Genomic DNA, 57,671 nt, shown 5'->3' on the forward strand with positions numbered 1-57,671 from the left:
AAATAAACGCTCCGCACACACTCTGCACACCGTAGCTCACGTCGTAGCCTAAGTGCTTCATTTCATACCAATCCAGCCGCTTTCTGACCATCCATTTAAGGGATTTTGGCCAAAAACGTCGCAGAAACAGATCCAAAACTGTGGGTAGCTGCTGATTGGAAGACTGAAGTTCGCCGTCGATACCCCGCATCTGGGTCACTAAAATCCCCACTTGCGGATCACTTTCAGCTATGTTTGCCAAACCATTAAATACATCAGAGTCCACCCGAATATCTGGATTACAAATGATGTGATAAACACTCTCTACTTGCTTGATGGCCAAATTATGCGCAGCACCAAATCCTAGATTTGTTGGGCTTTCGATAATATGCAGGCCTTTAGCCGATAGTCCTTTGAGTGCAGCCACAGTGCCATCGGTTGAATTGTTATCAATCACATAGATGTCTGTGAGATTTCCTGGCCGATATTTTAGAAGACTGTTTAGGGTTTCCATCACAACCCCTGAGTTGTTGTGGGTAACGATGGATAGGGTGATCTTTGGCGTCAACTCATGCCTCATCATGGTAGGTCTAATTGCGAGAGGTTCGGAGGCTGCCCCGCATCAAATACCGCCCTCTCGCTATTTACGCCTTATACATTCTAGAGAGTTAAGTTGAAAGGATAATTTTGGCCAAGAGGAGGGTCATCCATGCCGCCCTCGTCTTTTGAGGGTTTCAATTTAACTTGCCCTGGTCACAGTGGTACCATCTTAAAAAAACTACGTAAATAGGGTGTCAATTATGCCTGAAGAACAAAACACAATTATCGTCACTGGGGGAGCTGGATTTATAGGCAGCTCGTTCGTAGATCTGTTAATGAACAAGGGCCTCTCTGTGGTTGTCATTGACTCGCTCACCTATGCTGGACGATTAGAGAATTTGAAAAACCATCAAAACAATCCCCTTTTTCAGTTTGAAAAAATAGATATTTGTAACCAACAGGCCGTATTTGATTTGTTCACCAAGCATAAAGCCCGGGCGTTGGTGAATTTTGCAGCTGAGTCTCATGTAGATAATTCAATATCAGGGCCCCGGCCTTTTATTGACACTAATATCACTGGAGTTTTTGCCTTACTTGAAGCTGCCCGCGCTTATTGGCAAAACTTAAATGACAGCGACCAATCTCAATTTAGGTATTTACAAGTTTCCACAGATGAAGTGTTTGGCGAATTGGGTGATGTGGGTAAGTTCACAGAAACGACCCCTTATAAACCGAGCTCTCCGTACTCGGCTTCGAAGGCAGCTGGCGATCACCTGGTTCGAGCATGGCACCACACCTACGGCCTACCTACCTTGGTAACAAATTGTTCTAACAACTACGGACCAAGACAGTTTCCAGAAAAACTCATCCCCAGAATGATCACTTGCGCCTTGAATGGCGAGACTCTGCCCGTTTATGGAAAGGGCGAGAATGTTCGAGACTGGATTCACGTAGAAGATCATTGCCAAGGTGTGTGGCTCGCATTGCAAAAAGGCGAAGTGGGTGAAACCTATTGCTTCGGCGGCAATTCGGAAAGAAAGAACCTTGATGTGGTGAAGCGAATTTGCCACACCCTAGATGAACTAAAGGCTCGTTCTGATGGCAAATCCTATGAAGACCAAATTGGTTTTGTCACAGATCGCGCAGGACACGATTGGCGCTACGCCATTGATGATTCAAAAGCTGAGAAACAATTGGGTTTTACTCGGAAATATCGCAACTTTGAAGATGGCCTAACACAAACCATTTCGTGGTATTTGGATAACGGCGAGTGGCTAAAGACAATAAAGGAAACATCCCGATGAAAGGTATTCTCTTAGCTGGTGGATCTGGCACACGACTCTACCCTACAACTCATGCCATCAGTAAACAGCTATTGCCCGTTTATGATAAGCCTGCAATTTATTACCCTTTGTCGATTTTAATGTTGGCTGGAATTAAAGATATTCTTGTGATCAGCACTCCTAGAGACGTGCCAATGATTCAAAGCCTATTACAAGATGGCAGCACTTGGGGGCTGAACATCCAGTACGCCGTACAACCTGAGCCAAAAGGAATCGCCGAAGCCTTTATTATTGGAGCTGATTTTATCGGCAGTGACCCTGTGGCACTTATCTTGGGTGACAACCTCTTTTATGGGCACAAACTCTCTGATCAGCTATCAGAGGCCTCTAAATTGAAATCTGGTGCCCGGGTTTTTGCCTACAATGTCACTAACCCCGAAGACTTTGGAGTGGTGGAGTTTGATGCCACCAACAAGGTAATGAGCATTGAAGAAAAACCGAAAAACCCAAAGTCTAACTGGGCCGTCACCGGGCTTTATTTCTACGACAACAAGGTGGTTGATATTGCAAGTCACCTCACTCCTTCGGGGCGAGGCGAACTTGAGATCACTGACGTTAACAAAGCTTATTTAGAAAAAGGCGAACTAAATGTAACTAAAATGGGACGTGGTACAGCTTGGCTTGATGTGGGCACTCACGACAGCCTTCTGACATCTTCTACTTTTGTTCAAACGATTGAAAAACGTCAGGGTCTAAAGGTCGCCTGTGTTGAGGAGGTGGCCTTGATTAAGGGATTTATTACTCAAGATCAATTTACTGAGCTTGCTGAAAATTATCCGCGCTCGTCTTATGGTGATTACTTAAGGCGAATTGTAAAATATGGCTCTATCTAATCGTCGTCCCATATTAATTTTTGGTAGTACCGGCCAGGTGGGCCAACACTTGTGTGATCTTCTTGGCTCGCAGGCCGTAGGCGCCTCTTCTGCGATGGCTGATTTTACCAAGCCCGACACAATCCTTAATACCCTTCAGTCGACCCAACCCGCTATGGTCATTAATGCTGCCGCCTATACCGCTGTAGATCGAGCAGAATCAGAAAAAGAATTGGCCCAACAAATTAACGCCATTGCGCCAGGCCTAATTGCGGACTTCTGTGCAAGTCATGGCATACCCATGGTTCATTACAGCACTGATTATGTGTTTTCGGGCAAAAAGAGTGGTGCCTACCGTGAAGATGACTTCCCAGACCCCGTCAATGTTTACGGGAAAACCAAATTTGAGGGTGAAAGACGCATTGAGAAAGCCCTTGGAAAACATCTAATTTTTCGCACCTCCTGGGTCTATTCTGAGTACGGACATAATTTTGTGAAAACAATGCTGCGACTGGGTGCCGAAAGAGAGTCTCTTAAAATCGTTAATGATCAGACCGGATGTCCCACCTCGGCCCGTGACATCGCCGTGGCCACAACTAGAGCAATTGATAGGGCCCTGGGTATGGCGAGCTTTCCCTCTGGGATTTATAATATGACAGGGTCTGATCACTGCACATGGTATGAATTTGCCACTGACATTTTCGCTAGTGCCAAACAAATTGGGTTTCCATCGATTGTGAAAAATATCGAACCGACTACTACTGATGAATATCCTACTGCGGCCACACGTCCTTTAAATTCCGTTTTGAACAACGACAAGTTAGAGCAGCAGTTTAAAGTTAAACTGCCCAGTTGGCACAAATCTTTGCAAAGCGTTTTGGAGAAAATCTATGAAAATTGAAAGCCTAGAAATACCTGATGTGAAACTCATTACTTTAGATACCTTTCATGATTCTCGTGGTTTTTTTGTTGAGCGATTTAATGAAAAAAAGTTTTCTGATCTAGGCGTCAATTTAACCTGGGTACAGGATAACTTTTCAAATTCGATCCCTGGCGTAATTCGAGGACTTCACTATCAATTTGAATTGCCTCAAACTAAACTTGTCAGTTGCACAAGCGGTGAAATCTATGACGTTGCTGTGGATATTCGAAAGGGATCAAAAACTTACGGTCAGCATGTGGGTGTCACACTCTCTGCCAGCATACCCCAATGTCTACTTATCCCGGCGGGCTTTGCCCATGGCTTTTGTGTGACCAGTAAAACTCCGGCCGACGTTTCATATAAAGTAGACGCTTTGTATAGCGCTGACGGCGAGGGCGGCATCCGCTGGGACGACTCCCAACTGGCAATCAAGTGGCCTGTTTCGTCTTTTATTGTCAGCAATAAAGATCTGGAGCTTCAAAGCTTCAACCAATATGATCAGAGCCCCAAGTTTTCTGTTTAAGTGGCGTTTTTGCTAACGCCAAAACCATGGCGACTCCAAAGATAAAGGTGTGATTAACTTCGCCGTCAATAAAATTAGATTCCGTCAATCCGCCGAGATGTAAAGAAATCTGAGCCCCGATGGCCCCTACGGCAATGGTTCGGACCCATCCCACATCGTGCTTTGATGATAACCAAAGCCGCCAAGCGACCAAAAGAAAACTTACCGACATACCTATATAGGCAATAAACCCTGCTAGCCCCATACCCGACAAAATCTGCAAATACGTATTGTGAGCGTGACCAACAATGCCGTCAGTAATGTCGAGTTTTTCGTAGTATTCTTTAACCACTTTTTCGTTTCTACGATGACCCACTCCGAGCACTGGGTTTTCTGTAAACATCAACCAATTGGCTCGCCACAACTTGACTCTATCTAGATTTGATTTGTCTACAGCTCCAACAATTTTTGTATGGAAGGCCGGAACCGTTGCTATCAATGTTGGAACCACGACAAGTGTGACCGCTATAATCGTGTAAGCCAATTTCTTTTTTGCCAAAAAGGCCATGACCACTAACGCGCCAAAAAGCGATACCCAAACGCCGCGAGTGAAGGTCAAAAGTAAACTGATTCCGAGCACTCCGCTAACTACCCACACAAAAGCTCTAAGCCGTTGATTTTTAATTGGTGAAGTCACCAAAATGGCAAACAAAAAGCAAAACCACTGCGCCATAGAATAAGAATAGGTCATGGTATTGTCATACATTCCTGGTGCCCTGAAAAACGAAACACCACCTGACTGAACTTCAATCATTTTAATATCTGTAAATGGATTCACTCCGGTGAATGTTTGTCCTAACGCCGTCAGGGCCACTAAAAGCAACAGCGATCCAAAGACTTTGACCATTCGCTCTTGGTTCCAGCTCACTTGCGACAATAAAAAAACTGTGGAATACAGCAACAAAACCCATCGGCCTTCGCCAATGATGTAGGTTTTTTCTGAAAACTGAAGGCCTTCCGTAAAAAGAGCCCCCAAAATCATTGCCACCCAGAAAGCCCATACCCACGCGTCAGGCCCAATTTCTAAACTGGGGCATTTTTTAGTTTGCCATGCCTCTTTTATGTAAAGCCCTACGGCAAACAGAAAACTCAGCCACGAGAACATCTCAATAAGAGGAATAAAAAATGGCAGCGAAAAAAAATAAAGGCAAATAGGGACTGAATACAACCAAGATGTTTTCAAGCAAGCACCAATCTAGCTAGGTCAGATTAATTTTTTAGGCCTTCTGAGTAGAACCCGTTGGACCTTCAACTTTTTGCAAGAATCCTATCGAGATGCGCATCAGCAAGCAACGGGTAACTGGATTATCCACTCGCACTCCGCGTCGTGCCTGGCCAGTACTCAAAACCATTCCTGACTATTCCGACCATCAGATTAATGATACAAAGTTTCTATTTCAAAAACCCAGGCCACCGGCTCATATATTTTATAAAATCTGTCCCCAGATGGGCGCTCTTCAAGTGAGCCTCAGTCACTGGTGTGAACTCGGGGTTGTCTCCGTTTTTGTAGACTCGAATGGGCCAGTCTGGGGTTGTAATGGCGGCTTTACCTATGGCCACGATATCAATACCCAGCTCGTGGGCTTTTTGGGCTTGAGCTTGAGTCCAAATTTCTCCGGCAGCCATAAGAGGTGTTTTATTTTCAATGGCTTTTTTAACTTTTGAAACCATGTACTCTCCGTCATTGTCTTTTTTGAACACATCCCAGGCTGACAGGTGGATGTAACTCACATTCAAATCTTCAAGTTTAGTTATCAGCTCGAGCGTTTCATTAAATTCTATGCCGACGGGACGACTTTCGCTGTCTTGCGGTGATAGGCGGACTCCCACTATAAAATTGTCTTTTGTGTTCGCCTTTACCCTTTTTATTGTTTCATTTAACAATCGAAATCGATTTTCTAATGAGCCACCCCATTTGTCCGTTCTCGTATTTGATCGTTTTCCTAGAAACTGACTAAATAGGTATCCATTAGCGGCGTGGATCTCTACGCCATCCCAACCTGCTTTCTCGATTCTTTGCGCGGCTTTTACAAAATCATCAATCACCTGTTCAATTTCAGCTTCACTCATGGCTTTGGCTGCAGGAATATGATCCACAAGCCTTACCTCTGATGCCGACAATCTGGGGCGCACTAATTCTTGATCTGCAAAATATCCCGCGTGAAAAACTTGAACTATACCCAAGCAGTCATACTGATGCAGGCCTTTTGCTAACTTTTTAAGGCCCGGCACAAATCGATCTTCGTAACAGGCCAGTTCGCCGAGCCAACCCTGGCCGCTTTTTGACACGTGCGAGGCACAACTGATCACCACATCAAAGCCGGCTTTCGCCCTGGATACGAGCCAGTTGTATTCGTCGTCGCCTAACTCTCCACTTTTTTGGCTTTGCAGGTTAGTCATTGGGGCGAGTGCGGTTTTTGCTTGTTTTAAGTTCATAGTTTTAAATGGTCTATCTCTTTGCGGTTAATAATAGGCATTCTGATTTTAACACTACAGTTCGAGCTAATTAGGCGGGTCGCTTTTGCGACACCGCCTAATTAGCCTATGGCTTTTATACTCAAAAGGGTCAATTAAGTTTTGCTATTATTTTTCGTGTGCATTGCAACTTATCTCTAACGAGATCGAGGCATTTTAAAAAAACTACCACCCCTTAGGAGGTGGGTTAAGAATTTTAGCCGCCACGCTGTTGCCCAGGTTTTGATCCACATCGAAAAATTCTCGCGAAACGAGCTTCACAGAATACCCCACCCGACCACCCGCTTGGGGACACATGCCCGGTGTGGAGGGCTGCACATCGCGCATGGTTACATCACATTTACCAAATCGATGCTCTGGAAATTGCACGTATTCTCCAAACTCATCATTTGGCACCCATCCGGTGAGAAGGTGGGATATATCTTGCGCAAAGTAAAATGCCTCATCCCGTTGGAGGCTTTGTTTTGCCACATTAGTGTTAGCGCCAATGGCGCGGGCGCGCTCGATCTGCATACGCACATTCATTGTCATAACGTCGTCTCGACTGCCAAGATCCGGTCGTACAAAAAACTGTGGCACTCGCGGTTCTACAAACAAGTTGGCCGATACTTTTGGGTCTATGAAATAGTTGTAATAGTTACCCGTGTAATCCGGCTCGATGGAATAGTAGGTGATATCAAATAAATCTGGTGCAATGGCCGCAATTTCATAGTCACGCACGGCCGGCCAACCAGATTGCGGACTCCAAGCTAGAAAATCGTTTCCAAATTTCGAGGCGGGACCGGGATCTTGAATGTTCACAAAAAAATCTAAACTGGTTCCGCCCATAATACCGGTTTGATAAAACAAACCGTCTTGGGCCAACACGGAGCTGAGTCCTACCACATCGCCTGGATATTTTGAATAGTTAGGAAAGCGGGCCGGGTTTGTTGTAGAGTAGTCTGAAGTCACACCGGGTATAAATCGAGGCGGCAATAGACTGTCGATGGGTGCCCCCGAAGAGGCCGGCGCCCCCGGCGCCCAAGTGCTCCCGTACCAGGGTCCGATGCGGCCACCGAAGGGTTTAGCAAAGGCTCGCGCTGTCAGGGTCACTCCATCGCCGATGGGAAAAAACAATTGGCGCGGCCGGGTTGTCGCCTTCACACCCACATAGGCCATTACCCAGGGATTTTTCTCTACCCCCGTAACTAGGGCATAAGGGTTCTCCGGCGGATACCACATACGAGTGGCATCGTTGAGTTGGCCAGCACGATTTAAAACCAGGTTTCGGGCCGATCCCCGCATCGGTAGACCTCCCGCACCTGATTGCGCGTTTCCATTAGGAATGAAATTCGTAACTGTGTTGCATTGATCCGCGGCCGTGGGGGAAATATCCATATAGGCAATTTCGGGATACACGACGATCTTCGGAAACACTCTTTCTTCGGCCACTCCCTGAAGGGAGTTGTAAAATTCAAACTCTAAGCCTCCCGTGGCATTTCCATGGGTGAGGTTTTTTTTAAGTGTGTTCTCGACGCCTTTACTAACAGGCTCGCCTTGAATGTCCACTAACTGATTTCGAGCAGTGAGGTTTCTCGCTAGCGCGTATAAAACTTCTCGGCGATTGGCCTGATCCAACCGAAACGCGTGCAATATTGTAGCTGCAAACTCCCAGTTTCTGGCGCCGTGAAATTCGCAACTGGTCTTATAGGAGTTACGCAGACTTTGCGAGATCTGAGATAGTGCCGCGTTGAATCCGTTGAAAGGCGCTCGAATTGGTACAAAGGGAATTGCCGGAATATTTACCTGCCTTTTTTGACAAAGGTTTTCCGTATTTCCAGCAGCGCCATCTATCCACACATCGCGATAGCTCACGCAAAGTTCAGGTATTTCCCAAAACACTTGGGAGTCGTCCCCTTGCACACCAGGAACTCGAGTGGGATGAAGACCTGATCCACTACTTAATCCCATCGTCCCCAATACGCGATATCGCCAAGCCAGAAGCTTCCACGCCTGGCGGATTTGATAGTTTTGATGAGCTATGGCGTTTAAAATCTCGGCCTGCTTTTGCGCTCCATAATAAGCCGCTAGATCAACAGCATTTTGCAAGTTGATTTTATCATGTACAACAAGGGCGACGTTGATCGACATGGCAAATAGCACAAATAAAACTTGAAAAATCATGGCCACGAAAATAGCCATCTGCCCTTGTTCGTTGCGAATACGAGCAAGTGGCAACGTTGATTCTGTTTTTAACGTCGGCATTATTTGGTTCGTCTGTTGTGCTGGCTGTGTTGGCTCTATGTCTTCCCCCAAAACCCTTTATTTGCGGCACTTTCGTCCGAAGCTTTCTTCAATGTCGGGCCCATCCATTGACAGTTGCAGTCAGTTTCTACCAAACTGAAAACATCCGCCAACCTTACGTTGCCAGGAGGGCACGACAATGGTCTGGACAATCTATTTTAACAGGTTTTTTCTATCTCTTACAGTATTCCTCGCCCTTTTCCAGTCTCCGGTAAATGCCCAGGCTAAGGTCCTATTTGAGGGTTATTCAAAAATTCTCGTGGCTGGTGTGCACGCCGGATATGTGATTCAACGATATGAACTAGATGAGAAAAATAAGCAATTTGTGTCGACCTACTATATTCGCGGAAACAACTCCGGCCGGCAATTTGTTGAAAGCCTCAAAGCTAGATCCACAACAAGTTTTAAGCCCGTTTCTTATCAGTACACAAGCCAAGTTGATAATCAAATCAAAGCCATTGATGCCAAGTTTGCGGGTAATCAAATGTCTGCCGTCATTGACGATGGTAAATTGAAAAACAACGTCCAAAAAGAACTCCCCAACGGAACTTTCTTGTCGACTTTTCAAGCTTACTTGATGCTAAAAAATGGCGTCTCACCCGGCAAAAAATATGATTTCTCAGCCGTCGCAGAAGAGAGTGCTGAAGTGCAAAAGGGTGAGGCCCTCATTGAAAAAGAACAGGCCTATATGGGCCAGTCCACCTACAAGATATTAAACTCCTTTGCTGGTCAAAAGTTTGTGAGCTTTATGACCCCTCGCGGGCATGTTCTTGCTACTGAGTCACCGGCACAACAAGTGGCAACCCAGCTTGTGGCCTCACGCAATGAAGCCGTTGCGAAGTTTCCGTTTTCGGAAAAAAACATCAAAACGCTTTTTGGTAATTTGCCCTCCGGTCAGGTGCATGCCCTGGCTGAAAATAAACAATCCGGCGATCGAAAAGGGGCTTCTATAAAAAGCAAGCCTGAGAAATCAAAATAAAGCTCACCGAGACCTGGCCCATGGGCCAGTCCCTCACCTGCGTCGAGAACTAAGACGGGGTGATTGCGACAAAATTCGGTTCATGTTGTAATAGTAAGACCTATCACTAAACGGACGTAAGCAGGGTGGTGTTAATTGAATAGTAAAGTCGGACAACTCATATCAATTGGTATTTCTGGGCCAGAACTCACAAAAGACGAAGAAACTTTTATTGTTAACAACAATATCGGTGGCGTGACTCTGTTTGCTCGCAATTGCGAATCTCCCCAGCAACTTCACAAACTCTGCACACAGTTGAACGGCTTAAAATCCCGCATGGCTGACAAGGCTCCCCTTTTTATCGCTGTGGACATGGAGGGCGGACGCGTAGCCCGTCTTAAAGCGCCTTTCACTCAGTGGCCACCGCTTGCTAAATTGGGCGCTTTGGATTCTCCGTCAATGGCCTTTAACTTTGCTTTTGCCATGGGCAATGAACTTCGCAGTGTGGGCATAAATGTCGACTTTGCACCCTGCATAGATGTGCTTTCTAATCCTGACAATGCAGTGATTGGCGATCGCGCTGTAGGAAGCGATCCAGAAATTGTGGCGAAAATTGCCTCTGCCCTGGTTCGCGGGTACATCAAAAGTGGTATCATCCCTTGTGCAAAACACTTTCCCGGTCATGGTGACACTTCAGTGGACTCTCATGAAGACCTTCCCGTTATAGATATTGACGAGTCTACTTTGCAGAATCGCGAATTTGTGCCCTTTAAAAAAGCCATGCGGGCCCGTCTTGAAATGATGATGACTGGTCACTTGATGTTTCCAAAAGTCGATGCTGAGTGGCCGGCCACACTTTCTGAGAAATTTCTTAAAAAGATTTTGCGCGATGATCTGCGCTACAGAGGCATTGTTATTTCTGATGACCTCGATATGAAAGCTCTGGCCAACAAATACGATAAGGCCAAAATACCGGTTCAAGCCTTAAAGGCGGGATGCGATATTCTTCTTTACTGCAACGAGCCCGACAGTCCCCCAATAGCCATGGAAGCTGTTCAAAAAGCCTTGGCCGATGGGCAACTTTCTGACGCTGAAATCACCGAAAAACATAGTCGCGTGATGAGCTCAAAGCGGCGTTTAAGAGACTTCGCTCCCAAGCCCATGACCGAAGTGGCCCGTGTTGTGGGCCACCCGGATCATTTGAAGATTTCAAAGGCCATTGCCAATGGGCAAATCATTGAAAGCGTGAACCTGGGCTAGATGCCATTATTGTGTTTTCAGTATAACGTCCTCTACCGAAGCAAATTAGAGTCCTTATGCCTGGAGACATCTTGGTGCATGGTCCTACTGATACCCCACCCCTCAGTTCCTTCGATCATGGGAATTCATGGTCCTGTTCAACCCCAAGTTAGTCAAATGTCGTATTTTTCGCACGAAAATAGGAAAAAGTTGATGTCTAGTGGCAAATCAGGTAGCTTGAAGAGGTAAATTCACATGATCATAGGAATATTTATGAAGGCACAGGAGCAAGCATTTCGGACCTTGGCTGGCAGGGTCCGTGAGGAGAGAAAGTCGCAAAATCTTTCCCAAACCGAGTTAGCCCACCTGGCAGGGGTGAGTTTGAATTTTTTAAGTCAGCTTGAGTCTGGAAAGATCACGGTGCGCATGGACAAAGTCTTGTTGGTGTTAAAGACCCTCGGGCTTGAGCTTCACCTTCGCTATGGAAAGGCGGGGGTCAGCGAGTGACGGAACTAAAAGACGTCGTGGAGCTCAAGATTTTTCGTGGAGAGTTGTTTGCGGGAATTCTGCGTCGAACTCAACGGGGCTGTGAGTTAACTTTCGACCCTAGTTTCTTCAAGAATCCTAAATACCAAACCCTAACCTATAAGATCAAAAAACAGGAGCGGCCCTATACACACCATGGAGTAAACCTGCCGCCATTTTTTGCAGGCCTGCTACCTGAGGGGCTTCGGTTTAAGGCTCTGGTCAGCGAGTTAAAAACTTCAGAAGACGATCTCTTTACCCTTCTGGCGGCATCGGGAACCAGAGTCATAGGTGATGTCTACACTGTGGCTTCAGGGATCAAAAACCGAAATGCGGTTGAAATTCCAAAGGTAAGTCAGATCGATTTCTATGAGTTCTTCCAACAAAATATCAAGGCAGGACTTTATGAAACAGGTGATGAAGCGATTGCCGGTGTACAGGAAAAACTCTCTGCGTCGATGATTAGCTTTCCCGTACGCGCAGCCAAAGAGAATAAATCTTATATTCTAAAGCTCAATCCTAAAGACAAGCCTAATTTGATTTTTAATGAGTATCAGTGCCTCCGGCTGGCAAAAAAGTGCGGCATCGAGGTCAATAGCGCAAAGATTGTTTACGACAAAAACGGCAACGGCGGCCTATTAATAGAAAGGTTTGACCGCGTTGTCGCGGAGAACAATATCATACAGAAGGTTCATCAAGAAGATGCTTGCCAGTTTTTAGATCGTTATCCCGCGGACAAGTATCGCTTGAGCTTTCAAGAAATTTGCACGGGGTTACATGAACTCGCTACCGCACCGGCAATTGAAACGTCAAAAGCAATTCAGCTTTATGTCTTTTCATATTTAATTGGAAATGGCGACTTGCACGCTAAGAATATTAGCCTGCAGACCAATCCGGACACGGGTCGCATTCAGCTCACTCCGGCTTATGATTTGATCTGCACCTATTTATACAAGGATCGCAAGATGGCCATAAAACTTGATGGCAGAGATGACAACTTAAAGCGGCAGCATTTCGTCGATTTTGGTTTGCGCTTTGGGCTCAAAGAAAAGGCCATCCACCATTTTCTCGATCAATTGCTCGAGAAGGTAAAAAAACATCAACATCTGCTCTTTGAAATTCCCGGTTTAAGCGCAAAAGAGGAGACGCTCCTGCGGGAGATGACGGACTCTCGATTTCAGCATCTCCGGTAGGGGAAGCTGTCCCTGTAGCCGTGGCCAAAATGTAAATTTTGCGACGCGGTTGTTGTTGGGCCACCACAATAGCTAGACAGTTAGGAATAATTTTCAAAGGTTGAGCGCCCAAAAGGCCCAATTTCGCCCATTATTCGGAACGAATCTTGAACAGGTAAATCCCTAGGAAGCCCACTTTTTTCTAGGGAGTTAATATGGGGAGAAATCATCGACAATTAAGCACGAGACGACTGATGGCTTTGGTCTTTTCTGTGGTGGCCCACGTAGGCACCGCTATTGGGGTGATTGCTTATCACAAGCAAGACACAAAACCTGTGGCCCAACCCCTGGGTAACATTGAAGGTGAATTTATTGAATTTTCAGCTCCCCTTGGAGAACAGATTGAAACTGTCGATGTGGGTATTGTGGGTGGTGATCAAAAAAGTGACGCCCCATCAACAACAGAAGTAGTTAAAGCCGAATCACTACCGGAGCCTGTGGCCAACACTCAAGCCGTCGCTGACTCGTCGCCCGTGACCTTGCCTCCGCCAAAAATTAAATCGACAAAGGTGTCGACCCCTGTAAAAAAACAAGAAAAGCCAAAAATAGCAAAAGTGCTTCCACAAAAAACAGTCAAAGAAGAGCCCATCGTTGAAACTGAAAAAGCCCTCCCCGAAGCGGTGGCCACGGTGGATGAGAGTTTGGTTTCTGAAAACTCTGATGCCGATATTGAAAAGGTCGTCGTTGACGAAGAAACCCAAGAAAAGAGCACAGGCACAACGAGCGACGAAGACGACCAACAAGTGGCCGACATGAAAGAACTTGAAAACGAAATCCTCGCCGATGAATCAGAAAAGTTCGAAGACATCACGGATTTGGGCGAAAAACCCGAGACAGTAATTCCTGTTGCAGAAAAAGCCGTAGCCCCTACGCCTGTAAAAGCTCAACCCCTTCCTGCTCCAAAACCAAAAGCCGTGGCCCGCCAAGCGCTCCCGCCAAGAACCAGCCCTCTAGAGCAACGACAGGCCGTAGCTCCGCGAACAAGTCCACTGGCTCAACGAAGCGGCAAAGGATGGGGCTTAGGTAAAAATGGAAGTGCCTCTTCTCAGCAGGCCTATGGATTGCCCTCGGGAACGCGTGATGTTCGAGATTTAAATCCCATTCCTGGTAACAAGCCCCCAAGCTATCCCATGCAAGCGCGGCTTGAGAGAAAAGAAGGCCAAGTAAAGCTTTTGTACTACGTCACGCCCAATGGATCTGTGACCAATCTTAAGGTTTTAAATAGCTCCGGCGATCGTAGATTAGATCAAGAAGCGGCCCAGTCTATCGCACGATGGCGGTTTTACCCTGGACAGCAAGGTCACACGGTTCACAACGTGAACTTTTCTTTAAAGGGAAGTGAGCAAGTGATTCCTGCTCGCCTGCGAACGGCTTCGGCCGATACCAAAAAGAAACAACAAGACTAGTTAAACTACTTTTCGCTTTCGCCAAAAAGTGCAGACCAACTTTTAGTTGTGCCCTTGTTGTTGTTTTCGGCTTTGCGTACTCTGCCGCGCTTGTGTTCTTTCTTTTCCCGCACCAAACGAGTTTTCTTTGTGGGTGATGCCATGGCTAGTTTCTCCTAACGAAAAGCACCATGAACTACCAAAAGGGCAATCGCAAGTCAACGTGGTGCAGCGCACTATTATCTCCCTCAGTGGGCCGGGAGTAGGCGTAGTCGATTTTTAGGCGGGGCCCTGAAAAACCCACCCCGAGGGCCCATCGGCTTTGATCCAAGCTCGGATCCCGCTCAAAACCAGTGCGAAAAACCATGTATTTCCCTGCCCTTGAGTCCATTCCCAGAGAGTAGCCCCATGGATCATCAGAATTGGCCTCAGGGAAATAGTTAATATCACCGGCGAGCTGAAAATATTTAGAAAATAAATAATGGGCGCCAAGGGCGGCCTTTGGTCGAAGGCGGGCCGAGATCTCCACTTGATCGGAGGGCTTCACAAAATGAGCATAGGCTAGCCCCACACCGAAATCGGGATGAGGGTTAAATAGTATTCCGAATGTCCCATTCCATTGTTCGTATTTTTCGGCCCCATCTTCTGATGCTTGGTTTAAATAAATAACACCTAATCCCACGGACCAATGGGGATAAAAAAACCCGCCTGCTGCCACATGCACATAGGTCTCATCAAGCACTGGAAGCCCAGGGCGATAACTGCGCCCCTTAAACACACCGAGCCCACCCGGCAGTGCAACCTCTTCGCTGTTATCTACAAGACTTAGGCCGTAATAACTGCGCCCCAGACCCTCGGCATTTTTTTGATCGGCATAAAATAAACCACTTTCAAATAACTCTGCATGGGGAAGACTTGCTGGATTTGAAAACATGGCCACAGCGTCTTCCGTACCGGCCACACTGGCACCACCCATTCCAAAGTACACGGCCGACTTAAAATATTGGGCGAAAGCCAAATTCGGTGTAAGCTCAAGGCATAACATCACCGCGATTGCCGCAATTAACCTAGGTAGGATGCCTATTATGCCACGTATTATTGTCGCCACCCTCTCGCTTTTGTTCTTCATGATTGTAGGCCCCTTCACTGCTTTTGCAAAAATATCCTCGCCAACCAATGACCGAATGTATACCGTAAAGCCAGGGCAGACGCTATATTCGATTCTTAAAAACCAAAACTTCAATGAACAACAAGTTCGGACCGTTCTTCAGCAAAATATTCTGCCTCGAAACTATCCGCTAGCGCCCGGCGATAAGTATCGCGTCACCACTTGGCCAAAATCTAAACGCACTGAGATAAAAGTTTATGATCGGCAGCAAGATCAAGCCTACTTGTTTTGGAAAGAACCAAAAAATTTAGCCGGTTCATCTCTGGAAATGCAGGTTTTTAACACGAAAATTATCTCAAAAGAAGGTCGCGTGCGTGGCTCACTGATTTCAAGCATCTCTGAGCAAGTCCCTGACAAGCTCGTCGCCTATCGATTTATGGATGCATTTATGTTTCACCATAATCCTAAAAGTTTGCAGCGAGGGGCTCACTTTGCCCTCACTGTGGAAGAAAAATATGATGGCGAGCATTTTGTAAAATACGGTGAAATCACTTATGCCGAACTGGAAGTGAACGGAAAAGTCGTTAAACGGTATTTTGTTCCTTTTGCCCAAGGCGGCGCCTTTGCCGATCCATCCATATCTTTATCAACAAATGAGCAACGCCCCCTCTATGCCCCGGTAAACTATGTGCGCATCTCATCGGTATTTCAATCTCGCCGTTTCCACCCGATTAAGCACCGAAAGAAGCCTCACATGGGCGTAGACTTTGAGCTGCCTGAGGGTGAAGACGTGTTGGCCGCGCAAGAGGGTCAGGTTTTACGCTTTGGCAGAAACCGGGCCGCAGGACGATTTGTCGTGGTGGATCACGGCAATGGCCTTGAAAGCTACTACAATCACATGAGCTATATTTCTGAAAACATCTACAGAGGCAAATTTGTACGAGCCGGTGAGCTTTTGGGTTTTATTGGCTGCACGGGTTACTGCACAAAGCCTCATTTGCATTTTGCGGTGAAAAAACGGGGCCAATTTGTTGATCCATTAAAATACACAAAGCCCTTTCCCTATTCGAAAAAACCAACTATTGAAAAGTTTTTGGCTGAAATTAGGAAAACCACAGGGCGAGGATAGTTTACTGCCGCCAGCAGACGCTAAAATAATGGGGACAGTTGCTTTGCTCATTACAAGAGTTGGTGTAATTCACAGCGATTGTATCTAACAGCCCACCGTAACAGCTGTTTCCATCTTGCGGCGCCTTTACTGCTTCGACCATAGAACTGTTCACTTCGTACTCGCCAATCTGAAATCCACTGGGCAACATATTGCGAGCGGCCACATCGCCGTCGTCTTCGCCTTCACTAAAGTTGCCCGTGTCATTCGAACGAACCATTAAATATTGCTTACATTGCCAGCTCGTCGAGGCACTTTGTCCATTTTCAAGATTGATCTCTCGTACATAATGCATGCGCCGATTTGATCCATAGCTTGAAGAAAACCGCACTTTGTAACCCGTTCCATAAGCAAGGCCTGCATTGGACTCCCCCTCTTCAGACTCGGGTTGTTTGGCCGCGGCTTTGCCCAATGTGGCATCTTTGTACGTGAGAGCTAATAGATATTGAGCATTGCTTGTGGAATCATCTAGGGCCGCTCGGAGGTCTGTTACATCGGCGTGACTTTTTATAAAGCTCAATCTGCCGTCGACGGACCTGGCGCCTCCGGCATCGTTAAAGCCGGTAAACTCTCTGTGAAAAGCTCCATCCAAAAGAGTTTCAATGACAGGGCTTTTCGTGAGTGGTGCGATGAGGTTGTCGATGTCTTCACCGTCAGTTAGACTTGTGGCTTTTAATTCTTGCATATCGTAAACACTGCGCACGGCCAATTGCAATTCGGCACCATCATTGGCGGGGCTCGCCGCTAAAAGATCTGGAATTTCATCTTCACTATAAAACTTAGCATCTTCAAAAAACTGAGGCTTTAGCTGTACGCCTGAGTTATTACCCACGGCCTTGACTCGAAAAGTATAATATTTATCTAGCTTATTTTGAGAGAGTCCATCGCAGGACATATAGGCAAGATGATCAACCGTGGAATTGAACGCAAACTTAATGTTCTTGCCAAATGAATTTCCATCTTGAACCAGCTGCGGATCACAGTTTTGAAAAACCAAAACAAGCACGCTAAACACCACCAGTAAAAAACTGGCTGTAAATGGCCGCACCCGGCCCTGGTTATTTCGCCAAAGGAAATCCCTGTGCATATTCTCCCCCGTAGGTCGTCCCTAGACCTATCGGCAGATTTTGGTTTATTTTGAGGCATTTTGTCGGAAATCTTGAAAATTCGCCGACTTTTCTCTGCGGCTGGCCATTAGGCGGGGGTAAATGTTGCGAGATTGTTGCCATCTCCGTAACCTTGTTTCCCTTAGTCGAGATCCGACGCATGAGCCTGCCTGAAATTACGAATAGAATTGATTATCTGTTTTCTGTGGATTTATGAATAGAGAGCCTTGACCTATTCACAAAATCGCGGGATGCAATGAGCGACATTTTGGGGGCGGGGAATTGTTTCGAAGTGTAATTGTGTTCGCAATCTTTATTTTGTTTTGCTTTTCTTTTAGTGACTCGGCTTTAGCTAGAGATTCATACATTGAATCTCGTTTTCAAGCCCTTAAGTGTCAAAGTGAGCTATCTGAATCACTTGCCTTTAGAACCTTGATGACTGAGTTTGAGTCTGAGTTGCGGTCGGCCTTTCACATTCGCTTTGAGCATTTCTCTGTTTCAGACATAAAACCCCATAAAATATTTTTGGCCACCCTTGAAAAATCGGGGGTTCAAATTGTCGTGGTTGAACGCGACGCTCTACCCGATCACGAAAACGATTTTTTAGAAAGATTTTTGGTCTTCTCAGAAGACGTCACCGTTTTTCCAAAGCGCCTCTTTCGCACAGTAACAACCGGGCTCCGAAGACATTGGGCCGAAAACATCAACCAATCTCTGCACGGCCAATGGATACTCCTCGAAGATGGCCGCCGCCTAAAGATCGTGCGAAACGATGGCCCGATCATCCCGTATGTCGATTCAAAGTGGACCGTCGAAGTTGTATATCCAAGTCGAGTGGATGGTAGTTTTTGACGACATAAAAGACGGGAACACGGTCTATCAGTTAAAATTTGCTTTAAGATTATGGGGGTTTGACTTTGATTCGTTGTGGGGACACTTCGCCCAAAGGTACCCTTTAGCTCCAGTCCTGGCACAATATTTGCCTGATTCTCCTGAGGAACGCTTTTTATCACTTGTGCTGGCGGAAAACGCCCGCCTAAGTTTACAACCATGTAATTCTTATCTCCCGCACCTGAAGGACGGCTTTATCGTGAAGATCAATAACCTATCCTCGACCTTTGCTCAAATATCGATTTTGTTTTTCCTTGTTGGTTTTTCAATGCAAACTTTTGCCGGCCAGTCGAAAAATTTATTTAGTAAATGCAAATCTGTACTTGCAGCTTTTAAGGAGAGAAAGATGAAAAATGATTCTGAAACCATCATTGAACAACTTAAGTTACAGCCATTACCGGGCGAAGGTGGTTATTTTCGGGAAACATATCGGAGCAGTCTTTCTGTTGACACGCCCCTTACCTCCGGCGGGCCTCAAGAGACGAGAAATGTTAGCACTGCTATTTACTATTTGGTCACCCCAGATAGTTTCTCTTCCCTACATAGATTACCCCAAGATGAAATATTTCATTTTTATTCTGGAGACCCTGCCGAAATGATTTTGATTTATCCCGACGGACACCATGAGATTAAAACCTTGGGTAATCAAATCGAGCTTGGCGAAACCCCTCAAGTGATTGTCCCTGCTGGGGTTTGGCAGGCAACCCGGCTAAAATATGATTCGGGAAGATACGCACTCATGGGCACCACCGTCTCACCAGGATTTGAATTTAAAGACATGGAACTAATCGAAGCCGATGCTGCTCGCGAGAGATTTGATTTTATTCCAGATGTCATTCAACGGTTTATTAAATAAAATAAAAATGGTTCGGTGTAATTTTTCAAAGAAGATATTTCTTTCAATTTTTGTCACAACAGTCGTCATTACCACTGGGATTGTCGGGGTACTATACTATTATTCCTTACATTGGACAAAAACTAGATTCGTAAGCCGATACAGTGTCCTCACCAATGTCCTTGGCGATACCCTGAAACAACTTGAGAGAACAACAGATATTTTAATGATGAATGCCGCGAAAGTCGTTAAGATCGTTGACTCTGACAACGGCATACTTTCCACGGAAGCCCTTAAGTCTCTGACCTACGACTTAAACATCACCCACCTGTTCATCATAGATCGTCAGGGGCAGTTTATCCGATCCACAAATGAAGATCCTGCGCTGATCCCTAATCTGTTTTCTTTTTGTGACGGGTACAGAGGATTATTGGCTGGTACTGATAGCTTTCAGCGCGTTCCCATTATTCCACCAATTCCAGAGCCAAATCCGTATAAATTTCTAATTATCCCAAACCAGGATCGATCGCGCCTAATCGAAGTTGCCGTAAAGGCTGACTTCATAGGCGAGACTATGACCCGAGCTTTGTCTAAAGACAGTAATGTATTGGAGCTTGGCCTCTACTCTCCCAATGGTACCAATCTTGGTTTTTTTGGCAAGGAAGGGCGAGAATATCAAAAATCCATCGAGAGTCCTGCGAACTTCCGCTTTGATAGCCCTATTGAAGATAACAACCACTTCTTGTTTTTTACAAGGGTCGACTCAAGTCAACCCTACTGCTGTCAGTGTAAAAAATCCGGTTTAACTCGAGACGGGGAATATTATTACATTCTGCGGGCGAAAATCGACAAGTCGGAAATGAATGCTTCGATGAAAAATCTCAACGTTATTTTTGGCTCTCTTTTGGGCTTGAGCTTTTTGCTCAGCCTGATTTTTTCAAGACAACTTTCAATGAAGCTAGTTGAAAATATAAATGTTATAAACAGCAAAGTTAAAGAGATTCTTGATTCGGGCAACCTGGGGTTAAGGCTAGAGATGAAGGGCAATGATGAAGTGTCGGACCTTGCCGAGAATTTTGACAAAATGACAGAATCGCTAGAACGCTCACAGATAAAACTGTTAGATTCACAAAAAGCCCAATTGTTGTATGAATTGGCCAAGAAGGTCGCCCATGACATCCGATCGCCTTTGATGGCTCTAGAAATCGGACTGAAAGATATTGACGCAATCCCTGAAGAACGCCGAAATCTGATTAAATCAGCAAATAAAAGAATCCATGAAATAGCCACTGACCTTTTGAGGCAACATAAAAAACCAAACAAAGAAGCTGTTAAGGGGGCCGCACCCTATGCACCCCACATTGTATCTTGCTTGTTGATGGATATTTTCAGGGAAAAGCAAATGGAGATTGGGACAAATAATAGTAGCCTTATTTCGCTTAACATCTCTAACGACGCATATTTTCTAGTTGCCACAGTTGGTGAGTCTGAATTTAAAAGTTTGATGTCTAATCTAATAAATAACGCGCTCGAATCTGTGAAAAAGAAAGGTCATGATGAAGGAAGGGTCTGGGTAGAGCTGAAGCCCTCAAGTTCATCACAACTTGAGGTCTGTGTTTTTGATAACGGACTAGGTTTTTCAGAAGAAATCTTGGATTTGTTGGGCAAAAGAGAAATATCGTGGGGTAAGGGCGGCGACCCGACGGAGTCTGGTTCCGGCCTGGGTGTCTATAATGCTTGTAGAATCGTAAACTCACATGGTGGTTCAATATCATTTTCCAATAATGTGAATTCGGGGGCCAAAGTATCGATAAAATTGCCCTGCGCTAAAAAGCCAACTTGGATGGGCACTAGTATTGACCTAAAGGGCTTCTCTTCTCTGGTAGTTTTTGACGATGACCCGTCGGTTCACGACGCCTGGAACTCCCGATTAAAAGACTTGGTTGGACCTAATGAGGAATGGACTCTATTAAATTTTAATAGACTAGACGACTTTAGAAGATTTCTAGCGCAGGGATTTCCCAAAAATGCATTGTTTTTAGTTGATTATCATATCGCAAATACAGAGGTGACGGGCCTGGACGTAATCGAAGCTTTTGGAATTTCAGATTTATCCTTCTTGGTAACTAACGCTTTCCAAGATCATGAGGTCATTGCCTCATGTAATCGGAGAAACATTAAGATCATTCCTAAGCCACTTGTACCCTTCGTGCCCATACAGCATTAACTTGACGACCCGCTGATATTTTTTTGAAAAGTGAAAGAACTTTGATACTCAGCGTGTCGAAGTGCTGGGGCGGAGGCGGGCCTGGTGTGTGGCCGGCGAGTTCCGCGAAGCGGGTGTTTGAGTCCGCCCGCGCACCAGGCCCGCCTCCGTCCCGGCACTTCGACACGCTGAGCATCAAACCCCACTATTCCCACTGTCGTGACTAGACGTAGCTCAACCTGTATGATCTTTTGTGGTTATGAAAAAAGTGAAAAAAGCCCTTATTCCTGCGGCCGGTTTGGGCACCCGTTTTTTACCCGCAACTAAGACTGTTCCTAAAGAAATGCTTCCTATCGTGGATCGTCCGATACTTTTGTATATCGTCGAAGAAGCCGTCCGATCTGGGATTGAAGACATTGTGATCGTCGCTGGTCGCGGCAAAACAGCCATCGAAGATTTTTTTGATCGTTCTTATGAACTTGAAGATACCTTGGAAAAAGCAGGTAAGACCGACCTGCTTGAGACTATTGCGAGCATCAAAAATATGGCAAACATTGTTAGCATTCGCCAGAAACAAGCACTGGGTTTGGGACATGCCGTGTATACAGGCCGACCGGTCATTGGTGACGAACCCTTTGCTGTATTGCTGGGTGACGAGCTGATGATTCGAAAAGAAGGGCACCCAGAGTGCACCCAACAACTCACCGATGTTTATGAAGAGACTCAGCAATCTGTAGTGGCAGTTATGGAAGTGGCTGCCGACCAGGTTCATAAATACGGGATCATTGAGTGCGAACAAATATCTGATCATCGGCACAAGGTTTTATCAGTGGTTGAAAAACCGACTGTTGCTGATGCACCAAGCCGTTTGGCCTTACCGGGTCGCTATGTTTTTACCAAAGAGATTTTTGACTACTTGAAAAACACTCGGCCCGGTAAAAACGGCGAAATTCAACTCACTGACGGCATGACCGAGCTTGCGAAAAAGCAAGGACTGCTGGCAACACTTTTTCACGCTCAACGTTTTGATGCCGGCGATAAGCTCGGTTACCTGCAAGCCAATCTCGAGTTAGCTTTAACTCGAGATGATTTGGCTGAACCTGTTCGAAATTATTTAAAATCGCTTTGTTCTCAACTTTAGGAGCCGAATTGTGAAATCATTGATTGGCGGAATTATTTGGATGTTGTTTTTTGTTCCTGTAGCGACCTATGCCTATGTACCTAAGTTCTGGCATATCATGTCTCGAACGGCTGAAAATCATGGTCGTGGGATTTACCGCATCAATCAAGATGTCATTTTGCTTGGCGAAGCCGAGCCGCTGACCCTACACGAAACATGGACCGTAGAAAGCGAAAACTCCATGCGCCTTGATGTGACCGGTCGAGGCAAGTTGGCTGGTGCCATCCAGCTTACGTTTATTTATGACGGCACGGCTCGGTACTTTGTTGATAAATCGGGGCAAAAGAAGGCGGTTCGTCCCTCCAGTGATTGGCATGAACCCTATTTTCAGTTTCGCTTTTCTAAAAATATTAAACCCATCATGAAAGCCCACAACATGATCCCAGCCTCGGCCCTTGAGCGCCCCGGTCGCCTGCGAAGCATTGAAGAGATTAAGCACGACCCACAGGACTTTGTTCGTCTGGCTCGCGTAGGCGGAACAGTGGCCTATGGAATCGGCACACCCACTCCAGCCAACGCGACAGAAAATTTGCCAGGCCTTTGGATCGAACAAGATAAATTTGTGGTAACGAAACTACGACTGCCCTCGCAACTTGAAGTGACAGCGTCAAATTATGTTCGTCATACCAACGATTTTTGGCTTCCCAGTATTAGAGAAATGTCCTGGCCAGGTCACCAAGCCCGTATTCGGGTCACTGATGTAAAGCCTTTGGGTTACTCGAAAACGGCCAAGGGTGAACTTAACCCCAGAATTCTCGACGACAGCAAGAACCGCTCGCAGCTGGCCGCTCAGTGGCCAGAGGACACGTTGGTTCAAGATTTTTATAACAGATTTCGTTGATCACTGAGGCTATCGTTGGACACTCCATTTACTCCATCAAATGAGGGCATAGAAGTCGCAGTGGATGCACCGTTGATGGAGCCCCTCACTTACAAAAATCGAGACAACCCCCCTTGCGCTAGAGGTACGTCTGTTATTGTGCCTCTGGGCTCAAGAAAAGTGAAAGCGGTGGTCTTGGGATTTTCAAAACCCTCGGGTGAGTACGAACTCAAGCCCATTGAAACCACCGACCCTTCGCGCCCGGCCCTTCCTGATCGGTTTATTAGATGGGCTCAGTGGCTTTCAAAATATTATCTCCACCCGATTGGCCAGGTGATTAACTCGGCCTTTCCACCGCTTAAACGTCTAGAAAAAGAGAGGGCCTCAAAAAAATCGCCCGTGGTGCCACAAGTAGAGACTTCATCACCACCTGATCTTACGGAGGGACAAAAATCTTGCTATCAGAATATTTCTTCCGAACAGGGTTTTAATGTGCACCTTCTCCACGGAGTCACTGGCTCAGGTAAGACTGAGGTATATTTACACTTGATTGAAGACGTACTTCAACAAGGCCAGCAGGCCTTGGTGTTGGTGCCTGAAATTTCATTGACACCCCAATTGATTGCTCGATTCTCGGCGAGGTTTCCAGATCAGGTTGCAGTCATTCATTCGCATTTAACCAGCCGTGAAAAGACCAACCAATGGTGGGAAGTTGTTGAAGGCAATAAAAAAATATTAGTGGGGGCTCGCTCGGCCATGTTTTGCCCCCTCGACAACCTGGGGTTGATTGTCATCGATGAAGAGCACGAACCCAGCTTTAAACAAGAAGAAAAGCTCAAATACCACGCCCGCGATGCTGCCGTGATGCTTGCTAAAATACACGACTGCCCCATTGTATTGGGGTCTGCAACGCCAAGCCTTGAATCGTGGCACAATGCTCAACTTGGAAAATATAAACTCCACCAGATGAAAAATAGAGTTTCTGAACGAAAAATGCCCGAGATTACTGTGGTAGATATGCGACAAAAGCGTCGAGATCAGAAGCGAGAAAAAAACGAAAATACGACGATTAAAGAAAGTGACCTTCCGTTTTGGCTCAGTGAAGAGCTCTTTGAAAAAATGAAACACACCTATGAGCAAGGCGAACAAACGGCGCTTTTTCTTAATCGGCGTGGCGTAGCTCAGACCACTCAATGCTCAAGCTGTGGATATGTTTATGAGTGCCCAAATTGTGCCATTAGCCTGACCTTGCACGGCAAGCGGGACTTGGTTTGTCACTACTGCAACTACACGGACCGTTTGGGTGACGTTTGCCCGCAATGTCATGAAGGTGATGTGACTCCCCTCGGCCTAGGCACTGAGCTTGTGGAGTCGGATATTCAAAAACTCTTTCCCGATGCCGTGGTTGCGCGGGCCGATCGAGACGAGATTCAAAATCGTGAAGATTTAGAAGATCTCATTTTGCGAATGGAAACCGGTCAAATTCAGTTTCTAATCGGCACTCAGATGATTGCAAAAGGACTGGATTTTCCGTTTCTCCGCCTTGTCGGTATGGTGATGGCCGATGTGGGCTTTAATCTTCCTGATTTTCGTACCTCAGAAAGAAGTTTTCAGCTGCTCACACAAGTCGCAGGACGCTCCGGAAGGCACGGAGAAAAAATCGGACAAGTGGTCATACAAACCTATAATCCTGAACACGTGAGTATCACTTTTACCCAACAAAATGATTACGAAGGTTTTGCCGAACACGAACTCCAATTGCGCCAAGAGCTGCACTACCCCCCATTTGGTCGGCTGGCCTCTTTGCGAATTCAAGGCATGCATCACGACCGGGTAGAAAGAGCTTCTGACACTTTGCAGAGGCGAGCCATGCACCTTAAAGAAATCATGCCCGAATATGACGATGTTTCGGTGCTCGGCCCCACCCCCTCGCCAATAGCCAAGCTCAGGGGTAAATTTCGATATTTACTTCTTTTAAAAGGGCCCAATGCCCACGTAATTAACCAGTACTGCCGGCAGCTTGTGGCCACTACAAAGTGGGCTGGAACCGGCGTCAAGATCCAAGTGGATATAGACCCACTAAATATGCTTTAAATTTGGATCGCCCAGTAAGGCTAAAGGCTGGATTGATGAACACGCCTAAATTGTGGTCTAATAAATTTTAGACTTTTACGGAATACTGTTTATATGGCTGGACCGGCTCAACAAAAGATCAAGTGTCCCCGCTGTGGCATGGCCACCAGTGATATCCTACATATTGATGCGGGCATGCGTTTGGCATTACAGACAACTTCAGAAGGACAAACTGGTGAAGTGCCTGCCGAAGTTTGTCATAATTGCTACAAAAGCCTCTCAAGCATGGTTTCTAAGGGCGTCGCCCTACGCATGGAAGAACAAGCCAAAGCAAAAAATCGGCAAATGATGTGGAAAAGTCGCGTGGGTCTGGTCAGAAGAGCTCGACAGTTGATGGAGGTAAAAGCCTTTTCAGATGCAGCAATCACCTATGAAAAATACCTTCGCGTTCTAGAGATCACCCATGAGTTACAAAAAGGCAAGCTCAACCCCGATGTTTTTGGTAAATCGGATCGCTCAAAAGAACTCACCGTTGTGACATCCGTGTATTTGGACTTACTGCGTATTTACGACACGAGCCCCGCGTACTCTTCAAGAATGGAAGACGCTGCACGAAAGCTGGCTCTATTTGCTCCCTATAGCCCCATTTATCCAGATGTGGTCAGAAAAGCCGAAATCTTTTCTCGCTCGGCAAAGCATCCAGATATTGTTAAGTTATTTTTAAAACAAAGTCGAAAAAACCGGCCACGATGTTTTGTGGCGACGGCCGTCTTTGGCTATCCCCATGCTCCAGAGGTGATTTATTTGAGACAATTTAGGGATCGGGTTTTAAAACAACATCCATGGGGCCGACGCTTTACTTTTTATTATTATCGATTTTCGCCATCAGTGGCGCAAAAATTAGCCCACAGACCCGGTTTGCGCCGAATGGCTCGGCGCGGGCTGCAATTTCTGGTTTTTCTGCTTAAAAAATTGTCTTGATAATTTTGTCTATTTTGAGCGATCGTAGGGCCATGGCAAAAAATAAAACTTATGACTATGTAATTGTTGGATCAGGATTTTGCGGCATTTTGTTGGCCTCATCATTAAACCGCGCTGGCTTTGAAGTATTAGTATTAGAAAGTGGCAACATCTACACCGGCGCCACTAGCGGTTCTGAAGAATTAAAGGCGGAATTGGATTTTCTAAGTGCATCGCCTGAAAATTTTGAATTGGTGCAATGGTTGAGCGAACAATTCAACGTCGGTCAGGCTCCTCGGACCGTCGAACTTTCACCGGTGACGTTTGATGGTGGCCAATTTAAGGCCTTCCTCGGCTTTGGCGGTCGGAAATTTCAGACCTCTGATGAAATCAGTTATTTTAACAACAGTCAGTGCCTTGTCACTTCTGACTCCCCTCAGTCTTGGTGGGAGACCATTAATGCGGCCTACGCCGGTGATCGAATGAGTCCTGCTGAGGTCACTGCGATAACTGCGAAAGGTAAATCTATTGAAAATCTCGTTGTAAACGGTGCCACAACCGTGTCTGCCAAAAATTTTGTGTTCACACAGTCACCAAAAGATTTATCTGAACTCATTCCAATGGATCATAATTTTAAAGGCCGGCAAAAATTAGCCAAAGCTCGAGCGTGGACAGCAATCACCCTGGAGTATGTTCACAGCATTCCCCAATCAGAGAATCGGGCCTTTCATTTTCTAATGGGCACCAAAGACGATGCCGAACCCATTGTGGGTCGCTTTTTTGATCCCACATCCGATGGCCTACAGAAGTCCCAGTGGATGACTCTTTGCGCTTCAGATCTAACTGAAGACGACGAATATGTCGGTGGCGTCATTCGGCACATGAAACGGCAAATCAAACGGGCCTATGGCGAAGCCTTGGACCACCTCAACTGGGAAAAAATTACGGTCCACCCGCACAGCCACGGCCATTTGGATGTGAACTTCAAAAATCCCGGCCAGTTGGCTGATTTTGAGAACCTCTACGCCATCAGTCACTTGGTGGACACGCAACCCGGACTCAGTGGCCGACTAAATAGCGCCATTTCGTTTCTAAAGGCCATCGGGGCCCAGTCCGAAGTGGCCGCTCCGGCTCAGGATGTGCCACTTGCACACCCTGAGGCTTCGTGTTAAGGGTACGCCCATTAATTACACACCCTCCACACTCTCCTGGTGCCCAATAAGGGTCTATTGATGTGGTTGGGGCGGTCTAACCAGAGAGGTACAATATGGCGACCATTACCATGAAAGACATGCTCGATGCGGGCGTGCACTTTGGACATCAAACACAACGCTGGAATCCCAAAATGAAGCCCTATGTTTATACGGCTCGCGGGGGCATTCACATCATCGATCTACAAAAGTCAGTAGGCCGTGCTCAGCAAGCCGCCGACTTTGTAAAAACCATTGCCGCGCGCGGCGGTCGAATGATCTTTGTTGGAACCAAAAAACAAGCCACTGATCCTATCCAAGAAGCCGCCAGCAAGTGTGGTCAGTATTACGTCACCAAGAGATGGCTTGGCGGAATGCTCACTAACTTTCAAACCATCCAATCAAGCGTTTCTCGATTAAAAAAGATTGATCAAATGCGTGAAAAAGGTGAGTTGGAATTTTTCTCTAAGAAAGAACGCGCTCGTATCGAAAAAGACTACGAACGTCTTAGCTCTTACCTTGATGGCATTCGTGACATGAAAGATAACCCGGCTTGTCTTTTTGTTGTTGATATCAATAAAGAACACATTGCCGTAGCTGAAGCTCGCCGTTTGGGTATTCCCGTTGTGGCTATCGCTGACACCAACGTCGATCCAGAAACCGTAGATTACCCTATTCCTGGTAATGACGATGCTATTCGCTCTATTAAGCTTTTTGCTAACTTAATGGCTGAATCCTACCTTGAGGGTGCCGACCAGTATAGAGAGCTCCAAAAAGCCGAATCTGACCGACGAGCCCAAGAACAAGCCGCCTCAGAAAAAGCCAAATCCGCTGAAGAGAAAGTCACTGCGAAGGCGTCTGCAGATGGTGGACCTGCCGTTGTGAAAGTTTCTAAGGGCCGTAAACTAGTTGCCGCCGGTACTGCTGAAGAAGTGGAAATCGCAATGGAACTAGAGTCTAAAACTGACGATGCTGACGCCACTCCGGAAGACACTACTGAAGAGTCTACTGAAGCCTAAGGTTTAGTTTTTTTCTGACTGTTAAAATATTCAATGAATTTGCGGCCCTCAATTGGGCCGCTGAAATTGGCTGACGAATCAATGAAAGGGCAAGACAATGACTATCAGCGCCTCAATGGTTAAAGAACTTCGCGAAAAAACAAGTGCCGGAATGCTCGACTGCAAAAAAGCACTGGAAGAGAGTAACGGTGACTTCGACAAAGCTGTGGAATGGTTAAGAACTAAAGGGATCACCAAGGCGGGCAAAAAATCTGGCCGTATAACTGCCGAAGGTCTTGTGCACGCTTATATCCACGGAGAGGGACGAATTGGGGTTCTTTTAGAAGTTAACTCCGAAACCGACTTTGTGGCCCGTAACGAAGAATTTCAAAGCTTCACTAAAGACATCGCCCTACACATTGCGGCCATGGCTCCTCAATATGTTCACATTGAAGAAATTCCGGAATCTGCTCGAGAAAATGAAGCCCGCATCCTTAAGGCCCGCGCCTTAGAAGAAGGAAAAAAGGCTGAGTTTTTGGACAAGATTATAGCTGGCCAACTTCAAAAGTGGGCTGCGGAGATCTGCTTACTCGATCAAAAATTCATTAAAAACCCAGACAAAACCGTGGGTGAATTCTTAAAAGAAACCATCGCTAAAATTGGCGAGAACATCGTCATCCGCCGCTTTGTTCGCTACGAATTGGGTGAAGGTCTTGAGAAGAAACAAGAGGATTTCGCAGCAGAAGTCGCTAAGCAGATTCAAGGATAATTAAGTTGGCAAAGAAAAAGCCCATATACGAACGAGTATTGCTCAAGTTAAGTGGAGAAGCCCTTGCCGGAAAAAGTGGCTCGGGCATTGACACTGAGGTTTTAGACAACATCGCCATTGACGTAAAAGAAGCTTACGACATGGGAGTTCAACTGGGTATCGTCATAGGTGGTGGCAATATTTTTCGAGGCGTCGCGGCTTCCGCCAAGGGCATGGATCGCGCCAGCTCTGACTATATGGGAATGCTTGCCACATGTATCAATGCACTTGCTGTACAAGATATCTTCGAAAAACACGGGCTTGATACTCGTGTTCAGTCGGCCATTGAAATGGCTGAGATCTCGGAGCCCTATATTCGAAGAAAAGCCATTCGCCATCTTGAAAAGGGTCGCGTGGTGATCTTTGCTGCCGGCACAGGCAATCCTTACTTCACAACTGATACCGCTGCGGCCCTTCGAGCCATGGAGATCAATGCCGACATTATTATGAAGGCCACAAAGGTCGATGGGATTTATGACAAGGATCCTGCGAAATACGAAGATGCCGTATTCTTTGAACAGCTTTCGTATATCGACGTGCTCAACAGAGGCCTTCAAGTTATGGATTCAACAGCGATTAGCCTTTGCATGGACAACAAGCTACCTATTTTAACATTTAACTTGAACGTACGTGGCAATATCGCGCGCGTGATTCAAGGTGAACCCATAGGCACTAAGGTCAATTAGTCCGGAGAGGGAGTGGTATGATTGACGCTATTAAAACATCGACGAAAGACAGAATGGAAAAAGCCATGGCGGCGTTGTCTGGCGAGCTAAAAAAAGTTCGAACCGGGCGGGCTCAGGTTTCTATGCTTGATAGCATACGAGTTGATTATTACGGAAACCCCACGCCATTAAACCAAGTGGCGTCCATCTCTTGCCCTGATGCTAAGTCATTTTTGATCGCCCCATGGGAAACAAATCTTTTAAAAGATATTGAAGGGTCCATCATCCGCAGTGATGTGGGCATGACTCCTCAAAATGATGGCAAAGTGATTCGACTGAAGCTTCCAGACCTTACGGAAGAGCGACGTAAAGATCTTGTAAAGACCATTAAAAAGATCGTTGAGGACGCCCGAGTGGCCGTCCGAATGGCTCGCCGAGATGCCAACGAGGCTATTAAAAAAGCCCAAAAAGATAAAGAGATCAGCGAAGACGACCAGAAAAAGGGTACTGATGAGATTCAGAAGCTCACTGATGATTACATTAAACAGGTCGATCAAATTGGCGTTGATAAAGAAAAAGATCTAATGACCCTTTAGTTCGTATCACTGAGGACTTTGCCTTGCTTGAACCAAAGCACATTGCAATTATTATGGATGGCAACGGCCGATGGGCTGGTCGGCGTCACCATAATCGTGTGTTTGGTCACATTCGCGGTGCACGTGTAGCTAAAAAAATCATCGAGCATGCGGCAAAAATTGGGGTGCCCCATCTCACCCTATTTACGTTCAGCACCGAAAATTGGTCTCGCCCAGATGATGAAGTGAATTTTCTTATGCGGCTGCTGGTGCGCCAGCTGAACCGGGAAATCGACGCTCTTGCAAAGGACAACATTCGTTTTCGTTGTATCGGGCAAATTGCTTGCCTCCCCACTTTTGTGCAAGAAACTATTGCCCGAGTTCAAGAGGCGACTAAAAACAATACGGGCATGAATTTGGTTTTTGCTGTTAGCTACGGCGGACGTCAGGAAATCAGAAAAGCTGTGGAAAAACTGGCCGCGCTTTCGGCTTCAGGCTCCCTTCGACCTGAGGACATTACTGAAGACCTCATATCTCAAACGCTAGAATCTTCATTCTTGCCCGACCCTGATTTGATTATTCGAACAAGCGGAGAAAGTCGCATATCCAATTTCTTTTTGTGGCAGGCTGCTTATAGCGAAATCTATCTCTGCGATAAACTTTGGCCGGATTTCAACAGTACAGACCTTGATTCGGCTATAGAATACTACTGCCACCGTGAACGACGATTTGGACGCACCTCGCAACAAATCACAGAAAATGATTCTCAATCTTCCGAAGAAGGCAGAGAATTGTCTCCATGTCTGGTTTGAAAACACGAATAATCTCTGCGTTTGCCGCCCTCATACTCATTCTTGCTAGTTACTTTTATGCCGGTCGATTGGGCCTTACTGTACTTGCTGGGATGATTGTCCTTGTTGGCATATATGAGTATTCGCAGATTGCCCTTGCCCCTTTAAAACTGCCACGCGGCTACAATGTATGGTTTGTGCTTTTATGTGCATCGGCTACGGCCAGCGTTGTGGTTGCAAAACACAGTTCTTTTTTAATCTTGGGCTTTGCAGCCAGCCTTTATTTGAGCGGTGCCATGTGGATAGACCGAAAGGGTGTGGAAAACATATCGGTGTGGCGGTTTTTAACCATCGGCTTGTTCGGACTGGTTTATTTCGGCACTTTCGCCGCTGCGGCTGTTAAAATACTCGCCACTCCTCAGGGAGAACGCTGGTTTGCCCTCTTGCTCGGAATCGTTTTTGCGGGAGACATTGCCGCCTATTTTGGTGGCAAAGCTTTCGGGAAGACCAAACTCATGCCAGAAGTGTCTCCGGGTAAAACCCTGGCCGGGTCCGTTTCAGGTGTAGCAGGATCTATTGTGGCCAGCGTATTGTTGGCCCAGATGGTGTTGCCCCATCTGGCGATTTGGTTTCTTGTGGTAATGGCGGCTGTGGCTGCATTTTTTGGGCAAAGCGGCGACTTGTTGATCTCGTTGATTAAACGTATCGCCAATGTGAAAGATTCAGGGAAAATTATGCCTGGCCACGGCGGCGTGCTGGACCGCTTGGATGGAGTCATTTTGGCCGCCCCTACAATCTATGCGGCCATGGTCTATTCTGACCTCCTTTTAAATATGATATAGGACGTCTAACATAGCAAATGCGGATTAAAACCTGGTCCCTTAAGCGCGTTTTTGGTAACATTTTTTTATGGATTTTTTAGTCGGATTTTTGCAGTCAGGATTTTCAGCCATTGGCCCCTTTTTTATTTTGCTGGGGCTATTAATCTTTGTACATGAATTGGGACATTTCCTTGTGGCGCGATGGAATGGCGTGCGCGTTGAAGTGTTCAGCCTTGGTTTTGGCAAAAAAATATTTCAGTACAAAAAGGGCGATACCAATTACTGTATTTCAATTATGCCACTTGGTGGCTATGTCAAAATGTTTGGTGACGATCCCTCTGTTGAAATTCCTGATAACGAAAAACCCTATTCTTTCTTGCATCAATCTGTAGGGGCTCGAATAGCTATTGTCTTAGCTGGGCCTTTAATGAATTTGTTTTTTGCCATCTTTTTGTTTTTTGCGCTCGGTTTAATTGGCGAGCAGGTCGCCGGTACCAAACTTGGCGACATCGATTCAAATACAGCTGCATATACTGCGGGCTTCCGCTCCGGCGATAACATTCTGCAGATCAATGACAAAACTATGGCCACCTGGGTGCAAGTGAGCGATACAATTTCAGACAGTGCCGGCAAGCCGCTGTCATTTGTTCTTGATCGAAAGAACGAAGCCGTGACAGTGGTGGCCACTCCCGTGCTAACGCCTACAAATTCATTGCTAGCCCTGCGTTCTGAGGTCGGTGACATAGAGGGGCTGTCGGTTCTCTCACAATCCAGTCGGGTCAGCGTTCTTGACCCTCTAAGCCCGGCGGCCCGCGCAGGCATGATGCCAGTGGAGCAGATTTCATCAATTAATGGAGTTGAGGTTAAGACCTATCGAGATATCGATACTCAACTAGAGCGGTGGCTTCGCGGACCACGGGGACCCATAGAAATTGAAACTCAAGAGATCACCCAAGGGGATTCTCACTCTAAACGTAAAATCGTGGTGCCAGATTTTGAACCTATGAGCCCAGATCAATTATCCCAACAGCTCGGGTTTGAAACCACATCCCTAGTGATTTTTCGGCCCAAATCCGGCTCGCCGGCTGAATCGGCTGGGCTTCAGCATGGTGACCGATTGGTGATGGCCAATGGCAAACTTCTCTCTGATTTTTCTGACTTGGTCAAAGTGGTTTCTTCATTCGACGAATCTCACCCCCCCATCGAACTAAAGGTTCAGCGCCGAGAGGGCATTAAGACTTTGTCCGTCGCGCCAGAGCTGACAGATGCCCCTGGTCGTCAAGGGGCACTTGAGCGCCGTTATACCCTAGGGATCATGAGCTCTGTAGAATACACGGTTTCGTCGAAAGCGATCAATCGATACGGTTTTGTTGATTCTGTTAAACTGGGATTTGTTAAAACCTGGGAGTGGACACAAAGAATTACCCTCGGAATTGCAAAGCTTGTTCAGAACGAAGTTTCATCTAAGAATATTGGTGGTTTTATCACCATCGGCCGAGTGGCTAGCCAATCTTTTGAAATGGGAATAGACCGATTTATTCAAACAATGGCGTTGATTTCTATTAACCTGTTTTTACTTAATCTATTACCGGTTCCTGTTTTGGACGGAGGTCATCTTTTGTTTTTCACGATCGAGGCTCTGCGGGGCGCCCCTATGAGTATGCGAAAGATGGAAATCGCTCAACAAGTGGGCCTCGTGCTCTTACTGTTTTTAATGATTTTTGCTTTATTTAACGATATTTCGAATTATTTTAACTCTATTTGGTAGATTATGTTTCTTCTCTCTGTAGAAACCAGTTCGCAACTGGGAAGTCTGGCTATTATAGAGTCTACAAGCTCATCTGGTGCTCGAGTTCTGGCTTCGACACAGTGGTCTAAGTCAAAAAGCCATAGTGAAGTCATCACGGTAAAGCTTGATGAATGTTTAAGCAAAGCTGGCTTAGAGCTTTCTGGCATCACTCACCTCGCCGTGGGCCAGGGCCCTGGTAGCTTCACTGGGTTGCGTGTGGGAATTAATTTGGTCCGAACCTTAGGTTATGCCAATGATTTACCTGTGTACTCATGTAGTTCGCTTGATGTGCTCGCAAGGCCGGCTATGGTTAAGTTTCCAGATAAACCTGTATTGTGTTTAATAAATGCTTTTAGAAATCTCATGTATGCAAGCTGTTACCAATCAGTAGATTCAACGCACTCCACTCACAAATTAGTTTGGGGACCCGAAGCTATAACCGTTAAGCAATTGGAAGAACGGATTAAGTCATCACATACATGTGTAGGCAACGGATATGAGACTTTTGGAAATTGGTTGAGTGCCCCACTTAAGTCTTGGCTAGATCGAGATGAAGGTCTGGAAGATACGCCTTCAGCCACCGACTTAGGTCTTATGGCCGTTGATCCCCAACTAAAAAATGAATTTTCGTCCTGGAAATCCATAAAACCTCTTTATATTCGCGGCTCTGAAGCCGAAGAGAAACTAAGAAGCGGTTTGTTAAAACCGATTCGTGAAATTTAGTTTAAACAGTTAATAATTTTAAGGCACAAGGTTCATGTCCGGTTTGTTGAAGCTACAAAAGCCAAAAATCACGCGCGGGGTAAGAGACCCCTATTCGCAGATCATTGCCGTTGGAGGCGGCAAAGGTGGTGTGGGTAAATCTTTTCTGAGTTCAAATCTCGGAATTTTTTTAGCCAACATGGGTTTTAACACTGTGCTTGTGGACTTAGACTTGGGGAGCGCCAATCTTCACACTTGCATTGGTGAAAATTTGCCCGATCGCGGCTTTGACGATTTGTTGCTCACAGACTCAAAGAATTTGGAAGATGTTTTAACAACAACGAAAATCCCCAATCTCCGAATCGTTACCATGGCAGACAAAAATTTTAACTTCACGTCACTCAATATTGATAAGAAAAGTCAGCTCATGTCGGCCATTTTTAATCTCAAGGCCGACTTTGTTATCTTAGACCTGAGCGCTGGCATTGATGATACTACTATTGATTTTTTTCTTATGGCCCAACATCAACTGATTGCGGTCAATCCTGAGCCATCGAGCATAGAAAATGCCTATCGCTTCATGAAAGCGGCATTTTTGAGAAAAGTTAAGCGATTTGAGCGGCAATTTGATTTGACGTTGCTGCTGCAAAAACTTCAGGCCAACGCAGATAAATATCAAATCCGGCATCCTGTAGATTTGCTCAATCAGCTGGAAGAGCATGACCCTGAAGCCGCTCTTGCGCTTTTCGAGCAACTAAGAAAACTTGAATTCAAAATAGTCATGAATCAAACAAGAACTGCGAAAGACGCAGGCCTTGGCCACTCTATTAAAAGCGTAAGTCATAAATACTTTGGATTGCCCACACGCTTCATAGGTTATCTCGACTATGATAATGCGGTATGGCAGGCGCTCCGAAAGAGGCGGCCAGTAGTGCTGGAAAGTCCGCAAAGCCGGCTGTATGCTCAACTAATGACCATTGCTCGTGGAATTGTCAGTGAATCTGATGTTAAAAAGGCGGGATAAGCGATCCTATGGCTGGAAAATTGAAACAGACTCTTTACGACATCTTGGAGGTGTTACCAACAGCGCCCCAACATGAAATTTATGCGGCCTACAAGCGAGCTAAGGCGACGTATAACCAAGACAGTACCGCGCTCTATTCGATGTTTACTAAAGAAGAAGCCCGCGAGCTGATGAACCTCATAGAAGAAGCGTTCACCGTGCTTGGCAATCAGGCCTCACGAAGTCGGTATGATCGAGACCTCATGGCTAAGCACAACCCACCAGAAGTAATGGCCCCAATAAGTGGCGATGACCTTCCTGACTTTCCGGCCCCTGTTGAAGGTGCAGAGCCGACTCCTACGGCCACGGCATCGCCTGAACCAAAAAAAGTTGAATCCACTAAGGTGCCCGAAGGTTTTTTAAAAACTCGTTTTGGTGTTTACAAAATTGATACTGATTTAGAAAACACTCTAATGAACGCGGCAGAGTACTCTGGTCCTTTACTGCGAAAGGCTCGGCAATACAAAAATATCACACTCGATCAGATGGCTTCAGAAACTCGAATTAGCAAATCATACTTGGTCGCTGTTGAAAGTGAAGACTACCATGCCATGCCCGCCCGCGTGTTTGTTCGCGGATTTGTGGTACAAATGGCTCGACTTGTTGGCCTCGATGAAAACAAGGTGGCTAATAGTTACATGAAACGACTTAAAAAGGCCTCTCTTGACTGAATTGCAGTTTAATACGTTTAAATTTAAAGTTGCTTCTGAAGACGATGGAGTGCGACTCGATCGCGCCCTTTCCGCTCATCCGCTTGTAGGCACACGATCGCGTGCTGCTAAATTAATTCAATGTGGATGGGTGCGATTAAATGGCCGGGCTGCTAAGGCTTCACACGTGGTTCATTCCGATGAAATCTATGATGTGAAAATACCGGTAGACCAAAAATCAGAGCTGCTTCCTTATGATTTTCCACTTGATGTACTATTTGAAGACAAAGACCTTTTGGTATTGAATAAGCCAGCAGGACTTGTTGTCCATCCGGCTGCCGGCCACCATCAGGACACCCTGGTCAATGCCCTTGTCCATCAAGCCAAAGACCTTTCGATGGGTTTTAGTGAAAACCGACCCGGAATTGTGCATCGACTGGATAAAGACACCAGCGGCTTGCTTGTTGTTGCTAAAAATGACTTTACTCAAAGTCATCTATCTGCGCAGTTTCGACAAAAAACTGTACACCGAATTTATTGGGCGCTTGTTTATGGCCCAGTGAAACAAGCACAGGGGACTCAGCAGACTTATTTGAAAAGGCATCCCGTCGATCGAAAAAAGTTTGCCTCAGAGCGCCTAATCCCTGAGCAAACTCCTTCCGGAAAATTGGCTATCACTCACTTTCGGCAAATTAGGAGTCATGCCTCTGGAGTCACTCACTTGCAATGTCAGCTTGAAACCGGTCGGACTCATCAGATTCGAGTGCATCTTTCAGAACTTGGCCATCCAATTCTTGGTGATGAGATCTATGGATCTAACAGTCGAACAAAAAATCTTAAATCGGTTGAACTTCGAAAATTGATCAAACAAATGCAAAGAATCGGGCTGCACGCGGCCGAGCTTGGTTTTACACACCCGCAAACCGGTGAAGAACTCATGTTTAGATCGAGTTGGCCAGATGACCTTTTGCCTCTCGTAGAACTTTTAGGATTTTCTTAGATGTTTAGCCCCGTCGTGTGTGAAGAAAAAACCATTGGATACAAACACGAAGCCGACGGATTAGTTGTTTTTTTTGGCACCCGACATCTACAAAAAGAGGCGATGGGCCAACATTTTCATAAGTTGAATTTTTATTTTTTGAAGCAGGTTCATGGCAACGCGATAGTGCCTGTCTCTCAAGGCTCGCCCACTGCGGATGCCCATTATTCTTTTGAGAGAGGGGCGGCCCCTTGCATTCAAACTGCAGACTGCATTCCCGTGATGCTCTCTAGTGGAGACTACGTTGTAGCTATTCATGCCGGGTGGCGTGGAATCGCTAACGGAGTTATCCCGCGCTCTATAGATTTTTTGCGATCTATTAATTCTTCGCTCCAATCACCGACAAAAGCCTTTATTGGTCCGCACATTGGCGCAAACAGTTTTGAAGTTGGCCTTGATGTGGCCACCCAGATACAAGAAATTTATAAACCGCTAAAAAATTTGGGTGCCGTTGTATTTGATCATCCGAAACACAGCGATAAACGCTTTATTGACCTAACTATCATCGCTCAGTCGCAACTTGTTACTCACGGCGTTTCGAAGGCAAATATTTTTTGTTTTGCACCCGACACGTTTTCCTCCGCAGAGTTCCATTCCTTTCGACGAGATCATGGAGAGGCGGGCCGACAAATCAGCTTTATTGCGCGGATTCTGGACTAGCGATTTTTGGGCAAATGGCGCATTATTTATTTTATGTTGAACATTAGAGAAAAAATTAAGCCGTCGACGTTGATCACTGGTTTTTTGTTTTCAGCAGTATTGATTGCAAATCTCGCTGTGGTGCTCAATGGCGAGTGGCGTGAGGCCATCTATAGTTGGCTGAATCCGCCAAACACCCGGAAGATCCTGGCCACTGTCACCGGCGATTTGTTTAACGATGGTTCCTCGGTCAAAGTGATAAAAATAAGAACAGCCAATGGCCTTTTATTAGAAGTCTATGGTTCCTCTGACACCGGGGCCAGGCCTTTGTTAGGACGGATCAATTGGCCAGACCCTAAAGACGGCTACATATATATCGAAGATCGGGCGACAAACCTGGCCTTGGTTGACCTTAACGACGATGGGGTACGAGAAATCGTAGCCCCCAGTTTTGACCAAAAGCTCACAGGGCACCTCAACGCCTACCGGTTTGACCCCGAAACGAAGAGCTTTTTGCTCTATCAACCCCAATAAATTCAGCTAGTTATAAATAAGCCTTGACTGGAATGCGCCGCGTCGCCTATTTTGGGCCTTCTTGTCCGAAAAAGGAAATAACTATGGCAAAGTTTGGTGCGATTTTGATTTTCTCCCTGACCCTGTTGGGGTTGGTGGGCTGTGGTAACAATGGCCGAAAACGCGAGGGCAATTCCTGTCGAGGCAGCGAGCGGTCGGCTTCTGATTACAAGCCGTTTCCCCAGCTCAATGAAACGGCCAGTGACTATCAGAAAATTGACCTCTCAAACACCGATCAGTTTGTGCCGGGAGTCTACGAACTCAAATCAGCTGAGGTTTTCTATCATAACAAGAGCATAAAAGGCCCTTTGTCTGACTTAAAAGTGCATGTAGTTCAAAAGCCAAATAGTCGAAAAGGCACTGATGAGCCGTTCGTTACCTCCAGCGTTTGTATGGCCAACTTTCAGCTGGGCTCTAGTTTTTCTGGCGGAAAAGAAATTATCTCATTTATGGATGTTCGCTCTGCCACCGACGTGATTCTCACATCAAGTTATGTCGGCTTTGAGCGCGGCGATATCTACAAGATGGCCCCCATTGCCTTTCAAGAAAATCAGGCGATAACGCCGGACGAATTCTTTGCCGGGCAATATGACAACTACGACTATACTTTTGCAAAAACGGGCGTCGACAAAGAAAAGGATCTAGCTGGGAACAATTATGAGTGGCGAGCCAACTTGGTTGACGGTGACGTCTCCTACGAACTTCGGGTAGTCTACAATTATTATACAGCTGAAGAGTGGGCTAAAAAACAGCAAGAAAAAGAGAATAACTAATCCTCGGTCGTACTCTGCCACAGGAAAAATGGCTCTGCTGTTTGGCCAGATTCAAAAACCCTCGTATTTTTTAACTCAACCTCTACATCTTCTTTTGATGAGTACCTGTGCCAAAAAACTAACTCTTCAGAATTCGAATGTGTCTCAATAATCGCTCTAAACGTGTCGCCGACTTCAATTTGCTTGCCGAATTTCAACTTTAAAACACCGCTCATGATGGTGACGAAAGCGCTTCTTTTTGCCGGTTTGTATTCGGCTGAGAGCAACAACCATCCCCCTTTTTCTAGGCGCTGCCCACAGGCTTTCAAAAACTCTATACGCCTTTTTTTTCCCGAGATGTGATTGATCATTCCGCTGGATAAGTAAATCAGATCAAACTTTCTGTCTGGGCTAATACTAAACACTGATCCCTCTAAAAATTGGCAGGTGCTATTTATTTTTTTGGCCGATTCCTTGGCCCTTTCAATCATCGACGTGGAAATATCCACACCTGTGACCGTCATGCCCAAACTTTCAAATGCCCAACATTCTCTACCAGCACCACAACCGACGACCATAACCTTAGCACAGGGCTTTTTTGTCTTAACCCTCCAGTCCTCTACAGCCTGGTACTCTCCCGGGTCGAACCCCCTTGAATTATGAGTCTCACTGGCCCAAACCTCTCTTTCACTACTATATTTTTGCCTCACCGTGCTATCAGATACCCGTTTCAAGTCTTGCGGCGACAACAGTAACTTAAGAAAAAAACCAGCTCTCTTCAGGCTTTGCGATAGATGCTTGCCGAACGCAACCCACCTAAAAGCCATGTAGCTCAGGTATAACAGGCCGTTTAATAGCCCACGAGCAACGCGGGTACGGCGGGGTGTCCGGATTTTTGAGAGATAGACGAAAATTTTATTCAACTCATGTGGTTTTTCACCCCAGTAAAATTTTTTCCCCCTTCGCCAAGTTCCAGTGACTTTTCCCCAGGCCAACAATTCAGGATCATCGAATAAACGGGAGCGGTCCCCTTTGGTCACTTTTTGACCGTTGCGGTTATGAACCCGGTGAGCGATCCACTCAGATGAATCTCGTAAAAGCAAAATTTCACCTTCAGAAAAACTCTCGATGGGTTGCGGGCTTTCAAAAAACTCCAAAGCCAAGTGATCACCTGGTTCAATCAGCGGCCACATGCTTTTATCATGGATTACGGTATCCAACGCTACCCCTAAAGATTGGCTTTCACTTCAGCTAACTCATTAATAAAGTCGACGGGACTGTGGGCTTTACCTTTTTCATTACAAGACATGCCGGGGCAATGGTCACAGTGATTGTAGGCTTTGCCGTTGGGTGTGTCTTCTAAATCACGAAACTTTATGTTTCTCCATTTTTCGGCGATTTTTGAGTTCCAAAGTGTTTGAAAGTCATCCTTGGCTAAATTACCCAACGGCTCACGCACCTCAATGCAAGACAATAGATCGCCGTAGGCGGTCACGGCACATTTTCCCTTGGCTGCGTTACATACGTATTCTTCAAACTGATTGGCAAAGCCTTTTGGCTTACTGTTTGGCCAACGTCTGGCGCGTTCCAAATAAAATTCCCTCAATTGATCTTTTGTTGCGCGCAACAACGTGGGCTCAAGGTCGCCGTCAAATTTTGATGTCACCACAGGGTCTACTTTTGCATCAAGACCTCGCTCCACACACCATTCATAAAGCTCGAAAACCGTGTGAGCATTTTTGCTCGTAAGCAAACAATTCACATAGGATTCAATACCGGCGTCTTTACAAAATTCAATGGCTCGCTTTGTTTTTTCACATGAACCCTTAACCCTGGTGAGATCATCATGGATTTCTGGATCTAAGCTATAAAGACTAAAGGTTAAGGCGGAAAATCCCACATCCTTTAACCTTTGAGCTACGCCTTCCGATCGGATTAACAAGCCATTTGTAATCATCGACAGATGAAACCCCAAACTCCCGGCCCTCTCGGCGATAGACCAAAAATGTGGATTTAGCATGGCTTCGCCGCCCATCAGGATTAAGTATAAAGTGCCAGCCTCTCTCAGCTGATCAAGAATTCTAAACCATTGGTCTTGACTTAAAATTCTCTCTGGGTCGTCTTTGAACGAGGGTATATAACAATGACGACAGCGTTCATTGCACCTGTTTGTTAGCTCCAAAGAAGCCTGTAGAGGTATAAACTCCTTGGCACTTTTTGCTAACCACTGATCCAGTAGGCTCCCTTTTTCACTGGCTACCGCCATTCAACAAGCCCTTCAGCGCTAAGTGTTTCTACAAACGGCACAAGATCTTTTTTGAATTCTTCAGCATCGACTTCAAATTCAGAGCAAAACTCAACGGCCAATTGCTTAAGCGTGGTTGGACTCTCTAAGGCCATCCAAATCCACGATCCAACCTCATTTAACTCATGAGCCCGCCGTCTTGCGGGATTCAGTAGCACCACCGATCCATCAAGTTCTTGCCAGGGTACTTTTGATCTGCGTAGGACCGAGTTTTCTTCAAATTTCATTTTGAACGTCTCCGGTAAGATTGAAGTGCATGACTTTAAACTCTATGTTTTTCGTCAGATAGTTCAACAAGGTAAATAGGCGGCTCTCATCTTGGTCATTGAAATTATCCCAGGCCAAATTTGAAAATGAACTTAGAAGCCTTGGGCGGCGATTCTCTTCTTCCATATCTGAAACAAACGTGTTTTTTGACTGGGACAGCCAATAAATATTTCTTAAACGAAATGACTGACCAAAAAAACTGGGGTTAAAAAACTTCTGGCCCATAAAACTGGGTTGCACCCGCAAATCGCCATCAGAAAAATCAAGAATGTTCATGTCATCACCCAGGCGCTTGGCTTCGGAGAAAAATGTGGAGATCGTGGTTTTGCCTGCACCAGAGGGCCCGATAAATAGGGTCACATCATTCTGTTCTCCTACAATACCGCTTGAATGGAACAACACTTTATTTTGTACGAATAATTTAGGCGGTATAAACCACCTTAAAAAATTGAAAAAACCATCCGGCTGTTGAGGGTCTGTCACGAGATCAATCTCAGACGAGCCTTTTATCATTGCCACAAAATCCCTTTGTGCCACCACCTGAATTTTTCCGGGCAACGTCCTTTCAAGCAAATCTGGACTTTCTTGACTGTCCCAAACAAGGCTTTCTGGATATCCCACCTGACCTGGCTCATACCAATTTACGCGGTACACAGATGAAAGGTCGTTTCCAAATGAAATCATCTTCCAAAGGTTGGGTATGTGTTCTTTTAAAAATGAATAGGCCTGCGCACTAAAACAAGTAAACTGAAAGGGAAGCCCATGGATTTCGCAGCAAAAATCTACACCGCTCTCTTGCGGCGATACCGCTCCGCCGACCAAAGCCTCCGCCAGGACGAATTTTGCCTCAAAATCGCTTGTGCTCAATGAACTCTGCATGGAAACTTCTTTCAGTTACGAAAGTAATTTCGACGCGTTACAATTGTCTGGCGGCCCTGCTGTGGATTTTCGTCCACCTGTGGCCATACCGTTGCACGAGGCTCCAAATGTCATCAGGTCTTCTGATTTCACTTGTGGTTTTTTGTACTTTTTCTTTTGCTTTTTATTTGAATTGGACTCGCTCACCTATGCCCCCCTTGGCCTTCGATAAGAACCAGTAAAAATCATACCAGAGCGCCTCTTTCAATCTACCCTTAACAAGGTGCTTCACCATGAAGTAGTGAGCCGGGTATCGGCGAGGCGACACCAGAAATGACTCACTCACTAGTCCAGACCACCACAAATGTGGCGGCGCTAAAGGGAGATTTGTTTTAAAGAACTTCTCGCAGGCGTGTAACACTATATCTAGACTTGTAACCAGCCCGACTTCCTCACTCACTGATCTTGCCTGAGTTAGGGCATGGGTGTCTTTTGACAGTAACAAGTGAATATCGTGTAACCAAAATAACTTAATGAAGGTGTGTTGGTAAGCCAAGTGCCCACTCAGATAAACAAGATTCTCTGCAGAATTCAATTTTGCCATATCGAGTACACTGATTTTTGCCTTTTGGTTTCTGTTACAGTTTGGCATGATTTCAAAGTGAACTTCCAGCGGAATTTCAACACCATTCTTGTTTTTCGTGTAGGTTTTTTTGTGCCTGTTGAATTGCCACTTCAGTTCATCCGCTTGCGGTGCCCAACCATTTTCTGTTAAAAGTCGATCAACAGCTTGGTGTTGCTCCGCCTCAACATATATGTCGATATCAGAAATAGCACGGGCTCCCGAGTCCTCATACAGACTCTCAAGCATAGCTATGCCCTTAATCGGTGCCGTTTCGATACCTCGACTTGCGAACCTATTTTTTAAGCTCAGCCAATTCTCCAAAAATATCTGATTTTTCAACCACTGATTGAGCCACTCCGTTTTAAGCGTTTGAACACTATTGACTCCAAATTTTTTTCGCCCATATGAATATAGCCAGCCTGCCAAGCGATGATCTGAGATCACCCATTCATTAGTTTGAAGCAGTTGTGCCAATCCAACTTCAGAACTTGGATAAAACAACTCTTTTAGGGTAAGTGAACTCCTACTCATAGTGTGTGTACACCAATTTATCGAGAATCACTTGATTTCGGCGCCTAAACGACCATAGAAAAAAATAAAAACCCCCTACCAGAACCATACCGCCGCCAAACCCTAGAATGAATAACGAAGTTAAGTGCTCTGAACCGGCAAAGCCCGAAAGAGAAGCCCGAGACAAATTAATTACCACTGTAAACGGTGAGAATTTTTCTAATATTGCCTCCATAGAAGTTCCAAAAACCTGAACGGGAAAATAAACGCCGCTTAAGACGGCCAGAACGTTGGTTATGCTCAACATAAGCCCTTGACCCCTTCCAAAGTTCATTACTAGACCACAGGTCAATAATCCCAAGCCCCAAAATAAGGGTACTGCCAGCAATTGAACAGTCCACCACCATGTCATTTGAATCACTGAAAGGTCGAATCCAAACATCAATCGCGCAATAATCAATAAAGTAATTAATCTTACCAGATCAAATAGCAGACCTGAAAACCCCAAGATCGAATAGACTTTGGCCGGCCCCTTTTTTGAGTGAGCAATAGAAAAAAAAGTTTCATCTTGAATAGACTGCGTGACTGCATCGGTGAATCTCAATAACAGCGCTGAAGGGATCAGAAAACTTATATAACCACTAAAAACAAAAGCAAAATAAGTCTGGTAAAGAGTGCCTTCGCCCACAAAGGTTGGTGAAAACGCTTGCGATGTGAACCACATAATCCCCAGCATAATAACATCACCTAAAAATTGAAAGGCAAACTGTCTTTTGTTGGGATAGCCATACGAAAACTCTCTTTTCGCTCCTATCCAAAAAGCTTTCGTTAAGCTCATAAAGGAAGTCCCTTAATTTGAAAAGTGTTTCTCTCATCCGAAAAAGGCTTGGGGCTTGATAAAAACACCACACATTCGTTGGTAGACAGATACTCATTTAAAATCACCAAAACTGATTCTTGTGTGCCGGCATCAAAACTTCGCATCGGCTCATCGAGAAATATCAGCCAGGGTCTACCGAGAACGGCAATAAAAAGCCGCAGCAACTGCCGCATGGCCGTAGAACATTCGTTCACTCTTTTTGATAAGGCTTCAGAAAAAATGGGTAGCCTAGACCAATTTTCTATGTGTCGCTGCAGCTCGGGTTTTGATATTTCATTGATGGCTGCGAAAAATTCTACATTATCCAGGCCGGTCACCAACATGAATAAGCCCCGCTCAGTGGCGGGCACCCATCGTATATTCCCCTTAAATTTGTCAATATTTTTATGTAGGTCTATCCCGTTCACGATAACTTGGCCACTGTCGGGCTTTTGAATTCCGGAAAGTACCCTTAAAAGCGTAGTTTTTCCGATGCCGTTATTGCCATAGACATTCACCACCTGTTCGTGATTGAAATTTCCGTCTATGTTTTTTAGAACCGATTTTTGATCAAAGGCCACATTGACCCTATTAACAATCATTTCCATGATCACTATGCTAACACGGCAGAATTAAGAATTCTTGCGACCTAAGTCCTAAGAAATAGCTTTTCTCAATCGTCGAAGCGTTAAATTGATAACCACTGGAATCATCAAAAAGAGCAGTTCCAACCAAGGCCAACCAGACCCCGATGATTGGCCGTCAGCCGCAAACACCTGACAACCCCCACCTTTACCACCAGAGGCTTGGGGCGCGTTCTCCGCCACCGGCGATGCGGGGTCAACTTGGGCTGGAAAACTGGCAGAAGGAAGTCTTAACGCTGGATCACCAATTAACAACCATGAGTTGACCACTTCGTTTGATTGCTGATTACCACCACCATGAACCTTGGCCATATTTATAATGGACCCCATGTCTCGGAGCTCACCTGTGACCAGGGTTTCATAGAACGCCTTGTGAATGGGCGTTTGTACTTCTGGTATAGTGAGAGAAGTGGATCCCCAAAAAGCGACAGCGCCGCCCTCTTTTTTGAATATTAAAGTTTCTCCTAGGCCTCGATAGCTTCGGTTAGGATCATAATAATGGGCGTTTAGGCAGTTCATTGCCACCACAATAGGTGTATTGGTATTGCTCAAGTTATTTGCGTCAGCATTTGTGAAAACACTTGAGTCGGACCACATATCTTCAGCTCCGTGACCTATATAGTGCATTACGAGTGGACCATCACTAAAACTGTTTAAAATTTCTGTTTTAGCCTGCGCTGACGAGAGCTGTGACTTTCTGATTTTGGTCACAGCAGCCTCTGGGCGAAGACTTAATATGGTTGACTCAAGCTGATCCGATTTGGCATCAAAATGCTCTCCACCATATTGATCTTCGTCTGAAACAATAACGATTCGGTTGCTTTGATCGGCCGCTGGTGCCCGGTCTCCACTTTCAAATGCAATAACTTTATCTGCATAAACCTGCATCTCTGCAGCACTCGTGGCGGGAATTCGCCCTACGGCAGCCCTTGGATACCCTGTCACGTCGTCTTTTACGTACCAAAAATCACTGGCATAGTCCCAATAGAGCCCCTTCACCAACTTAATTGGCACTATATTTTTAACCGATCCGCCTAAACGGCCTTTGGGGTCCACGGTTCCGTCGCCCAAGATCACCACATACTTTACAGCTGGCGACATCCAACTGGCATAAACATGATCAATGAAATCCTTAATCGCCTGGGGATTCACGTATCCCATGCCAAATTCATTGGCGATGTCTTCAACGGACGCCTTGGCGACGGCAAACCCTTGTGACCTTCTGTGCTCAATGAGTTTTTCAGCCGCAGAAAGCAACTCGTTAGTTCCGATAAAAAGTATATCTGCCTGGTGAGTATTGAGCTTCAGGTCACTGCCATTTGACATGGACAGCGAGGACGGCTCCAGCACTGCTGCCGAGGATGCAACAAAGAATTTTCGGCCGTAGTCAGTGTTGAACGATACCGTGTTCTCAGTTGAAACTTGATATTGAACGTCGGCGCCTTCTATGCGGCGAATATCTGAAAGCGTGGAAATGTCATAGACAAACAAATTGGGATCAGCAAAATGTCCTAGAGAAACCACTGATTGCGGCTCGTATACGGAAAACTCAGCCACATCAGTCTCAGCCACCCAGGCATGGGGGTAATCAAGCTTTAAATAATCGATGTCGATCACGTCGTATTGAGAACCTGTATAAGTGCCAAGGGCTTCTAATTGAATTCGGTTGATGCCTGGGACGAAATAGTGGGATTCCACTTTGAAGGTGGCTAGCACGGGTTCAATTGTAGAAAACTCGAAATCATAGGGTGTTGCAATATTATTAATCCACAATCGAACGTGGTGCTTTCCAGAAACAATCTGTCCTCCGCGTGACCCTTTAAGTAGGGCTGACACTTGAATGTCTCCAGTTTGAATAAGGTTCGGCAGATCTACATCTACGCTAAAAAATTCATCCCCTGCATTAGCTGGTGGCGCATAAAATCGATGCCACAATATGTGATCCATATCTTCCCCATAGGGCTCGTTCAAATAGGCATACAAGTCTTGTTCCACTCTCTTTGTGGCCAAGTGGCTAGGTGATGAGATCGGTGGATATGAGGTTGGATTTCCGTCTGCCGTGGAAACCCTTGCCCCCGACACGCCCGGTGTATTCACTAAAAACACATAGTTCTCAGAGCTGTCTACTCGCTCTCTATAGGGGCCAAAAAATCGGATGACATCGCCAGAATTAAAAACACCGTCCCCACTGACTATTTCAATAGGTAAAACTTGACCCATAAAATACATTTGAATTTCGTCGACGTTTGCGTTCGCAAACGGACCTGTTAACCCTAAGACTTCTAGCTCGTCATAACTGATTTCGTAGATACCCGTTTTTGAGAATCCTACTTTAATGGCGCCGCTGACAGCCCATGGGTCGACCCCTGCCACAACGGGAGGAACCCAGCTGGAAGCTCCGTTGAAGAATACGTCAAGGGTTATGGAACTTGTGAAATCAACATCATTCGCCACTGGGTTAAACCGGATGGGTTGGACCTTAATCGGAAGATAAGTGGTGCCATTTTCAGTGTATAAATCTCCCAACGAGATATTCGAAAGAGGCAGTCGCTGATTGTCTGCATAAGTCGCTGAATCAATACTCCATTGGGGCACCAAGTTGTTAACCACCGGGACCCATTCGGGAGCTGGCGCTACCTTCACGTTTGCGTCTAAGCGCGACACGCTATTTACAACCGAATGAGTAACCGATTGTACGCTTGGTATTTTCACTAATATTGTTCGCTCTGGTAGCGCAGGCTTGCCCGCCTCAGTGGATAAACTGTAGTGTGCAATATTCACATCGTCATAGAGCGGGTTGAGAAGGTTGATGGTTTTTAAGTACTCGGGAACGGTGATTCGAAGTCTCATTCCGCTATTGGTGGCCGCCAATAAATCCACATAGGGGGCGATTTCTTTTGACTCTGATGAGTTATCAGAATCACTGCCCGAGCTTGAATCGGCTTCATTAGACGAAGTGTAAATCACTCCGACTCCCACTCCTGGCGGTGCGCCGGCACCCGCATTGGGCTGTGCATACACCGGGCCGTGGAGAGTTCGCACATTATTTGTTGAGATATCCTCAATCAAGTAATAGTAGGTCTGATCGTTCACCACATCGTGGTCGTCAAACACGTATTCTCCATGAATTGTTGTGGACAACACATTGTTTCTGATGAGCTGACTGTTAATCTGCACATAACCTGTTTCGGGGTTGTCGCTTCTGAGAACATTAAACCCTTGGTGACTCCACTCTAAGCCCGTTGACCACGCCAGACGCACCACTGAGTCAAAACCTTCGGCATCAAACGCTGTCAACTGCACAGGAGAGGCCGCAGCTGCAATGTTTATCGTGCAATTTGTGGCTGACACTTTGGTAGAAGTGACTGGATCGTCTACATCTACAAAGAAGTCACCAAACCATTGATCAAATGAAACTGTCTGTGACGCACACCCTGTAGAGCTTGCCAAAAGATACGACTCAGATGTAGCCGGAGGAGCGTTGTCGGGGCCCCAATTCCAACCAAAATTCGATACTGTCGACGGCAAACTTCCTGTTGTATTAAACTGAATACCTTTTACCGATGCATATGAAGTGGATAAATTTCGAAGCTGTCCGCCGTTAATTTGAGTGACCGATGTCGTACCACCGATGTTAAGGCCATTTGTGTCTAAGTCATCAATTAAGAAACCCACCAGATCAAGTGCCCCAGAAGTGGCTGAAAAAGTCCACGTGCCCGAACCGGCATTGGAAATAACAGCTTTATTGGTTGTACTTTGTGGATAGGCATCGTTTGTGCCGGTGGTTTTAAGAGTTCCACCAGAAACTGTCAGGGTCTGGCCAGAACCTAGCTGTAATGTGCCACCTTCGTCTACCTGGAGTGTGGCCCCATCCACTGTGATTCCAGCACTGGCTCTTAATATGGCAGAAGATTCCACTTCCAGTGTGAAGTTATTTCCACTTCCAAGTGAAATAGCACTGGATACCACAATCGTGCTGTTCACTCGCACCGTGCCGCCGGCAGTTTTATTGAATGTGACTCCTGTCAAACTGGATGAACTTTGCAAGTCCTGATTGGTCGCCGTGGCGCCGTCATCGCGTAACACCAATGAGTTGCCACCTTGAGTGAAGGTTCCTGTGTTGGTAAATGATCCGTAAACCTCTAGAGTTCCGCCCGTCATCGTTAGGATTCCGTTACCCATATTAAGTGATTTACAGGTCGCTGTACCTCCAGAAATTATGGGGTCGTTGGCTGTGTTGTTAATTACACAATTGAGAGATGAATTTGGAACTCCATTGGTCCATGATCCCGCCGTAGTCCATCCAGTCCCGCCACTTCCCGTCCAGGTTGTGGTATTTCCATTGATACTTGGGGCTGATCCTAGTGTAACCGGTGGTGCCGCGGATGCATTAAAAGCATATCCTTCTGAATTGACCACATGGGTGGCGTCCACAATTTGAGCTCCCACTGTTAAACCTGCCGTGGCTAACGCATCAATGTCGTACTCCACATAAACACATCTTAATGGCGGCGTGGTCGCGTGGGCCGGCACTGAAACGCTCAGACTTGAAAACTCCACGCGAGCCGGGTTTCCTGAAAAGGTGTCAGTTCCAATAAGCGTGCCTCCGCTGCCCGAACAGCCTGTATCATCATAAAGACGAACTGCTGACACATCGGCTGCGGATCCGGTGCCTGTTAGTCCTATTCGTATATAAGTGATTGTGGTGTCGTTAAAACTGCCCGCTTGTGATTGCTGAAACCCAAATCGACCCATGTTGTAAGTTTCGCCCTGATTCACGCTGCCTGGGCTGGTCGCTTCTTGAGTCAAGTCGATGGTGTTGGTTGGCGTAGACCAGACCACATCATAAGTGGGATCAGTGGTATATGCATCTGCAGCCAAATCGCCTGAGTAACTGGTCACGGTTAACGTGCCCGCTGAGGTGCTCGTTGTAATTGCCATAGGGCTTGTAGCTGATGATCCACCCGTCTCAAAAGTCATGGTATCCCATGCATTACCGGGTACTTGCCGGTTTAATGTGAGAAGAGTTGTGCCATTAGCGACTGGGTAGGAGAATGTTCCATTTTGCATATGGTAGGTCGCATCAATGGAGGCTCCCGAGTTTACGGTTACGCCTGCTGCTCCAAGCCGACTGAATTGATAGTATTGGGCTCGCAAAGTTCCATTGATTACTACTGTCATTGCATTAGAAGTGTTTGCTGTGGTGACTGTAGCTGGATAGGCTGAAGATCCAATCAGATCAAGTTGGCCAGAAACACCTACTGTAAATGCAGACCCATTGCCCAAAACCACCGTTGCATTGGGGTCGACGATGAAAGTTCCACCATTCACATTTATATCACCAGCAACTGTTAGTGTGTTTCCACTCACCACCCTAAAAGTTCCAGCTGTGAGTGTGAAGTCGCCGCTCACAGTGAAGTCAGACTCGAGGGTGACTTCGCCGCCACTACTATTTACTGCGAAATTTCCAGGGAATGTGGTACTCGCTGAAATACTCTGATTGGTTGAACCACTCATAGTAATTGTACCATTTGTGGCGTTTAAAAAATTGTAACTGGAGCCAATAGAAAGAGAACCACTGACCTGAAAATTAGTCGTGCGATTGGCCCATGAAAGCGTACCGCTACTAGGGAGAGTGACGTTTAAGCAATCCCGAGCGGTGTTATTGGGAAACTGCGCGTAGGAATAACCGCCTGCACCGATTTGACAATCGGTGGATGAATCTGGCACCCCCGAAGGAGACCAGTTATTGGCCGTAGTCCATGTACCTCCGGGCGCTGGACCATATCCACCGTTCCAGATTTTTATTGCAGAGCCAGTAATTGTGGAAGTTCCTGCCGAAACCGGTGGGCCTCCTGTGGCTGACCAATCATAAGATTCACTATTAACCACATCGTCCGATCCCGAAATAGCTATCCCGACTGTGGCATCTGTAGCGGCGGCACTACTTGTCGCTAATAACACGTGCACACAAACTTGATTGGTATCAATCACAGAGATGGTGCTGGCTGGTATAGTAATGGTTGCCGTTGCCGGCGATCCTGCTGGTGTGAGGTTTGAACCTATTTGAGTGTCTGTTCCTCCATCGTAGGAACAGTTAGAGTTGGTATCTTCAAACACTTGAATGTAGTTCACATCAGCAGCCACATTGCTTCCGTCAAGAGTGAATTTAACTGAAGTGATCTCCGTTGCCGTCGCGGCGGTGGCCGTCATTGAGAACGCAAAAGTGGCAAAATGAGTGGCCGCAGATCCCTTGGCTATGGTTGCTGGCGGCGCACTTCCACCTGAAGCATTAACTACCTGTAACCCGGCGGCAGCTTCGCCTCCCCAGTCGACTCGGTTATTGGTGTCAGATTCGTTGGCCGATCCGCCGATTCCAGAGTAATTTTCTACGGTGAAGTTCGCTACGTTGTAGCTGCTAGCATCTATGTTGATTTGAGTGCCTGAAGCGCCTTCTTCGTAAAAGCCCACAGTTTGCCAAAGACTTGGAACCGATGCCGCTGCCCCCAAGGTGACCGCCGCTCCATTTGTTGCAATATAATGGAAATCGCCATTGGCTATAGCCTGAATCGTTCCTGTGACGTCCATCCCCGAAACGTCAGTATTAGAAATCAAAAAATAACTTAAGTTTACATCGCCAGCCACACTCAGGGTATACGTACTCGACGTATTTTCCGCTTCTAGACGAGCAATGTTTCCCGAAACTCCTGCCAACCGAAATAAACCTCCAGATGAAACACTGAGTGTGGTGCCGTCGCCCATTATGACTTTTCCGCCACCTTCTACTTTTAGCACCCCATCTACAGTGACGCCGCTGAGAAATCGAAGAGTGCCGCCATCTCGCACAACCACTGTAGTTAGGGCCGGTATGGTCACAGAAGTGGCTGCAGGGTCAATAGTCACATCGGCATCCACATAGAGCGTGTTTGCGCCTGTTGTAAAAGTGAAGCGATCTAATATCGTGAATGAGTCCGTGAATGTAACTGATGTGGAGTTTCCAATTTTTAGCCGAGGTATAGGATCCACATTTTCAAATGTCTGTGCCCCTGATCCATACATTTGAATAGTCCACCGGCTACCGCCGGGTACGATGATTGACCCAGGGTTCAAGTTGCGGAAATAATCCCCTTCAATGGTCCAGCGACGAGCATTTGACGTGGCTGTGAGCTGACCCGACTGGATCTCCACACAGCTTGCGCTAATATTGGAGTTTGGAAATTGGGGAATCGTCCAATCCGATACGATAATGGCATTTTCGGTATTGGTGTTAGGTTGCCCGTTGGGGTCCCAGTTGGTGTTGGTGGTCCAGCTCGTGGTACCGGCATCGGCCTGCCAAGTGTATGTTGTTCCAGCACAAGCGGCTTGTGCTGATTCCGCGCTATATAGATGGAGTCCCACACTAAGAAGCCATGCGGCTACCTGAACCATTATCTGTGGCATTGATCTAGAGTGTTGTTTCTTATAGCTCAAGTCGTACTCCTATAACGTCCATAGTGAATCTTTGGTTCGCTTGGTCTATATTATGTATATCGGCGGCTTCCTGAAAAACTTTAGACCTTTGGTCGAATTGATCCGAAATTATCGAATTGCGAATTGCCTCAAAATGAGAGTTACTAGTTATTTTAAGGGGTTACTATCGAGACTTTGGTATTGTGAAAAACAGCTCCGCTGCCTCATAATAACGGTTACCACAACTGTGATTGCTAAGGCATTGAAACAACGGAGGAAACCACCGATGGATCGCGGAGCTGTAAATCAATATTTAACACTTTTGAGACAGAGTTACCAAGTTACTTCTTACCAAGAAAAGCAAAAAATTATTGATGTGGTTGGTCTTAATTTTGGTTGGCATAGAAAATCTGTGATTAGGGCTTTGAATCGGCCAGATAGTCAACGAAAGAGCCACCCTGGTCGAAAGCGGAAGTACTCAGCGGGAGCCATAATCCATCTGAAAAAGGTATGGCTGAAGATGGATCAAATGTGTTCTAAACGGATGCGGGCGGCACTGCCACGGTGGTTAAAAGATTATAACCACTGCAGCGATGCGATAAAGGAAGAATTGATGAGCATGGGGGCAAGTACGATAGACCGCTACTTGCGAAGCTACAAAGCTCAACTTAAGCGAAAAAACAATACTGGCACGAGGCCTGTCAGTGACTACTTTAAAAACAGGATCCCGATTAAGCCGCTGGATCACAACGTCCATGAAGCTGGGGTCGTTGAGGCGGATACAGTCGCTCATTGTGGCGACTCGTTAAGTGGAGTCTTTGCCTGGAGTCTGACCTTAACAGATGTTAAGACGGGTTGGACAGAAGTGCGAGCCCAATGGGGTAAGTCAGGCATAGGAGTGGTCAACGGTATTACAAATATCGAAGAAAATCTTCCGTTCAAAATTAAAGAATTTTGCTGCGACAATGGTTCTGAGTTCTTGAATCACCAGCTGCTCAACTATATGTCTCAACTTGGCCAGGCACACAAGATAAAGCGTGGTCGTCCATACCGCAAGAACGATCAGTGCCATGTTGAGCAGAAGAACTACACTCATGTACGGCAGCTTTTTGGTTACCATAGAATAGACCAAAAAGAACTCATAGAGTTAATGAACGACATTTACGCTAATGAGTGGTCACAGTTGCAAAACTATTTTATGCCGCAGATGAAGTTAATCAGAAAGACAAGAATAGGTTCAAAGTACAAGCGAGAATACTCAAAACCAATGACACCCTATGACCGAATCATGGCTGAACCAACCATATCCTCAGAAGTGAAAGCTCGTCTAAAGCGGCAATACGACAACCTCAATCCCTTTGCGTTAAAGGAAGCTCTCGACAGAAAGGTCAATCGCTTCTTCAAGCTAGTGAACTTCAAACCCATAAGGAACGCATCATGACCAGACGAAATGACAGAATGCAGGAAAGTAACTCAAGTAAATGGGTCAATATGATTGATCCGAAATTATCGACACCGAAACGCATCGAATTAAGACAAAAGGCCAGTGATGGCATTATGAAGTTCAGCCTGGTGGACTCATTAACCTTGGTCCACATTAACCTTGGTCCGTATCAAATTGAGACGTTGGATCAAAATTTTTACGGATAAAACAAGGAAGTTCTATATGAGACACCAGGCTGTTAATGAGTATTTGAACGCAATTTACGATGCATATCAAGCAGGAGATAAGGCTACGAAGAGTAAACTTCTAGATCATGCGGTGTTGATCACCAAACGCTCTAGAAAACAGCTGATTCGAAGGCTAGGTAAAATGCATCAAACTGCGGCTGGCATAACTCGAGGCGCTGGTCGCCCGTACGTCTATTCTCGTGAAGCACTGACGCCGCACATTGAATATTTATGGAATAAAATGGAGCGTGTGTCAGCGAAGCGGATGAAATCAGCATTTAGACTATGGTTGTCGAAATACAAGAACTGCGAACCCCATCTTAAAGTTCAACTGGAGAGAATGAGTGCCACAACCCTAGGGCGGTACTTAAAGGGCATTAGGGCGAGCGAGGTTCCAACTAGGGGGCTTTCGACGACTTGTCCAGCACGGTATATGAAGAACAAAATGCCGATCAACACACTAGACTCTAAGATCACAAAGCCAGGCTATACGCAAACAGACACAGTTGCTCATTGTGGCAACAGTGCTCTGGGGCCATTTATTAGCTCTCTTACTGTCACGGATATTTTTAGCCCTTGGACTGAAAACAGGGCCATGTTTACTAAACGCGGCGTTGAGGTGAAAAAGATGTTCCGCGATATCGAAAGAAATTTGCCGTTTGAACTACTGGCCATCAACTCAGACTCAGGTAGTGAGTTTTTAAATAAAAACATGCTCCAGTTTACTCAGTATGGCACAAGAGTCCACTTCACTAGATCGAGGCCGTATAAGAAAAACGACAACTGTTTTGTTGAACAAAAAAACTTCACTCACGTAAGGGAGTTATTTGGATACGAGCGATTTGAGGACCCAGGCCCGTGATAAAAAAGCTATCTGTGTATTTGACAACAGTGTAAAGGGTACAGACCAACTGAGCCAAGTTATGCAGAATTTAAGTAAATTAAAGGGTGTTTTGGGAGTTTCAAGAATTACCCATTCATAATTGTTGACATAACGCGTCCAAAGTATATATTAAGCCTCGTTCAAAACAATAAGATTGTATAAAAACTCGTATTTTTAAAGAGTTAAGGGTTTTAGATGAAGAAGTTTCTTGGGTTCACTTTGGTGTTTTTATTATCTTTAAACGCAATAGCTGTCACGGAGTGGATAGGTGGCAGAGATTTGTTTTTTTACGACAGTTTAGGGAATAGGCACTATGATACGGACCTCGGCGAGAGTTTATCAACAAGACTAGAAGTAGGACGTAGGTTTTTTCCACAACTTCCAATCAATACTGAAGATTTTCGTTATAGAAATGAAGGGGGCGGTGAAATTTATATTTTTAACTTCCGCCTGGCTTTGGATGAAATGAAATTAACAAAACAATTTTACAGTCATTCTTTAAGTCACGAACAAAAAAGAACGCAAGCACTTAAAGAGTGGGGAAAATCATTTTTGATGAAAGCTTCCATTATTAATGCGTTTACTAGTCAACAACAAGCTCAAGAGTCAGCCATTTTACCTTTGGGTTTTAACGATAGAAGTTTGCATTATCACTATGAAGAGAGAACTTTTTCTTACCCTAAAAAAGGAGCCAGAGATAACAATGTTTGGGTAACAGGTTTAAGCTCTCAGGCAGGACCGGGGACTACGGCTAAAGTAAAAAGTGTTTGGGTAAGGCCGGTTATAAAGTTCAATCACTATGCGATCCCTTTTGATACTTATGAGATTCCTATTTCTGCATTTGAAATTCAACCAGGTTATAATTCGGAGGCTCCATTAAAAATGAAAGAAGATGCTCTCGATCAATTACATTATTTAATGATCGAAACGGTTCTTGCTTTTTCTTACAAGCGGAGTATTCCAGCGAATCACTTGTTTGCAGAGGTGGAGTCTGAATCTTTACGGGTTTATTTGTTGGGTGATAATACGCAGTTTGAAGATGAGAAGAATGTAACGCCAGTTTACTTCGATTTAAACTTAGATGTACATATGTTTACTAAGCCAAACTGGTTGGAAAAATTTATTGCTGCGAAAGCGAGGTTCCAGCAAACTTGTTCTCGCGCCTTAACTGGGCTTTGACCTGGCCGGGCTAAACCGGTCCAGGTAGTGTGTTATGATCTGGACCAGAAAGGACCAAATTATGGCAAGAAAGCGATACACGCCAGAGGAAATCATTCAGCATCTGCGAACGGCAGAGATTGAGCAAAGTAAGGGGGCCACACAAGAAGAAGCGGCCCGAAAAATTGGGGTATCTCCTGTCACTCTCTCCCGATGGAAATCAGAATTTGGAGGTCTTCGAGTTGACCAGGCTAAACGCTTGAAGGAACTTGAGCAAGAGGCTAGCCGACTCCGTAAAATTGTTGCTGATCAAGCTCTCGATATTTTGATTTTAAAAGAAGTTTCAAAGGGAAACTTCTAAGCCCGGCGAAGCGCAAGGATGCGGTTCAAATGGTGATGCGAGAGCTGAAAGTCAGCGAGCGTCGGGCATGCAAAACGATTGGACAAGTCAGATCAACGCAAAGATATGAACCACTGCTGAATCAAGAGCAAGAAAAACTTCAGTGTCGAGTTATAGAACTCGCCACAGAGTATGGCAGGTATGGTTATCGACAGGTGACTGATATGCTTAACATGGAGGGGTGGAGCGTGGGAAAAGATCGAGTATTTTCAATTTGGCAACGAGAAGGTTTGAAAGTGCCACAGAAGCAACCAAAGCGATCAAGGCTTTGGCTAGCCGATGGATCTTGTATTAGGCTAAGACCTCAGTTTAAAAACCACGTGTGGTCATACGACTTTGTCTCTGACCAAACCCACGATGGCAGAAAGTTCAAAATCCTGAACAT

General features: G+C 45.9%; 54 protein-coding genes (2 of these 54 only partly in view). 38 read left to right on the forward strand and 16 right to left on the reverse strand.

Translation table 11 applies throughout. The features are described 5' to 3' along the window. Positions 1 to 493, reverse strand: partial view of a glycosyltransferase family 2 protein gene (locus H6626_11010; GenBank protein ID USN46732.1) — the 5' portion only. Its footprint begins 239 nt before the window's first position; the window shows 493 of its 732 coding nt (coding positions 1-493); it begins with the start codon at positions 491 to 493; its stop codon lies off the left edge, out of view. 286 nt (positions 494 to 779) lie between these two features. On the opposite strand from H6626_11010, the gene rfbB reads away from it, so the two are divergent. The 4 genes from rfbB to rfbC are packed head-to-tail and all read left to right on the forward strand — an operon-like array spanning position 780 to position 4,119. After that, positions 780 to 1,823, forward strand: coding sequence for a dTDP-glucose 4,6-dehydratase (gene rfbB, locus H6626_11015; protein USN46733.1), 1,044 nt, complete (start codon positions 780 to 782; stop codon positions 1,821 to 1,823). After that, positions 1,820 to 2,695 carry a glucose-1-phosphate thymidylyltransferase RfbA gene (gene rfbA / locus H6626_11020; protein ID USN46734.1) on the forward strand — a complete coding sequence of 292 codons (876 nt, stop codon included), beginning with the start codon at positions 1,820 to 1,822 and terminating at the stop codon, positions 2,693 to 2,695. Before rfbB ends, rfbA begins: the two co-directional genes overlap by 4 nt. Continuing rightward, positions 2,682 to 3,575: a dTDP-4-dehydrorhamnose reductase gene (gene rfbD, locus H6626_11025; GenBank protein ID USN46735.1), complete on the forward strand. Its 894-nt coding sequence runs from the start codon at positions 2,682 to 2,684 to the stop codon at positions 3,573 to 3,575. Before rfbA ends, rfbD begins: the two co-directional genes overlap by 14 nt. Further along, complete coding sequence (rfbC, locus tag H6626_11030) at positions 3,565 to 4,119, forward strand: dTDP-4-dehydrorhamnose 3,5-epimerase (GenBank protein USN46736.1); 555 nt, start codon at positions 3,565 to 3,567, stop codon at positions 4,117 to 4,119. Before rfbD ends, rfbC begins: the two co-directional genes overlap by 11 nt. Here rfbC and H6626_11035 read toward each other — a convergent pair. The 3 genes from H6626_11035 to H6626_11045 form a co-directional block, all read right to left on the reverse strand. Beyond that, a complete protein-coding gene (locus tag H6626_11035; protein USN46737.1) occupies positions 4,082 to 5,146 on the reverse strand; it encodes an O-antigen ligase family protein in 1,065 nt (354 codons plus the stop codon). The two genes, rfbC and H6626_11035, sit on opposite strands and share 38 nt — an antisense overlap. A 404-nt stretch (positions 5,147 to 5,550) precedes the next feature. Further along, entirely contained in the window at positions 5,551 to 6,594 is a 1,044-nt protein-coding gene (locus tag H6626_11040) for an NADH:flavin oxidoreductase (GenBank protein USN46738.1), read from the reverse strand. Between the two features lie 204 nt (positions 6,595 to 6,798). After that, the gene (locus H6626_11045) at positions 6,799 to 8,877 is read right to left on the reverse strand and encodes a Tad domain-containing protein (GenBank protein ID USN46739.1); all 2,079 of its coding nucleotides are present in this window, start codon (positions 8,875 to 8,877) and stop codon (positions 6,799 to 6,801) included. Positions 8,878 to 9,055: 178 nt separating this feature from the next. On the opposite strand from H6626_11045, the gene H6626_11050 reads away from it, so the two are divergent. The 5 genes from H6626_11050 to H6626_11070 all read left to right on the forward strand — a co-directional run bounded on the left by H6626_11050 (position 9,056) and on the right by H6626_11070 (position 14,276). Beyond that, entirely contained in the window at positions 9,056 to 9,895 is an 840-nt protein-coding gene (locus tag H6626_11050) for a hypothetical protein (GenBank protein ID USN46740.1), read from the forward strand. 135 nt (positions 9,896 to 10,030) lie between these two features. After that, positions 10,031 to 11,134 carry a beta-N-acetylhexosaminidase gene (gene nagZ, locus H6626_11055; protein ID USN46741.1) on the forward strand — a complete coding sequence of 368 codons (1,104 nt, stop codon included), beginning with the start codon at positions 10,031 to 10,033 and terminating at the stop codon, positions 11,132 to 11,134. 252 nt (positions 11,135 to 11,386) lie between these two features. Next, entirely contained in the window at positions 11,387 to 11,620 is a 234-nt protein-coding gene (locus H6626_11060; GenBank protein USN49009.1) for a helix-turn-helix transcriptional regulator, read from the forward strand. After that, the gene (locus tag H6626_11065; GenBank protein USN46742.1) at positions 11,617 to 12,831 is read left to right on the forward strand and encodes a HipA domain-containing protein; all 1,215 of its coding nucleotides are present in this window, start codon (positions 11,617 to 11,619) and stop codon (positions 12,829 to 12,831) included. Before H6626_11060 ends, H6626_11065 begins: the two co-directional genes overlap by 4 nt. A 194-nt stretch (positions 12,832 to 13,025) precedes the next feature. Further along, the gene (locus H6626_11070) at positions 13,026 to 14,276 is read left to right on the forward strand and encodes a TonB family protein (protein ID USN46743.1); all 1,251 of its coding nucleotides are present in this window, start codon (positions 13,026 to 13,028) and stop codon (positions 14,274 to 14,276) included. Between the two features lie 5 nt (positions 14,277 to 14,281). On the opposite strand, the gene H6626_11075 is transcribed toward H6626_11070, so the two are convergent. Together H6626_11075 and H6626_11080 are read right to left on the reverse strand one after the other, a co-directional pair. Continuing rightward, entirely contained in the window at positions 14,282 to 14,419 is a 138-nt protein-coding gene (locus H6626_11075) for a hypothetical protein (GenBank protein USN46744.1), read from the reverse strand. Positions 14,420 to 14,451: 32 nt separating this feature from the next. Beyond that, positions 14,452 to 15,303, reverse strand: coding sequence for a hypothetical protein (locus H6626_11080; protein USN46745.1), 852 nt, complete (start codon positions 15,301 to 15,303; stop codon positions 14,452 to 14,454). Between the two features lie 37 nt (positions 15,304 to 15,340). Here H6626_11080 and H6626_11085 point away from each other — a divergent pair, with 37 nt between their 5' ends. After that, a complete protein-coding gene (locus H6626_11085) occupies positions 15,341 to 16,492 on the forward strand; it encodes a peptidoglycan DD-metalloendopeptidase family protein (GenBank protein USN46746.1) in 1,152 nt (383 codons plus the stop codon). A 1-nt stretch (position 16,493) separates the two neighbouring features. On the opposite strand, the gene H6626_11090 is transcribed toward H6626_11085, so the two are convergent. After that, entirely contained in the window at positions 16,494 to 17,618 is a 1,125-nt protein-coding gene (locus H6626_11090; GenBank protein USN46747.1) for a hypothetical protein, read from the reverse strand. 301 nt (positions 17,619 to 17,919) lie between these two features. On the opposite strand from H6626_11090, the gene H6626_11095 reads away from it, so the two are divergent. From H6626_11095 to H6626_11200, 22 genes are all read left to right on the forward strand, one after another. Continuing rightward, positions 17,920 to 18,489: a hypothetical protein gene (locus H6626_11095; protein ID USN46748.1), complete on the forward strand. Its 570-nt coding sequence runs from the start codon at positions 17,920 to 17,922 to the stop codon at positions 18,487 to 18,489. Further along, positions 18,476 to 19,384 carry a cupin domain-containing protein gene (locus tag H6626_11100; protein ID USN46749.1) on the forward strand — a complete coding sequence of 303 codons (909 nt, stop codon included), beginning with the start codon at positions 18,476 to 18,478 and terminating at the stop codon, positions 19,382 to 19,384. The genes H6626_11095 and H6626_11100 overlap by 14 nt, the downstream gene beginning before the upstream one ends. A 7-nt stretch (positions 19,385 to 19,391) precedes the next feature. Beyond that, positions 19,392 to 21,590 carry a HAMP domain-containing histidine kinase gene (locus tag H6626_11105; GenBank protein ID USN46750.1) on the forward strand — a complete coding sequence of 733 codons (2,199 nt, stop codon included), beginning with the start codon at positions 19,392 to 19,394 and terminating at the stop codon, positions 21,588 to 21,590. Between the two features lie 238 nt (positions 21,591 to 21,828). After that, positions 21,829 to 22,710, forward strand: a complete 882-nt coding sequence (galU, locus tag H6626_11110) for a UTP--glucose-1-phosphate uridylyltransferase GalU (GenBank protein ID USN46751.1) — start codon at positions 21,829 to 21,831, stop codon at positions 22,708 to 22,710. Positions 22,711 to 22,720: 10 nt separating this feature from the next. After that, complete coding sequence (locus tag H6626_11115; GenBank protein ID USN46752.1) at positions 22,721 to 23,590, forward strand: hypothetical protein; 870 nt, start codon at positions 22,721 to 22,723, stop codon at positions 23,588 to 23,590. 75 nt (positions 23,591 to 23,665) lie between these two features. Next, positions 23,666 to 25,663, forward strand: coding sequence for a primosomal protein N' (priA, locus tag H6626_11120; protein USN49010.1), 1,998 nt, complete (start codon positions 23,666 to 23,668; stop codon positions 25,661 to 25,663). Positions 25,664 to 25,756: 93 nt separating this feature from the next. Further along, a complete protein-coding gene (locus H6626_11125) occupies positions 25,757 to 26,623 on the forward strand; it encodes a hypothetical protein (GenBank protein ID USN46753.1) in 867 nt (288 codons plus the stop codon). A gap of 32 nt (positions 26,624 to 26,655) precedes the next feature. Then, the gene (locus H6626_11130) at positions 26,656 to 27,774 is read left to right on the forward strand and encodes an NAD(P)-binding protein (protein USN46754.1); all 1,119 of its coding nucleotides are present in this window, start codon (positions 26,656 to 26,658) and stop codon (positions 27,772 to 27,774) included. 95 nt (positions 27,775 to 27,869) lie between these two features. Further along, positions 27,870 to 28,811 carry a 30S ribosomal protein S2 gene (gene rpsB / locus H6626_11135; GenBank protein ID USN46755.1) on the forward strand — a complete coding sequence of 314 codons (942 nt, stop codon included), beginning with the start codon at positions 27,870 to 27,872 and terminating at the stop codon, positions 28,809 to 28,811. A 97-nt stretch (positions 28,812 to 28,908) separates the two neighbouring features. Continuing rightward, a complete protein-coding gene (gene tsf, locus H6626_11140; protein USN46756.1) occupies positions 28,909 to 29,559 on the forward strand; it encodes a translation elongation factor Ts in 651 nt (216 codons plus the stop codon). A 5-nt stretch (positions 29,560 to 29,564) separates the two neighbouring features. Then, the gene (locus H6626_11145; GenBank protein ID USN46757.1) at positions 29,565 to 30,284 is read left to right on the forward strand and encodes a UMP kinase; all 720 of its coding nucleotides are present in this window, start codon (positions 29,565 to 29,567) and stop codon (positions 30,282 to 30,284) included. 17 nt (positions 30,285 to 30,301) lie between these two features. Next, on the forward strand, positions 30,302 to 30,859 hold the full coding sequence (gene frr, locus H6626_11150; protein USN46758.1) for a ribosome recycling factor: 558 nt from the start codon (positions 30,302 to 30,304) through the stop codon (positions 30,857 to 30,859). Positions 30,860 to 30,912: 53 nt separating this feature from the next. Beyond that, positions 30,913 to 31,650 carry a di-trans,poly-cis-decaprenylcistransferase gene (gene uppS, locus H6626_11155; GenBank protein USN49011.1) on the forward strand — a complete coding sequence of 246 codons (738 nt, stop codon included), beginning with the start codon at positions 30,913 to 30,915 and terminating at the stop codon, positions 31,648 to 31,650. Then, entirely contained in the window at positions 31,638 to 32,471 is an 834-nt protein-coding gene (locus H6626_11160; protein ID USN46759.1) for a phosphatidate cytidylyltransferase, read from the forward strand. Before uppS ends, H6626_11160 begins: the two co-directional genes overlap by 13 nt. Positions 32,472 to 32,538: 67 nt before the next feature. Beyond that, positions 32,539 to 34,218: an RIP metalloprotease RseP gene (gene rseP, locus H6626_11165; protein USN46760.1), complete on the forward strand. Its 1,680-nt coding sequence runs from the start codon at positions 32,539 to 32,541 to the stop codon at positions 34,216 to 34,218. Positions 34,219 to 34,221: 3 nt separating this feature from the next. Then, a complete protein-coding gene (gene tsaB, locus H6626_11170; GenBank protein ID USN46761.1) occupies positions 34,222 to 34,962 on the forward strand; it encodes a tRNA (adenosine(37)-N6)-threonylcarbamoyltransferase complex dimerization subunit type 1 TsaB in 741 nt (246 codons plus the stop codon). Positions 34,963 to 34,996: 34 nt separating this feature from the next. Further along, positions 34,997 to 35,965 carry an AAA family ATPase gene (locus tag H6626_11175; protein ID USN46762.1) on the forward strand — a complete coding sequence of 323 codons (969 nt, stop codon included), beginning with the start codon at positions 34,997 to 34,999 and terminating at the stop codon, positions 35,963 to 35,965. A gap of 8 nt (positions 35,966 to 35,973) precedes the next feature. Continuing rightward, positions 35,974 to 36,675, forward strand: a complete 702-nt coding sequence (locus tag H6626_11180; protein ID USN46763.1) for a helix-turn-helix domain-containing protein — start codon at positions 35,974 to 35,976, stop codon at positions 36,673 to 36,675. A 1-nt stretch (position 36,676) separates the two neighbouring features. Then, positions 36,677 to 37,654 carry an RluA family pseudouridine synthase gene (locus H6626_11185; GenBank protein USN49012.1) on the forward strand — a complete coding sequence of 326 codons (978 nt, stop codon included), beginning with the start codon at positions 36,677 to 36,679 and terminating at the stop codon, positions 37,652 to 37,654. Next, entirely contained in the window at positions 37,655 to 38,353 is a 699-nt protein-coding gene (locus tag H6626_11190; GenBank protein USN46764.1) for a polyphenol oxidase family protein, read from the forward strand. A 33-nt stretch (positions 38,354 to 38,386) separates the two neighbouring features. Further along, positions 38,387 to 38,866: a hypothetical protein gene (locus H6626_11195; protein USN46765.1), complete on the forward strand. Its 480-nt coding sequence runs from the start codon at positions 38,387 to 38,389 to the stop codon at positions 38,864 to 38,866. A gap of 83 nt (positions 38,867 to 38,949) precedes the next feature. Further along, positions 38,950 to 39,678, forward strand: coding sequence for a hypothetical protein (locus H6626_11200; protein USN46766.1), 729 nt, complete (start codon positions 38,950 to 38,952; stop codon positions 39,676 to 39,678). Here the strand turns inward: H6626_11200 and H6626_11205 are convergent. Genes H6626_11205 through H6626_11245 form a run of 9 tightly spaced genes read right to left on the reverse strand, consistent with a single transcriptional unit; the run spans position 39,675 to position 53,195 of the window. Further along, the gene (locus tag H6626_11205) at positions 39,675 to 40,877 is read right to left on the reverse strand and encodes a methyltransferase domain-containing protein (protein USN46767.1); all 1,203 of its coding nucleotides are present in this window, start codon (positions 40,875 to 40,877) and stop codon (positions 39,675 to 39,677) included. The two genes, H6626_11200 and H6626_11205, sit on opposite strands and share 4 nt — an antisense overlap. 8 nt (positions 40,878 to 40,885) lie before the next feature. Further along, on the reverse strand, positions 40,886 to 41,923 hold the full coding sequence (locus H6626_11210) for a radical SAM protein (GenBank protein USN46768.1): 1,038 nt from the start codon (positions 41,921 to 41,923) through the stop codon (positions 40,886 to 40,888). Beyond that, positions 41,914 to 42,189 (reverse strand): PqqD family protein, encoded by a 276-nt coding sequence (locus H6626_11215; protein USN46769.1) that lies wholly within the window; start codon positions 42,187 to 42,189, stop codon positions 41,914 to 41,916. The genes H6626_11210 and H6626_11215 overlap by 10 nt, the downstream gene beginning before the upstream one ends. Continuing rightward, complete coding sequence (locus H6626_11220) at positions 42,179 to 43,108, reverse strand: phosphoenolpyruvate carboxykinase (ATP) (protein USN46770.1); 930 nt, start codon at positions 43,106 to 43,108, stop codon at positions 42,179 to 42,181. The genes H6626_11215 and H6626_11220 overlap by 11 nt, the downstream gene beginning before the upstream one ends. Before the next feature lie 15 nt (positions 43,109 to 43,123). Further along, positions 43,124 to 43,294 carry a hypothetical protein gene (locus H6626_11225; protein ID USN46771.1) on the reverse strand — a complete coding sequence of 57 codons (171 nt, stop codon included), beginning with the start codon at positions 43,292 to 43,294 and terminating at the stop codon, positions 43,124 to 43,126. After that, positions 43,272 to 44,243, reverse strand: a complete 972-nt coding sequence (locus H6626_11230; GenBank protein ID USN46772.1) for a nucleotidyltransferase family protein — start codon at positions 44,241 to 44,243, stop codon at positions 43,272 to 43,274. Before H6626_11230 ends, H6626_11225 begins: the two co-directional genes overlap by 23 nt. Next, entirely contained in the window at positions 44,236 to 45,060 is an 825-nt protein-coding gene (locus tag H6626_11235; protein USN46773.1) for a hypothetical protein, read from the reverse strand. The genes H6626_11230 and H6626_11235 overlap by 8 nt, the downstream gene beginning before the upstream one ends. Further along, positions 45,057 to 45,683 (reverse strand): ATP-binding cassette domain-containing protein, encoded by a 627-nt coding sequence (locus H6626_11240; GenBank protein USN46774.1) that lies wholly within the window; start codon positions 45,681 to 45,683, stop codon positions 45,057 to 45,059. The genes H6626_11235 and H6626_11240 overlap by 4 nt, the downstream gene beginning before the upstream one ends. Before the next feature lie 54 nt (positions 45,684 to 45,737). Continuing rightward, positions 45,738 to 53,195, reverse strand: a complete 7,458-nt coding sequence (locus H6626_11245; protein ID USN46775.1) for a hypothetical protein — start codon at positions 53,193 to 53,195, stop codon at positions 45,738 to 45,740. 265 nt (positions 53,196 to 53,460) lie between these two features. On the opposite strand from H6626_11245, the gene H6626_11250 reads away from it, so the two are divergent. From H6626_11250 to H6626_11275, 6 genes are all read left to right on the forward strand, one after another. Then, positions 53,461 to 54,615: an integrase gene (locus tag H6626_11250; protein USN46776.1), complete on the forward strand. Its 1,155-nt coding sequence runs from the start codon at positions 53,461 to 53,463 to the stop codon at positions 54,613 to 54,615. Next, a complete protein-coding gene (locus tag H6626_11255) occupies positions 54,612 to 54,824 on the forward strand; it encodes a hypothetical protein (protein ID USN46777.1) in 213 nt (70 codons plus the stop codon). The genes H6626_11250 and H6626_11255 overlap by 4 nt, the downstream gene beginning before the upstream one ends. Before the next feature lie 16 nt (positions 54,825 to 54,840). Further along, positions 54,841 to 55,707 (forward strand): integrase, encoded by an 867-nt coding sequence (locus tag H6626_11260; GenBank protein USN46778.1) that lies wholly within the window; start codon positions 54,841 to 54,843, stop codon positions 55,705 to 55,707. Further along, positions 55,673 to 55,828, forward strand: a complete 156-nt coding sequence (locus H6626_11265; GenBank protein ID USN46779.1) for a hypothetical protein — start codon at positions 55,673 to 55,675, stop codon at positions 55,826 to 55,828. Before H6626_11260 ends, H6626_11265 begins: the two co-directional genes overlap by 35 nt. 95 nt (positions 55,829 to 55,923) lie before the next feature. Continuing rightward, positions 55,924 to 56,907 carry a hypothetical protein gene (locus H6626_11270; GenBank protein ID USN46780.1) on the forward strand — a complete coding sequence of 328 codons (984 nt, stop codon included), beginning with the start codon at positions 55,924 to 55,926 and terminating at the stop codon, positions 56,905 to 56,907. 61 nt (positions 56,908 to 56,968) lie between these two features. Further along, a protein-coding gene (locus tag H6626_11275; protein USN46781.1) for an IS3 family transposase occupies positions 56,969 to 57,671 on the forward strand; the annotation gives its coding sequence in 2 pieces (ribosomal slippage) (positions 56,969 to 57,233 and positions 57,233 to 57,671; 1,140 coding nt in all) (it continues 436 nt past the right edge of the window).

The organism is Pseudobdellovibrionaceae bacterium, assembly GCA_023898385.1.
GTDB lineage: Bacteria > Bdellovibrionota > Bdellovibrionia > Bdellovibrionales > UBA1609.

Coding starts and splice junctions, on each gene's coding strand:
- H6626_11105 (USN46750.1), top strand. CDS start 19,392: ATGGTTCGGTGTAATTTTTCAAAGAAGATATTTCTTTCAATTTTTGTC.
- H6626_11180 (USN46763.1), top strand. CDS start 35,974: ATGGCTGGAAAATTGAAACAGACTCTTTACGACATCTTGGAGGTGTTA.
- H6626_11060 (USN49009.1), top strand. CDS start 11,387: ATGAAGGCACAGGAGCAAGCATTTCGGACCTTGGCTGGCAGGGTCCGT.
- H6626_11175 (USN46762.1), top strand. CDS start 34,997: ATGTCCGGTTTGTTGAAGCTACAAAAGCCAAAAATCACGCGCGGGGTA.
- priA (USN49010.1), top strand. CDS start 23,666: ATGGAGCCCCTCACTTACAAAAATCGAGACAACCCCCCTTGCGCTAGA.
- uppS (USN49011.1), top strand. CDS start 30,913: ATGGATGGCAACGGCCGATGGGCTGGTCGGCGTCACCATAATCGTGTG.
- H6626_11210 (USN46768.1), bottom strand. CDS start 41,923: ATGGCGGTAGCCAGTGAAAAAGGGAGCCTACTGGATCAGTGGTTAGCA.
- H6626_11230 (USN46772.1), bottom strand. CDS start 44,243: ATGAGTAGGAGTTCACTTACCCTAAAAGAGTTGTTTTATCCAAGTTCT.
- frr (USN46758.1), top strand. CDS start 30,302: ATGATTGACGCTATTAAAACATCGACGAAAGACAGAATGGAAAAAGCC.
- H6626_11070 (USN46743.1), top strand. CDS start 13,026: ATGGGGAGAAATCATCGACAATTAAGCACGAGACGACTGATGGCTTTG.
- H6626_11130 (USN46754.1), top strand. CDS start 26,656: ATGGCAAAAAATAAAACTTATGACTATGTAATTGTTGGATCAGGATTT.
- H6626_11085 (USN46746.1), top strand. CDS start 15,341: ATGCCACGTATTATTGTCGCCACCCTCTCGCTTTTGTTCTTCATGATT.
- rfbC (USN46736.1), top strand. CDS start 3,565: ATGAAAATTGAAAGCCTAGAAATACCTGATGTGAAACTCATTACTTTA.
- H6626_11100 (USN46749.1), top strand. CDS start 18,476: ATGGTAGTTTTTGACGACATAAAAGACGGGAACACGGTCTATCAGTTA.
- H6626_11045 (USN46739.1), bottom strand. CDS start 8,877: ATGCCGACGTTAAAAACAGAATCAACGTTGCCACTTGCTCGTATTCGC.
- H6626_11240 (USN46774.1), bottom strand. CDS start 45,683: ATGATTGTTAATAGGGTCAATGTGGCCTTTGATCAAAAATCGGTTCTA.
- H6626_11050 (USN46740.1), top strand. CDS start 9,056: ATGGTCTGGACAATCTATTTTAACAGGTTTTTTCTATCTCTTACAGTA.
- tsaB (USN46761.1), top strand. CDS start 34,222: ATGTTTCTTCTCTCTGTAGAAACCAGTTCGCAACTGGGAAGTCTGGCT.
- rfbD (USN46735.1), top strand. CDS start 2,682: ATGGCTCTATCTAATCGTCGTCCCATATTAATTTTTGGTAGTACCGGC.
- rfbB (USN46733.1), top strand. CDS start 780: ATGCCTGAAGAACAAAACACAATTATCGTCACTGGGGGAGCTGGATTT.
- galU (USN46751.1), top strand. CDS start 21,829: ATGAAAAAAGTGAAAAAAGCCCTTATTCCTGCGGCCGGTTTGGGCACC.
- H6626_11075 (USN46744.1), bottom strand. CDS start 14,419: ATGGCATCACCCACAAAGAAAACTCGTTTGGTGCGGGAAAAGAAAGAA.
- rfbA (USN46734.1), top strand. CDS start 1,820: ATGAAAGGTATTCTCTTAGCTGGTGGATCTGGCACACGACTCTACCCT.
- H6626_11235 (USN46773.1), bottom strand. CDS start 45,060: ATGAGCTTAACGAAAGCTTTTTGGATAGGAGCGAAAAGAGAGTTTTCG.
- H6626_11195 (USN46765.1), top strand. CDS start 38,387: ATGTTGAACATTAGAGAAAAAATTAAGCCGTCGACGTTGATCACTGGT.
- H6626_11270 (USN46780.1), top strand. CDS start 55,924: ATGAAGAAGTTTCTTGGGTTCACTTTGGTGTTTTTATTATCTTTAAAC.
- rseP (USN46760.1), top strand. CDS start 32,539: ATGGATTTTTTAGTCGGATTTTTGCAGTCAGGATTTTCAGCCATTGGC.
- H6626_11160 (USN46759.1), top strand. CDS start 31,638: ATGTCTGGTTTGAAAACACGAATAATCTCTGCGTTTGCCGCCCTCATA.
- H6626_11190 (USN46764.1), top strand. CDS start 37,655: ATGTTTAGCCCCGTCGTGTGTGAAGAAAAAACCATTGGATACAAACAC.
- H6626_11090 (USN46747.1), bottom strand. CDS start 17,618: ATGCACAGGGATTTCCTTTGGCGAAATAACCAGGGCCGGGTGCGGCCA.
- H6626_11125 (USN46753.1), top strand. CDS start 25,757: ATGGCTGGACCGGCTCAACAAAAGATCAAGTGTCCCCGCTGTGGCATG.
- H6626_11260 (USN46778.1), top strand. CDS start 54,841: ATGAGACACCAGGCTGTTAATGAGTATTTGAACGCAATTTACGATGCA.
- H6626_11040 (USN46738.1), bottom strand. CDS start 6,594: ATGAACTTAAAACAAGCAAAAACCGCACTCGCCCCAATGACTAACCTG.
- H6626_11200 (USN46766.1), top strand. CDS start 38,950: ATGGCAAAGTTTGGTGCGATTTTGATTTTCTCCCTGACCCTGTTGGGG.
- H6626_11255 (USN46777.1), top strand. CDS start 54,612: ATGACCAGACGAAATGACAGAATGCAGGAAAGTAACTCAAGTAAATGG.
- H6626_11250 (USN46776.1), top strand. CDS start 53,461: ATGGATCGCGGAGCTGTAAATCAATATTTAACACTTTTGAGACAGAGT.
- rpsB (USN46755.1), top strand. CDS start 27,870: ATGGCGACCATTACCATGAAAGACATGCTCGATGCGGGCGTGCACTTT.
- H6626_11215 (USN46769.1), bottom strand. CDS start 42,189: ATGAAATTTGAAGAAAACTCGGTCCTACGCAGATCAAAAGTACCCTGG.
- H6626_11220 (USN46770.1), bottom strand. CDS start 43,108: ATGCAGAGTTCATTGAGCACAAGCGATTTTGAGGCAAAATTCGTCCTG.
- tsf (USN46756.1), top strand. CDS start 28,909: ATGACTATCAGCGCCTCAATGGTTAAAGAACTTCGCGAAAAAACAAGT.